51 protein-coding genes are annotated in these 57671 nt (G+C 63.2%); 17 read left to right on the top strand and 34 right to left on the bottom strand.

The genetic code is table 11. The features are described 5' to 3' along the window. From F7P65_RS16350 to recO, 7 genes are all read right to left on the bottom strand, one after another. Positions 1 to 4198 (bottom strand): beta strand repeat-containing protein (locus F7P65_RS16350; protein WP_150293535.1); only part of this gene is annotated, 4198 nt, incomplete at its 3' end. A 698-nt stretch (positions 4199 to 4896) separates the two neighbouring features. Further along, entirely contained in the window at positions 4897 to 5523 is a 627-nt protein-coding gene (locus F7P65_RS16355) for a tetratricopeptide repeat protein (RefSeq protein ID WP_150293537.1), read from the bottom strand. A 55-nt stretch (positions 5524 to 5578) separates the two neighbouring features. Further along, positions 5579 to 6370, bottom strand: coding sequence for a LysR family transcriptional regulator (locus F7P65_RS16360; protein WP_150293539.1), 792 nt, complete (start codon positions 6368 to 6370; stop codon positions 5579 to 5581). Beyond that, the gene (gene apaG, locus F7P65_RS16365) at positions 6367 to 6765 is read right to left on the bottom strand and encodes a Co2+/Mg2+ efflux protein ApaG (protein WP_150293541.1); all 399 of its coding nucleotides are present in this window, start codon (positions 6763 to 6765) and stop codon (positions 6367 to 6369) included. Before apaG ends, F7P65_RS16360 begins: the two co-directional genes overlap by 4 nt. A 32-nt stretch (positions 6766 to 6797) precedes the next feature. Continuing rightward, positions 6798 to 8006, bottom strand: a complete 1209-nt coding sequence (locus tag F7P65_RS16370; protein WP_150293543.1) for a trans-sulfuration enzyme family protein — start codon at positions 8004 to 8006, stop codon at positions 6798 to 6800. 10 nt (positions 8007 to 8016) lie between these two features. Beyond that, on the bottom strand, positions 8017 to 9063 hold the full coding sequence (leuB, locus tag F7P65_RS16375) for a 3-isopropylmalate dehydrogenase (RefSeq protein WP_150293545.1): 1047 nt from the start codon (positions 9061 to 9063) through the stop codon (positions 8017 to 8019). A 49-nt stretch (positions 9064 to 9112) separates the two neighbouring features. Continuing rightward, the gene (recO, locus tag F7P65_RS16380; protein ID WP_150293547.1) at positions 9113 to 9847 is read right to left on the bottom strand and encodes a DNA repair protein RecO; all 735 of its coding nucleotides are present in this window, start codon (positions 9845 to 9847) and stop codon (positions 9113 to 9115) included. Between the two features lie 198 nt (positions 9848 to 10045). Between recO and F7P65_RS16385 the strand changes: the two genes are divergently transcribed. Both F7P65_RS16385 and F7P65_RS16390 read left to right on the top strand, forming a co-directional pair. Continuing rightward, the gene (locus tag F7P65_RS16385; protein WP_150293686.1) at positions 10046 to 11713 is read left to right on the top strand and encodes a sensor histidine kinase; all 1668 of its coding nucleotides are present in this window, start codon (positions 10046 to 10048) and stop codon (positions 11711 to 11713) included. Then, complete coding sequence (locus F7P65_RS16390; protein ID WP_150293549.1) at positions 11710 to 12366, top strand: response regulator; 657 nt, start codon at positions 11710 to 11712, stop codon at positions 12364 to 12366. The genes F7P65_RS16385 and F7P65_RS16390 overlap by 4 nt, the downstream gene beginning before the upstream one ends. A 171-nt stretch (positions 12367 to 12537) precedes the next feature. Here the strand turns inward: F7P65_RS16390 and F7P65_RS16395 are convergent, their stop codons facing one another. Beyond that, positions 12538 to 13365 (bottom strand): DUF2569 domain-containing protein, encoded by an 828-nt coding sequence (locus F7P65_RS16395; protein WP_150293551.1) that lies wholly within the window; start codon positions 13363 to 13365, stop codon positions 12538 to 12540. A 505-nt stretch (positions 13366 to 13870) separates the two neighbouring features. Here F7P65_RS16395 and F7P65_RS16400 point away from each other — a divergent pair. From F7P65_RS16400 to F7P65_RS16445, 10 genes are all read left to right on the top strand, one after another. Continuing rightward, the gene (locus F7P65_RS16400; protein WP_150293553.1) at positions 13871 to 14065 is read left to right on the top strand and encodes a Flp family type IVb pilin; all 195 of its coding nucleotides are present in this window, start codon (positions 13871 to 13873) and stop codon (positions 14063 to 14065) included. Positions 14066 to 14136: 71 nt separating this feature from the next. Next, positions 14137 to 15051, top strand: a complete 915-nt coding sequence (cpaB, locus tag F7P65_RS16405; protein ID WP_150293555.1) for a Flp pilus assembly protein CpaB — start codon at positions 14137 to 14139, stop codon at positions 15049 to 15051. Further along, entirely contained in the window at positions 15041 to 16513 is a 1473-nt protein-coding gene (locus F7P65_RS16410) for a type II and III secretion system protein family protein (RefSeq protein ID WP_240334337.1), read from the top strand. The genes cpaB and F7P65_RS16410 overlap by 11 nt, the downstream gene beginning before the upstream one ends. Further along, the gene (locus tag F7P65_RS16415; protein ID WP_240334338.1) at positions 16503 to 16790 is read left to right on the top strand and encodes a hypothetical protein; all 288 of its coding nucleotides are present in this window, start codon (positions 16503 to 16505) and stop codon (positions 16788 to 16790) included. The genes F7P65_RS16410 and F7P65_RS16415 overlap by 11 nt, the downstream gene beginning before the upstream one ends. A 94-nt stretch (positions 16791 to 16884) precedes the next feature. Then, positions 16885 to 18045 carry a CpaE/TadZ family protein gene (locus F7P65_RS16420; protein WP_240334339.1) on the top strand — a complete coding sequence of 387 codons (1161 nt, stop codon included), beginning with the start codon at positions 16885 to 16887 and terminating at the stop codon, positions 18043 to 18045. Between the two features lie 2 nt (positions 18046 to 18047). Beyond that, a complete protein-coding gene (locus F7P65_RS16425; protein ID WP_162854676.1) occupies positions 18048 to 19433 on the top strand; it encodes a TadA family conjugal transfer-associated ATPase in 1386 nt (461 codons plus the stop codon). Then, complete coding sequence (locus tag F7P65_RS16430; RefSeq protein ID WP_150293559.1) at positions 19430 to 20431, top strand: type II secretion system F family protein; 1002 nt, start codon at positions 19430 to 19432, stop codon at positions 20429 to 20431. Before F7P65_RS16425 ends, F7P65_RS16430 begins: the two co-directional genes overlap by 4 nt. 1 nt (position 20432) lies before the next feature. Continuing rightward, on the top strand, positions 20433 to 21407 hold the full coding sequence (locus F7P65_RS16435; protein ID WP_150293560.1) for a type II secretion system F family protein: 975 nt from the start codon (positions 20433 to 20435) through the stop codon (positions 21405 to 21407). Position 21408: 1 nt separating this feature from the next. After that, positions 21409 to 22188 carry a tetratricopeptide repeat protein gene (locus F7P65_RS16440; RefSeq protein WP_162854677.1) on the top strand — a complete coding sequence of 260 codons (780 nt, stop codon included), beginning with the start codon at positions 21409 to 21411 and terminating at the stop codon, positions 22186 to 22188. 12 nt (positions 22189 to 22200) lie between these two features. Further along, positions 22201 to 22668 carry an A24 family peptidase gene (locus tag F7P65_RS16445; RefSeq protein WP_150293564.1) on the top strand — a complete coding sequence of 156 codons (468 nt, stop codon included), beginning with the start codon at positions 22201 to 22203 and terminating at the stop codon, positions 22666 to 22668. 57 nt (positions 22669 to 22725) lie between these two features. On the opposite strand, the gene F7P65_RS16450 is transcribed toward F7P65_RS16445, so the two are convergent. Beyond that, the gene (locus F7P65_RS16450; RefSeq protein ID WP_150293566.1) at positions 22726 to 24081 is read right to left on the bottom strand and encodes an ATPase, T2SS/T4P/T4SS family; all 1356 of its coding nucleotides are present in this window, start codon (positions 24079 to 24081) and stop codon (positions 22726 to 22728) included. A gap of 349 nt (positions 24082 to 24430) precedes the next feature. Between F7P65_RS16450 and F7P65_RS16455 the strand changes: the two genes are divergently transcribed. Next, positions 24431 to 25132 carry a M23 family metallopeptidase gene (locus tag F7P65_RS16455; RefSeq protein WP_240334341.1) on the top strand — a complete coding sequence of 234 codons (702 nt, stop codon included), beginning with the start codon at positions 24431 to 24433 and terminating at the stop codon, positions 25130 to 25132. A gap of 9 nt (positions 25133 to 25141) precedes the next feature. Here F7P65_RS16455 and F7P65_RS16460 read toward each other — a convergent pair whose 3' ends face one another. The 13 genes from F7P65_RS16460 to F7P65_RS16520 all read right to left on the bottom strand — a co-directional run bounded on the left by F7P65_RS16460 (position 25142) and on the right by F7P65_RS16520 (position 38260). Continuing rightward, on the bottom strand, positions 25142 to 25549 hold the full coding sequence (locus tag F7P65_RS16460) for a TadE/TadG family type IV pilus assembly protein (RefSeq protein WP_162854678.1): 408 nt from the start codon (positions 25547 to 25549) through the stop codon (positions 25142 to 25144). Further along, positions 25546 to 26109 (bottom strand): TadE/TadG family type IV pilus assembly protein, encoded by a 564-nt coding sequence (locus F7P65_RS16465; RefSeq protein WP_150293570.1) that lies wholly within the window; start codon positions 26107 to 26109, stop codon positions 25546 to 25548. The genes F7P65_RS16460 and F7P65_RS16465 overlap by 4 nt, the downstream gene beginning before the upstream one ends. Continuing rightward, on the bottom strand, positions 26106 to 27428 hold the full coding sequence (locus F7P65_RS16470; RefSeq protein ID WP_150293572.1) for a pilus assembly protein TadG-related protein: 1323 nt from the start codon (positions 27426 to 27428) through the stop codon (positions 26106 to 26108). Before F7P65_RS16470 ends, F7P65_RS16465 begins: the two co-directional genes overlap by 4 nt. A 245-nt stretch (positions 27429 to 27673) precedes the next feature. Next, entirely contained in the window at positions 27674 to 29350 is a 1677-nt protein-coding gene (locus tag F7P65_RS16475; RefSeq protein ID WP_150293574.1) for a sensor histidine kinase, read from the bottom strand. 70 nt (positions 29351 to 29420) lie between these two features. Next, complete coding sequence (gene uvrC, locus F7P65_RS16480; RefSeq protein ID WP_150293576.1) at positions 29421 to 31334, bottom strand: excinuclease ABC subunit UvrC; 1914 nt, start codon at positions 31332 to 31334, stop codon at positions 29421 to 29423. Between the two features lie 347 nt (positions 31335 to 31681). Further along, complete coding sequence (locus F7P65_RS16485) at positions 31682 to 32284, bottom strand: F0F1 ATP synthase subunit B family protein (protein WP_150293578.1); 603 nt, start codon at positions 32282 to 32284, stop codon at positions 31682 to 31684. After that, positions 32277 to 32771, bottom strand: a complete 495-nt coding sequence (locus F7P65_RS16490; RefSeq protein WP_150293580.1) for a F0F1 ATP synthase subunit B family protein — start codon at positions 32769 to 32771, stop codon at positions 32277 to 32279. Before F7P65_RS16490 ends, F7P65_RS16485 begins: the two co-directional genes overlap by 8 nt. A gap of 87 nt (positions 32772 to 32858) precedes the next feature. Continuing rightward, positions 32859 to 33086 (bottom strand): F0F1 ATP synthase subunit C, encoded by a 228-nt coding sequence (locus F7P65_RS16495; protein WP_004207392.1) that lies wholly within the window; start codon positions 33084 to 33086, stop codon positions 32859 to 32861. 48 nt (positions 33087 to 33134) lie between these two features. Next, on the bottom strand, positions 33135 to 33920 hold the full coding sequence (locus F7P65_RS16500; protein WP_150293582.1) for a F0F1 ATP synthase subunit A: 786 nt from the start codon (positions 33918 to 33920) through the stop codon (positions 33135 to 33137). Between the two features lie 47 nt (positions 33921 to 33967). After that, entirely contained in the window at positions 33968 to 34291 is a 324-nt protein-coding gene (locus F7P65_RS16505) for an AtpZ/AtpI family protein (RefSeq protein WP_150293584.1), read from the bottom strand. Between the two features lie 164 nt (positions 34292 to 34455). Continuing rightward, positions 34456 to 34857 carry a YdbL family probable chaperone protein gene (locus F7P65_RS16510; protein WP_150293586.1) on the bottom strand — a complete coding sequence of 134 codons (402 nt, stop codon included), beginning with the start codon at positions 34855 to 34857 and terminating at the stop codon, positions 34456 to 34458. Next, the gene (locus F7P65_RS16515) at positions 34854 to 35042 is read right to left on the bottom strand and encodes a YnbE family lipoprotein (RefSeq protein WP_046763138.1); all 189 of its coding nucleotides are present in this window, start codon (positions 35040 to 35042) and stop codon (positions 34854 to 34856) included. The genes F7P65_RS16510 and F7P65_RS16515 overlap by 4 nt, the downstream gene beginning before the upstream one ends. Beyond that, positions 35039 to 38260: an intermembrane phospholipid transport protein YdbH family protein gene (locus tag F7P65_RS16520; protein ID WP_150293588.1), complete on the bottom strand. Its 3222-nt coding sequence runs from the start codon at positions 38258 to 38260 to the stop codon at positions 35039 to 35041. The genes F7P65_RS16515 and F7P65_RS16520 overlap by 4 nt, the downstream gene beginning before the upstream one ends. A gap of 141 nt (positions 38261 to 38401) precedes the next feature. On the opposite strand from F7P65_RS16520, the gene F7P65_RS16525 reads away from it, so the two are divergent. Both F7P65_RS16525 and F7P65_RS16530 read left to right on the top strand, forming a co-directional pair. Beyond that, on the top strand, positions 38402 to 39004 hold the full coding sequence (locus tag F7P65_RS16525; protein ID WP_240334342.1) for a JAB domain-containing protein: 603 nt from the start codon (positions 38402 to 38404) through the stop codon (positions 39002 to 39004). Positions 39005 to 39120: 116 nt separating this feature from the next. Then, the gene (locus tag F7P65_RS16530) at positions 39121 to 40362 is read left to right on the top strand and encodes a tyrosine-type recombinase/integrase (protein ID WP_150293590.1); all 1242 of its coding nucleotides are present in this window, start codon (positions 39121 to 39123) and stop codon (positions 40360 to 40362) included. Between the two features lie 103 nt (positions 40363 to 40465). Here the strand turns inward: F7P65_RS16530 and F7P65_RS16535 are convergent, their stop codons facing one another. The 4 genes from F7P65_RS16535 to F7P65_RS16550 are packed head-to-tail and all read right to left on the bottom strand — an operon-like array spanning position 40466 to position 46305. Beyond that, positions 40466 to 40999 carry a lytic transglycosylase domain-containing protein gene (locus tag F7P65_RS16535; protein WP_150293592.1) on the bottom strand — a complete coding sequence of 178 codons (534 nt, stop codon included), beginning with the start codon at positions 40997 to 40999 and terminating at the stop codon, positions 40466 to 40468. Further along, positions 40989 to 43964, bottom strand: a complete 2976-nt coding sequence (gene mobF / locus F7P65_RS16540; protein ID WP_150293594.1) for a MobF family relaxase — start codon at positions 43962 to 43964, stop codon at positions 40989 to 40991. Before mobF ends, F7P65_RS16535 begins: the two co-directional genes overlap by 11 nt. Further along, complete coding sequence (locus F7P65_RS16545) at positions 43961 to 46006, bottom strand: type IV secretion system DNA-binding domain-containing protein (protein ID WP_150293596.1); 2046 nt, start codon at positions 46004 to 46006, stop codon at positions 43961 to 43963. Before F7P65_RS16545 ends, mobF begins: the two co-directional genes overlap by 4 nt. After that, a complete protein-coding gene (locus tag F7P65_RS16550) occupies positions 46003 to 46305 on the bottom strand; it encodes a hypothetical protein (RefSeq protein ID WP_025291971.1) in 303 nt (100 codons plus the stop codon). Before F7P65_RS16550 ends, F7P65_RS16545 begins: the two co-directional genes overlap by 4 nt. A gap of 467 nt (positions 46306 to 46772) precedes the next feature. Here F7P65_RS16550 and F7P65_RS16555 point away from each other — a divergent pair, with 467 nt between their 5' ends. Beyond that, positions 46773 to 47129, top strand: coding sequence for a hypothetical protein (locus F7P65_RS16555; protein ID WP_240334343.1), 357 nt, complete (start codon positions 46773 to 46775; stop codon positions 47127 to 47129). A 151-nt stretch (positions 47130 to 47280) separates the two neighbouring features. Here F7P65_RS16555 and F7P65_RS16560 read toward each other — a convergent pair whose 3' ends face one another. From F7P65_RS16560 to F7P65_RS16585, 6 genes are all read right to left on the bottom strand, one after another. Then, positions 47281 to 48294: a DUF2493 domain-containing protein gene (locus tag F7P65_RS16560; protein ID WP_150293598.1), complete on the bottom strand. Its 1014-nt coding sequence runs from the start codon at positions 48292 to 48294 to the stop codon at positions 47281 to 47283. An 81-nt stretch (positions 48295 to 48375) separates the two neighbouring features. Further along, complete coding sequence (locus tag F7P65_RS16565) at positions 48376 to 48867, bottom strand: DUF736 domain-containing protein (RefSeq protein WP_150293600.1); 492 nt, start codon at positions 48865 to 48867, stop codon at positions 48376 to 48378. A gap of 735 nt (positions 48868 to 49602) precedes the next feature. After that, positions 49603 to 50865: a YiiX/YebB-like N1pC/P60 family cysteine hydrolase gene (locus F7P65_RS16570; RefSeq protein WP_150293601.1), complete on the bottom strand. Its 1263-nt coding sequence runs from the start codon at positions 50863 to 50865 to the stop codon at positions 49603 to 49605. Between the two features lie 9 nt (positions 50866 to 50874). After that, a complete protein-coding gene (locus tag F7P65_RS16575; RefSeq protein WP_150293603.1) occupies positions 50875 to 51642 on the bottom strand; it encodes a hypothetical protein in 768 nt (255 codons plus the stop codon). Beyond that, the gene (locus F7P65_RS16580) at positions 51639 to 54065 is read right to left on the bottom strand and encodes a hypothetical protein (RefSeq protein WP_150293605.1); all 2427 of its coding nucleotides are present in this window, start codon (positions 54063 to 54065) and stop codon (positions 51639 to 51641) included. The genes F7P65_RS16575 and F7P65_RS16580 overlap by 4 nt, the downstream gene beginning before the upstream one ends. Beyond that, complete coding sequence (locus tag F7P65_RS16585; RefSeq protein WP_162854679.1) at positions 54062 to 55576, bottom strand: hypothetical protein; 1515 nt, start codon at positions 55574 to 55576, stop codon at positions 54062 to 54064. The genes F7P65_RS16580 and F7P65_RS16585 overlap by 4 nt, the downstream gene beginning before the upstream one ends. A gap of 294 nt (positions 55577 to 55870) precedes the next feature. Between F7P65_RS16585 and F7P65_RS16590 the strand changes: the two genes are divergently transcribed. Continuing rightward, positions 55871 to 56269 (top strand): hypothetical protein, encoded by a 399-nt coding sequence (locus F7P65_RS16590; RefSeq protein WP_150293696.1) that lies wholly within the window; start codon positions 55871 to 55873, stop codon positions 56267 to 56269. A 181-nt stretch (positions 56270 to 56450) separates the two neighbouring features. On the opposite strand, the gene F7P65_RS16595 is transcribed toward F7P65_RS16590, so the two are convergent. Together F7P65_RS16595 and F7P65_RS16600 are read right to left on the bottom strand one after the other, a co-directional pair. Then, positions 56451 to 56879: a hypothetical protein gene (locus F7P65_RS16595; protein ID WP_150293609.1), complete on the bottom strand. Its 429-nt coding sequence runs from the start codon at positions 56877 to 56879 to the stop codon at positions 56451 to 56453. A gap of 31 nt (positions 56880 to 56910) precedes the next feature. Further along, positions 56911 to 57561 carry an antitoxin of toxin-antitoxin stability system gene (locus F7P65_RS16600; protein WP_150293611.1) on the bottom strand — a complete coding sequence of 217 codons (651 nt, stop codon included), beginning with the start codon at positions 57559 to 57561 and terminating at the stop codon, positions 56911 to 56913. Positions 57562 to 57671 lie beyond the last annotated feature (110 nt).

Consider the following 57671-nt stretch of genomic DNA (forward strand, 5'->3'; position numbering starts at 1 on the left):
TCACCTTGATGTCGAAGCTGATCGAGGGATTGAGACTGTTATCGATATTATTGTGCGAAGCGAACGTCCATGTGTTGTCCGCCTTGACCGTCAGCGTGCCAAAACCGGTGTCAATGGCAGCGCCAATCGCATAGCTGTTGCCGCCGAAGACGACGACCGTGCTGGCGCCCGGCTGATCCGCGCCGATGACTTCCGACCAGTTGCCGGTCGCCGTTCCGCCTTCGACCACGCTGCTCTGCCCGTCGAGGCTGAGCGTCGGCGCGTCGTCCAGTACGGTTACATGAATGTTGGCGCTGGGCGACACGTCGCCGTCGCTGTCCGTCACCCGAACCGCGAAGCTGTCGCCTGCCTTGGGATCGGCGGCACCGCTGATGCCGTCGCCATCGCTGGTGATATTATCCGGATGGGTCGGATCGTTGACAAGCAGCGTATAGCTGTAGCTGTAATGCCCCGCCCCGTCGGAGGTAACGAGCAATGTTCCAGCCGCGCCGTCGACCTGAACCGGCGCACCGGTGCTTGCCCCCGTCACATCGACCCAATTGCCCAGCCTGTCCTGAACCTCGACCTTGGCGAGCGTGTCGCCGCCGGTGGTGATGGTCATCGCGCCGTCGGCGGTTGCGCTGCCGCCGCTTGGGTCCGTGCCAAGCGGCAGGCCTGCCTCCGAAACCGTCAGATCGCCCACTGTCACGGTCGGCTTGGAATCCCCGGCCAGGGTAATCGTCACCGTCGCCGTCGAATGATCGCCGTCACCATCGGTGATGGTGTAGGTGAAGCTGTCCGTTCCCTCCGCACCGCCATGGGGCGTGTAAACGAAGACGCCGCCGCCCTTGTAGACGACATCGCCCTGCGACGGACCGGTCGCCAGTGCGACGCCGCTGGCGGGATCGACGCCGTCCGCGCCCTGGATATCATTGCCGAGAACATTGATCTCGACCGCGACATTTTCAGCGGGCTGGAGCGCTATGTCGTCATGCGCGGTCGGCACATCGTCCACGACCGTGATGTCCAGGCTGGCCGTGGCGTTCGACCCGTCCGTGTCGGTCACGACAACCGCGAAGCTGTCGGTCAGGCTGGCGTCATTGGCGCCCATGTGCAGCAACGTATTGTCGCCCAGCGTATAGCTGTAGCTGACCGTCCCGCCGATGACGTCGCCGTCCGCGCCGATGGTGGGCGTAAAACCGGTGACGGTCAGCGTGCCATAGGAATTGGCGAGAGTGACGCCGCTGATAAAGCCGCTTGCGCCGAAGATCGCCTGTCCGCCGACCGTGATCGTCGCCACACCGTCCAGCGCGGACAGGGTGAAGCTGCCCGTCTGGGTCAGAGCGGCCGCATTTTCGGCGCTGCCGCCCGGAAGGTTGCTTTCGAACAGCGTTTCCTCGGCGCCCTGGCCGCCAAGGCCGCCGATGGTCACGCCATCGTCGTTGCCCTGGATGGTGATCGCGATGGTCGCGCTGGACGTATCGCCGTCGCCATCGGTCAGCGTATAGGTGAAGGTCTCCGTCAGCGTCTGGTTCTTGTCCAGGCCCTGCACCACGCCATTTTCATTGTTCAGCGTGTAGATATAATGGCCATCCGGCTGGATCAGCAGCGTTCCATAGGTGCCGGGCAAAGCGGTTCCGACCGTACCTGCCGTCGCGCCGAAGGCAATGCCGGTCACATGCGCGCCATCGGCGCCCTGCACATCGGCATTGCCATCGGTGGCGTTGGCGTCCTGCCCGCCCGATCCGGTGATGACATTGCCGTCCGCCACCAGCGGCCCGTCCTCACGCACGGAGTCGACATCGTTCACAGCGGTCGGCACGTCGTCGATGATGGCGATGGTCAGCGTATCGGTCGCATGATCGCCGTCGACATCCGTGACCGTGACGGTGAAGCTGTCCGTCACATGATCGCCCGACGTATTGGTGGTCAGGGTGTAGCTATAGTCGATAGCCCCGTCGCTGACGTTGGTGATCGTCAATATGCCCTTGTCGGTGACGATCGGCGTGCCCTGGACAACAGGCATGCCGTTGATGGTCACGGTCGCCGGGCCGTCGGGCGCGGAATAGGTGATGGTGCCAGCCGTCATGTTGAGGCCGCTGCCGGCCTGGGAACCGGCCGGATTTGTCAGGCCGGCTTCATCGACGACCGCGCCTGCGCCTCCGTTGGGAATCGAGTTGATGGTGACGCCGCTATCGGCGATATCGATCCGCAGCGTGGCGGTGGAGGTATCGCCATCCCCGTCGCGCAGCGTATAGTTGAAGCTGTCGCTGACGCCGCCCGGCGTCCCGGCTGCGCGCACATAGCTGTAGCTGCCGTCCGCATCGAGCGTCAGCGTGCCGTAAGTGCCGTGGAAAATGCCGGCGGTCGCGACCACGGCGCCATCTGCGCCGGTAACATCCGCGCCCGCAGCGCCCGAAACCGTGCCTGCGCCGGTGACGACATTCCCGGTTTCCGGGCCATAGCTGCCCGCCGCCACGACATCGACATCGTCATGGGCGACCGGAACGTCATCGACGATCTGCACATCGACCGTCGCATTGGCGGTCGAACCGTTGCGGTCGGTCGCGACCACGGCGACACTCTGGAAGATGCTGTCCATACCCGCCGCGTCGTGGGCCAGGCTGTTATCGGTCAGGACGAAGCTGTAGGTGAAGGTGCCGGCGGTCGGCACGCCGCTTTGCGAGGCGGTCGCGGTGAAGCCGGTGATCGTGAGCGTGCCCACCGGCGTCGTCACCACCTGCCCGGCGACGAAAGCGCCGTTCGAAAGCACCGTCACGCCGCCCACCGTCACGGTCGCAATGCCGTCCGCGCCGCTGACGCCGAATGTGCCGCCATGGATCAGCGCCGCCGCGTCGGGAGCGCTGCCGTCAGCCAGGTGGCTTTCCAGCACCACCACTTCCGCGCCATCCGCGCCGGGCGCGGCGTTCAGGCCGGTGATAGTGATACCGTCATCCGCGCCATTGATGGTGATGGTCAGCGTCGCGGTGGACGTGTCGCCATCGGCATCGGTGATCGTATAGCTGAAGCTGTCGGTCAGCGTCTGGCCGGGCACCAGATATTGCACCGCCGCATTGTCGTTGGCGAGCGTATAGGTATAGGCGCCCGACGCGCCCAGCGTCAGCACGCCATAGGCGCCCTGGAAGGTGCCGACCGTCGTCACCGTCGCGCCGTCGGCGCCCTGCACATCGGCCGCGCCATCGGTCGCGTTTGCATCCGACCCGCCATGGCCGGTTAACACATTGCCGTCCGCGACCAGCGGGCCGTCCTCCGTCACGCTGTCCACGTCATTGACGGCAAGGGGCGCATCGTCGGCGATGGCGATGGTGAGCGTCGCGGTCGCATGGTCGCCGTCCCTGTCCGTCACCACCACGGTGAAGATCTCGGCTGGCGGCGTGCCGACCACATTGTCGCTCAGCACATAGCTATAGCCGATCGCCCCATCCGCGATGGAGGTGATCGTCAGCACGCCGAGCGGCGTCGTCACCGTCTGCCCCACCGTGGCGATCGTCACGCCGTTGATGGTGACGCCTGCCAGGCCGTCGGCAGCGGATAGGTGGATCGTGCCGCTGGTGCGATCGCTGCCGTTCCCCGTTGCCGAGCCGGCCGGCTCGCTGCCGCGCGCGGGCAGTCCCGCCTCGCTGACGCCCGCGGTGGCGTCGATGGCACCGGCGGGCTGGTCGGGCGTGACGATCGTCACTTCCGGCTGGCTGTTGGGCGCAATCGGCAGGATTTCCCGCTGCTCGGGCTGAGTGAATTGCAATTCCGTGGGAGGCAGCAGATCGCCCAGACCGTGGGGATCGCCGACCGTTCCGTCGGGGCCGGCGAAATTGCCGCCCGAACTGCGCGGCGGACCAGCGGCAGGCTGCGGCTCCTCGCCGATCAGCAGCGCGGCAAGGTTGACCGAGGGGATTTCGACATCGCCGACCACAAGCTGCGGCACGACCACCGCGCCGTCCACGATCAGCAGGTCCGTGCCATCGGGCAAGTGCACGATCAGATTGCGGCCTTCGACCTCGATCCGGTTGATGTCCGTGCCGGCGGGCAGGACCACCACGCCTTGCGCATCGGGCGTGACCGTCTGCACGGGACCCGTGTGATGATGCATTCTGCCGGGATGAATCGCCTTTCCTTTTGCGGCCAGCGCGGCGGCTTGCGGATGCAGGGCCTGCTCGTGATCGGCGTTGACTTCGCTCTGTAAGGCGCGCTCGAAATCCATTATCCATCCCCAGTCTGCAGGGGCATGGGAAGAGCGCACGGAGGGTTACGCCCCGAAATGCGTCGCCGCACTTGGTCGAAACCTTCCAGACATTGCGGCAATTAGCGGATCAGCTATTGCCCGTTGCCAACGATCTCCCGCCGGTAGGACCTTTGCCAGGTCGACTACCGCCCCGGATTAACCAACTGCTTTTATCTTTTACTGACCCTGGGATTGATCTTATTAGGCACCGGCAAATCGAGTCACGCAGATTCAACTTTTGTTAACCATTTTAATGCGATATCCGGACAAAATTTACTTAATGATTATTACTAAAGATATAGACTTCTCACCGAATCTGTATCTGACCGCCTATTCCGGCATCGCACTCATGGTTAACAATCATCGTTGAAGCCGGATCGACTCGACGACTCGCCGCGTCTCTCAAGCGTCTCGTCCCATCCGACCCGAAATTAAAAGGGCGACCGGCTTAATCAGCCAGTCGCCCCCCCCATGTTGCGACCCATAGGCTTATCGTTCGGAGCCTTTCCCGGCTTCGTCCAGTCGGCCTGTGACTGGCGATAAGCTATGGAAAATCAATGCCCCTCCGACGAGAATCGGGCATAGCGATTATGCTGTTTTTCTCAATTGGACCGATGACTTATATCTTAGGTTAACCAATTGCCGTTACCTTGTCGCAACGATAGGAAATCCGCCATTCATGGCTGGATCGGCGCTGCCTCTTCTTTTGCGGTCATCGACATTTTTTCCACGATATCAGCGGAAGCCGGAGACGATTGTTCCTCAGCAGGCTTCGGCATGGCAGCAACGATGCGCTCCATACGCCGGCTGCGATCGCTGGCCGTGCCGGTCGTGCGGCGAAAAGTGGACAGCGCATAATCGGCCAGCGGCGCCGCAGCGTCATAGCGTTTGCGCGCCATGTAGAAATCGACCAGATTTTCGATGGCCAGTTGGGTGTTGGGGTCGTCCTCCCCCCGCGTCCGCAAATAGCTGTCGAACACGCGCCGGAACAGGCTTTCCGCTTCTCGGAAATGACCGGTCGAATCGAGTTGCAACGCAAGGTCGTTGGCGGAAATCAGTGCGCGGGGGTCGTCCCTGCCGAACAGTTCGTCCGCCACCGCCAGCGCCTTGCGCGCGCTTTCAATCCCGTCCGCCGCCTTGCCCCCCGAATAGGCCGCCTGCGATGCCGCGACGAGTTTGCGCCACTCCTTCTCCCGCGCTTCGGTCACGTCGGGCACATAGGGCGCCTGCGCCCGCACCGGCGCGGCCATGCACAGCAGCAGCGCCGCCCCCGAAGCCCATTTCCTGCCGCCATTAAAGGTCATTGCACATTCCCTCTGCCGCCATCTTGCCGCAGGAGGCTTAATAAAATGCGACGGCTTATCCGGTCAGCGCCTCGACCAGCGCCTTGACCTTCTTTTGCCGCCATTGCGGCAGCGGCGCGATCAGCCAATAGGCCAAGGTCGACGGCGCCACATCGCCAAGCTGCTTCACCCGGCCCACCGCCATGTCCGCTTCCGCAAGCAGCAGCGGCACGCAGGCATGGCCAAAGCCATTGGCCGCCGCCTCGATCGCCAGCCCGGCATCGGCGACGCGGATCGTCGCGGGCGTATCCCCCCTGGGGCAGCCAGGCCATTCGATGCGGTGATCGGGCCCGCCTTCGGCCGCTTCGATGGTGACGAAGGCCGCCTCGCCCAGCCGGATGCCTTCATTCTCCCCCGGCCCTTCGGCAAGGCGCAGGGCAAGGTCCAGATTGGCTTCGGTGAAATCCAGCGCCTCATCCGCCGCGACCAGCGCGAATTTGAGGTCGGGCTGGCTCACCGCATAGCCCGCCAGCCGCGGCTGGAGCCATTTGGCCGTGATATCGCGCGGCGCGGCGATGGTGAGGGAGGAACTGGACTGACCCGCCTGCATGGCGCGCACCGCTTCCTCAAACTCCAGGAAACCGGCGCGCAGGGCGGCAAGCCCTGCCTCCGTTTCAGGAGTGAGTTCCAGCCCCTTGGGCGTGCGGCGGAACAACACGACGCCCAACAGGTCTTCGAGCGCGCGAATCTGTTGCCCCACGGCGGCAGGCGTGACCGCCAGTTCATCCGCCGCCCTGGTGAAGGATAAATGCCGCGCCGCCGCGTCCAGTACACGCAGGCCATTCAGCGGCAAATGGGTACGCTTCATTCAGCCACCGCCGGGGCGATCAGCGCGAAATGGGGAATGGCGATGTCGAACGTCTCGCCGCTGGCGCCGATCATGTGATAATGGCCCTTCATCGAGCCATTAGGCGTATTGAGCGGACAGCCCGATACATAGTCGTAGCTCTTGCCGGGCTGGATCACCGGCTGTTCGCCCACCACGCCGTCGCCATCGACCCGATGCTGCGTGCCCCGCCCATCGGTGATGACCCAGTGACGGGTCAGCAGTTGCACCGGCTGGCTCCCGTCATTTTCGATGCGGATGTGATAGGCCCAGAACCATCGGCCACGGTCCGGCTCCGACTGTTCAGGCAGGAAGGTGACAGCCACATGCACGCTGATGTCGCGCGTGATGGCGTGGAAAGGAAAAAGTGTGTTCACGTCCAAGAAATGCGCCCTTCACCCCTGTCCCGTCAACGCCCTATCGACTTCAGAGCGCGATCAAGATCTTCAATCACATCGGCCGGGTCTTCCAGTCCGACATTGAGCCGCAGCATATCCTCGGTAATGCCGACTTCCAGCCGCGCCGCTTCCGCCATGCCATAATGGGTGGTGGACGCGGGATGCGTCATCAGCGAACGCGAATCGCCGATATTGTTGCTGATGTCCACCAGTTCGAGACCATTGAGCAGCCCATGCGCCTCCGCCCGGCCACCGCCGACATACAGCGAGAAGATGGGTCCGGCCATATCCATCTGTTGCATCGCCAGGGCATGTTGCGGATGGCTTTCGAGGCCCGGATAGAGAACCTTCGCCACCCGGCCTTCGAGGAATTTCGCAACCTTCAGTGCATTTTCACTCTGGCGGCGGATGCGCAGGTCCAGCGTCTCCAGCCCCTTCAACACCACCCAGGCATTAAAGGCGCTGAGCGTCGGCCCGGTGTTGCGGTGGAAGGGCAGCAGCGTGTTGATGATGAATTCTTCGGTGCCGCAGATCGCGCCCGCCAGCACGCGGCCCTGCCCGTCCATCATCTTGGTCGCGCTATAGGCCACCACGTCCGCGCCGAATTCCAGCGGACGCTGGAGCGCGGGAGTCGCGAAGGCATTGTCGACGACGCTGGTAATGCCATGCGCCCTGGCAATGCCGCAGATCGCGGCCATGTCCGCCACGTCCATGGTCGGGTTCGCCGGGGTTTCGAAGAAGAAGACCTTGGTATTGGGCTTTATCGCCGCTTCCCATGCCGCATTGTCGGTCGCGTCGACGGTGGTCGTCTCGATCCCGAACTTGGGCAGCAGCGTGTCCGTCAGCCAGCGGCAGGAGCCGAACAGCGCCTTGCCCGCCACCACATGGTCGCCCGCCGACAACTGACAGAGCAAAGCCGCCGTCATCGCCGCCATGCCGCTCGCGGTGGAGCGGCATGCCTCGGCGCCTTCCAGCAGGGCGATGCGCTTTTCCAGCATCTCCACCGTGGGGTTCTGAAGGCGGCTGTAGGTCATGCCCTGCTGCTCGCCCGCGAAGCGCATCGCTGCATCCTCAGCCCGGTCGTAGCTATAGCCGCTGGTCAGGAACAGCGCCTCGGAGGTTTCGCCCCATTCGCTGCGCGCGCTGCCACCGCGCACCGCCAATGTGGCTGGACGCCAGTTCCTGGTGATTTCCGGATTCTGTCCGCTCTTGCGCTTCATATCGCTATCCTTACGCCAGCGCCGCCAGCACCGCGTCGCCCATTTCGACCGTGCTCATCGTGCCGCCCAGATCGAAGCTGCGCGCGCCATCGGCAAGGGCCTTGGCCACGGCGGCCTCGATGCGGTCGGCCTGTTCCGGCAAACCCAGCGAGTAACGCAGCATCATGCCAGCCGACAGGACCGTTGCCAGCGGATTGGCCTTGCCCTGCCCGGCAATATCCGGCGCGGAACCGTGGATCGGCTCGTACAGACCCTGGTTGCTGTCGTTAAGCGTGGCCGACGCCAGCATGCCGATGGAACCGACGCACATGCTCGCCTGATCGGAAAGGATGTCCCCGAACATGTTGCCGGTGACGATGACGTCGAACTGGCCGGGGTTGCGCACCAGCTGCATCGCGGCGTTGTCGACATACATATGGCTCAGCGCGACATCTGGGTAATCCGCCGACACCTCGATCACCACGTCACGCCAGAGCTGGCTGGTTTCCAGCACATTGGCCTTGTCCACCGAGCAGAGCTTGCCCCGGCGCGCGCGCGCCGCCTGAAAGCCCTGATGCGCGATCTTGCGCACCTGCTCCTCATTATAGGACATGATGTCATAGCCTTCGCGCAGGCCTTCCGGCGTCTTGCGCATGCCCTTTTCGCCGAAATAGACGTCACCATTGGTTTCGCGCACGATCAGCAGGTCGATGGCGCTGGCCACCTCATGCTTCAGGGCGGAAGCGTCGGCCAGTTCGGGAAAAACCTTGGCCGGGCGCAGGTTGGAGAAGAGACCCAGTTCCTTGCGCAGGCCCAGGATCGCCTGTTCGGGACGCAGGTGCCGTTCCAGCGAGTCGCAGTCCGGATCGCCCACCGCGCCGAACAGGATCGCATCGGCGCGTTTCGCCAGATCCAGCGTCGCGGGCGGCAAGGGATGGCCCACCGCCTTGTAGGCCGCGCCGCCCACCAGCCCTTCCTCATAGGTGAGGCCGTCAATCGCCAGCGCGTCCAGTACGCGCTTCGCCTGCGCGACGATTTCGGGACCGATACCATCTCCGGGGAACAGGGCGATCAACATGGTGCAACTCCTTCAATCTCGTGCCCGCCCCTTATGAAGCCCCACCCGCTTAGGCAACCGCTCTTTTGAGCCGATCCACCAGCCGCTCGCGCGAGGGGAGGATTTGCGCGCGCCAGTCGGTGAGCACGGACCGCTCGATGAAGAAGCCGGTCAGCCGCAAACCGTCGAGGATCGCGGGCCAGTCTCCCATCCCGCCCTCCAGCAGAAAGGCGGGCAAGGGCAGCAGCAGCTTTTCATAGCCCAAAGCTCCCGCCCGGCTCACCGCCGCCGCGCTGCGCGGGCTGACAAAGGCCAGATCCTCCTGCCCCCCCGTCGCCGCGCAACGGGTCAGGTCCAGCCCAAATCCCAATTCCGCCAGCAGAAGCAATTCATAACGGATCAGCGCCACCGCCCATCCCCGCGCCGCCGGGGCCGCCTCTACAGCGCCCAGCACGCCGTCCAGCGCCTGGTAGAGCGCCGGATAGGGCGTCCCCTCCGGCAGGGCAGCCGCCGTCAGCGCGCAGACCCAGTCGATGGCGGCGGCGGGCAAAGGCTCGGCCAGCAAGGGCGCGCGACTATGGTCCAGTTCCACGGTCAGCCCGGCCAGTTGCTCCTCGGTCCGCGCGCGAAACTCGGCCTTGACGGCGTTGCCGGGCAACAGCACCGGGCGCAGCGCCCGCGACCGCCCACCCCGCACATAGCCCGCGACCAGACCATGATCCGGCGTCAACAGTCGCGCGATCGCGCCATGTTCCCCATGGCCACGCAGGGCACAGACCAGAGCCGGAGTAATCAACGTCGCCATCCCGCTTCCTTACAGATCGCCGGACGGAAGCGCCATCTGTCCCGACCTGTCCCGAAATCGCGCATAATTCTCGGGCAATACTGTTTCACTGCTTCAATATCGGTTGCTTTTCCTTCAGTCGCATGCGCACACTTATCCAGTGGAGTATGTCGGGGGACGAATTTCACCATGCATCGGATAGACGGGGCGTCCTCCTTGATGGATCGCCTGGTGCTTTGGTTAGGTCGCTCGCCGACGCTGGGTTTTGCTATATCCCGCGTCGCCTTTGCCGTCGGCGCCATCTGGCAGATCGATACGCTGTTCGGCGGCGCGCTCTCCGTCTCTCAGGTCCTGCTGCTGAAAGCGGCAATCGGGGCCTGGGCGCTTGTCAACATCGCCCAACCCCTGCTGACGCCTCCCATCGGCCTTTTCCTGCGCCCCGTTTTCCTGCTGATCGACCTGCTGGTCTTTCTGTCGGCCATCATCCTCTGCCCGCCACTGGAAAATGCGGCGATGGGCGGACTGTTCTTCGTCGCATGGTCGGCATCCGATCGCTTCGGCCGGAACGCCGTCATCCTGCTGGGCCTGTTCCTGGCCGCAGCCTTCCTCCTGCGCGGTCATTATACGGCCCTCCACGTCCGGGCGGCCGACCCGGCGATGGATGGCCTCACCGTCCTGCTCGGCTGCGTGATCGCGGCGTCCTTGCTCAGCGCGTCGATCCTTGAGGCGCGGCTCGTCACCTGGTCCGAACGGTTGCAGGGTGTCGGCCTGTCCTTCCAGAAATCGCTGGCGCAATTCATCGTGGAGCAGGTTTCCGCCCTGATGGACGCCCGCTATTGCGCCTTTATCTGGGAAGAGATGGACGATGAGGACGTCCATTGCGAACTGTCCAATGCGGACGGGACAGGACGAGTGACGCTGACGCCCGGTCAGGTCGAAAGGCTGATGGGCGTTACCCCGCGGGAAGCGCCCTTCCTCTATTCAGCCGCATCGACCCACACGCTCCTGCGCAGCCGCCAGGGCGTATTCCGGCATGAGAAGGCGGAGGCGCTGGCCCAGGCGATGTTCGATCTCTTCGGGCCGGGCCAGGGCATCAGCGTCTTCGTCCAGGCGGGCGAATTGCGCGGACGGCTGTTCGTGAGCACGCGCCACGACTGGTCCCCAGCCGCGCTGTTGCGGGCGCTGCGCATTCAGGAAGGGATGGACCTGTTCCTGGAACGGCATTTCTTCTTCCTCGCCTGGCGGCAAAAGACCTTTTCCGAAGCGCGCCATGCATTGAGCCGGGACCTGCACGACAGCGTGCTGCAGACGCTCGCGGCGTTGCGCGTCCGGCTGGCGACGACGATCCACGAACTTTCGGGCGCCGATGTGCCGGGCCAGCTTGCCGAACTGAAATCGATGGAAGAACTGGTCACGGCGGAACAGACCCATCTGCGCCGCCTGCTCAGCCATGGCGACACATCGCCCCACGCCACGGTCGACCTTGCGGTCGAGGCGGAGCGCTGCTGTCGCTTCATCGGCCTGCAATGGGGCATCGACTGCCTGCCCAATCTGATCGAGAAATCGATGATGGTGTCCGCCGCGACCGCCGCGGAGGTGGAATTCCTGATCCGGGAAGCCGCCGCCAACGCCGTCAGACATGCCGATGCCCGGCACATCACCGTGTCGATTGCGCAGGTCGACGATGAAATACTCATCGCGCTGAAGGACAATCCGGGATCGAAGCCGGCAGCGCGCGAAAGCTATACCGGCGATTTCGAGCTTCAGTCGCAATCGATCATGAAACGGCTCGGCAAGATCGGCGGAACGGCTTATTTTCACAATTTAAGCATGAATTCACTGATTTCGATCAGATTACCCACAACTTTACCAAGGTCCATGACATGATGGCTCAGATTGCGATAGTCGACGATCACCCGATCTTCCTGGACGGCATGGCGCAGTTCCTGAACTCGCACGGGCATGACATATTGTTCTGCGCGCGATCCGTGGAGGAAGCGCTGCAACGGATGGCGGAGGGCGAGCCGGACCTGCTGATCCTGGACGTCAGCATGAAGGACGGCGGCGGCCTGGCCATATTGTCGGCCATCCGCAACAGCGGCAGCACCGTGCCGGTCATCTTCATGACCGTCCACATCCGCCCGGAACAGACGCTGGAGGCGATCAAGCTGGGCGTGGACGGCGTGGTGCTGAAGGACAGCGATCCCCATGAACTGCTGCTCTGCATCGATCAGGTGAGGAAGGGGGTCAAGAGCATCGCGCCCTTCGTCATGGAGCAGGCGCTGGTGCACAGCATTTCCGCCCCCGCCAATGAGGTCAACGCGCTGGCCGCGCTGACCGACCGCGAGATGGACATCGCAAGGCTGATCCGCGCGGGCCTGCGCAACCGGGAAATCGCGTCCCGTTGCAACCTGACCGAAGGCACGGTGAAGGTGCACCTGCACAGCATCTTCCAGAAGCTGAGCATCAAGTCGCGGTCCGAACTCATCATCATGATGATGTCCATCGACAGCGACATGCCCACCATGGATATGCATTAATCCCTTTATACCAAGGCGCGATGAGTTTGACTCATCGGACCTTGGTAAAGCCCGCGCGGCGCCTGAGCGAAACCCACTTGGGATCGGTCGAAGACCGAGCGCGATGCTATTACGGACCCATGCATTGACTTGGAACCGCCCAAGTCAATCGCCTCTATACTGTGCTGTTCTTCAGATAGTCCGCGCGCGGCGGCGGAAGGTGACGTTCACCCGTTCCGACAGGATCAGATAGGGCAGCCACAATGCCGCGCTGATCAGCACTTTCTTCACATTGCCGGTCAGCATCGCCGTCATCGCCGTCGCCACCTGGGCGGGCAGGTGCGATGCACCCGCGATCTGCTGCGCCATGATGAACTGCATCACGATGTCGAACACCCAGGCCAGCAGCAACATGCGCGGAAACAGCGGCACGGATCGCAGCGCCAGCACGAAGCAGACCATGTAGAAGAAATTCATCACGATGACGTCCATCGTCATCGCCAGCAGGATTTTCTGCGCCCAGAGCGGTGCATCGCCGCCCATGGCGGGGACGGCCGCGAAAAATTCCAGGCTGCGCACCGGCACGTTCAGCAACAGGCCCAGCAACAGCGACGCCATGAAGCCCGTGGGGCCGAAAGCCGGACTGCGCCGCGCAGACAGTTCGTCCAGCGCGCGCCACTGGCCATAGCGGCACAGGCGGATGACAGGCTGGGCGGAAAGTTGCCCGCGCGGGAAGCTGCCCGCCGCGATGCGATAGCCCGCAATCGGCGCCAGCGCGACCAGCAGATAGGGCAGCAGCATCGACAGGCCCTGCATCACGCCGTTAATCGGCATGGGCGCCGTCAGGACCTTGGCGCCGCCGATCAGCAGGATGACGGCGATCCAGCCGGTGATCAGCGTTTCCATGCGCAGGTCGAGAAATGTGACCAGAGAGCGGCTCGTCCGGTGCAGCCGGGCGGTATAGGCCCGCGTCAGGGAGAGCAGGAAAGCGACCGCGAAGGGGCGCCCCTGCTCACGCATGTCGCCGCCTTTGCCTACCGGGATTGACGCCCAAACCATCGCATATTCCTCTTAGTATAGATGGCATATAACTATAGTTATAATGACTCTATTCAATAGCAGGATAAGTGAATCTGGTTAACAACTGGTTCCTTTCAAGGAGAAAAATACCGGCCAGTTGCACCGGATTCGCGGCAAACGCCCTGAGTCGGTCGATATAAACCATTTAGCTTTACTTTTGATCGGAACAATCGACTGATATATAAAGATAAAATTTTTTGCGTAATATTTTGTTGACCATCCGCTTGAATAGGAGGAGTTTTTTACTGTCAGAGCAAGGGGTGGGGCGAGAGGCGGAGAGGAAGTCGATTTCGAAATCTAACCGAAATCAAAATGTCCTTTTACTATTCTTGATCAAAGAACTTTGCGATGACGGACAAGCCCGGCAGAGGCAAAAGCCAATCGTCAACAAGGCAACACATGATCTTGGTCGCAGCATCAGTGTGCCACATTTGGGGTACAGATCATGGTTAATTTCGTTCGTAGCTTCCTGAAGGATGAAACCGGCGCTTCGGCTGCCGAATATGCTCTCATTCTCGCGATTGTTGGTACTGGCATTGCTACTGCAGCCTGGACCCTCGGAGACAATATCAAGGGCGCGATGACAACCGCCGCGACCTGCATCTCTGCTACCAACGCCAAACCTGCTGCAAACTGCTAATTTAAATGGCTTAGCGTGGCCGCTAGCGGCCACGCTAACTTTGATTTACAGTTTTAGGGGGAGAATGCGTCATGCGGGGGCGCAATTGGATCTTCTTTGGCTTGGCGGTATTTCTTGGCCTTGGGGCAGTTCTGCTCGCCAATGCTTATTTTTCCGGGGTTGAGAAGCGTCAGGAACGCATTGCCGAAAATCAGAAGATGACCGGCATCGTCGTCGCCACCCAGAATCTCGGCTTCGGAACGCCTCTCACCGATCAGAATTTGCGCATGGCCAACTGGCCAGCCAATTCCATCCCGGTCGGGGCCTTCACCTCCCTCACCGATGCGCTCAAGAACAGCCGCGTCGCGGTGCGCCCGATGGTCACCGGCGAGCCTGTACTGGCATCCAAGGTTTCCGGCAGCGACGGCCGCGCTACGATCGCGGCGAACCTGCCCGCGGGCAAGCTGGCCTATGCCATCCCCATCAATGACGTGAACGGCGTGGGCGGTTTCGTCCGGCCGGGCGATGTCGTCGATGTGCTGGTCACCCGCCCGGTTCCCGGCGACGGCGCGACCGCAAACGACAAGATGACCGACGTGGTGCTGGAAAGCGTGCCCGTGCTCGGCGTCGACCAGATTTCCGACGAGAGCAATACCAAGCCTGTCATCAGCAAGACGGCCACGCTGGAAGTCGATACGGTCGGCGCGCAGAAGCTGGCCCTCGCCTCCCAACTCGGCGTCGTCAGCCTAGCGCTGCGCAATGTCGCCGATCAGGCCGCCGGGCCCCGGTCCACGGTGATCCCGCGTCAATTGTCGGCCACCAACTATGTCATTCCGGCCAAGCGGACCGGCAGCGCGCCTGCCGCGCCCGTCCAGATGGCCCGGGCGCAGCCGTTCCGCCTTCCCAGCGGATCGGGCAATTCTTCCACTCCGGTTGTCAGCGGCCCGTCCATGACGGTGATCCGTGGCACGAAGGTCAGCGAATATGGGGTGCAGCGTGGCTACTGACAGACAATCCCGCGCCCTGCGGTCGGGTGGATTCCTGATCGCGCTGGGCCTGGCGCTCGCCGCCGCGACGCCGATGACCGCACAGGCCCAGATGACGGCAGGCGAGGCATCGCTTCACGCCGGCACGCTGGAAGTGCCGCTCAACAAGAGCCAGGTGGTCACCGCCGACCGGCCCATCGCCAAAGCCATGGTGGGCAATGACGAGGTGGCGGACATCATGCCGATCACCAACCGGTCCGTCTATGTGCTGGGCAAGAAGATGGGGACGACCAGCCTGACGCTCTATGACGGCAGCGGTCGCGTGATCTCCGTCATCGACGTGTCGGTCGGGCCGGACGTGCTGGCGCTGAGCGACCAGTTGCGCCAGCTCGTGCCCGGCGAGAAGATCGACACCAGCATTTCCAATGACTCGGTAGTGCTGACCGGCCTTGTCAGCAACCCCGCCGCCGCCGACCGCGCGGCCATGCTGGCCAAGGCCTATGCAGGCGACAAGGTCATCAACCTGCTGAGCGTCGGCTCCAGCACGCAGGTGATGGTGGAAGTCCGCTTTGCCGAGGTCAGCCGCACGGCGGGCAAGGAAATCGGCGTCAGCGGCTTTGGCCTGTCGAACAACGGCAAGTTCGATGCCGTGACCGGCAAGGGCGCTTCGCTGGTGCCCGATCCCGATACCGGCGTCGGCATCATGAAGCTGGCGGAAATCACCAATACATTCGGTATTTTCCGCAATGTCTTCAATGTCGGCGGCACCCAGATCGAAGCGGTGCTGAACGCGCTGGAATCGCGGGGCCTTGCCAAGACGCTCGCGCAGCCGACGCTGATCGCGCTGTCGGGTGAGAAAGCATCCTTCCTGGCGGGCGGCGAATTTCCGGTGCCGTCCGTGCAATCCGGCGGGTCCACCAACGGCAACACGCCGATCACGGTGCAGTTCAAGCCCTTCGGCGTCAGCCTGTCCTTCACGCCCACGGTGCTGGGGGACAGGACGATCAACATGATCGTGGAGCCGGAGGTCAGCCAGATCGACTCCTCCGCATCGCTGACGGTGGGCAACATCACCATTCCGGGCCTGCGCACCCGCCGCGCCAGCACGACGCTGGAACTGCGCGACGGGGAAAGCTTCGCCATTGCGGGGCTGTTGCAGAAGGACTTCAAGACGACGGTGGATCAGATTCCGTTGCTGGGTTCCATTCCGATCCTGGGCGCGCTGTTCCGCTCGACCAACTATCAGAAGGGCCAGACGGAACTGCTGATCGTGGTGACGCCGCATCTGGTGGCGCCGCTGAAGCCCGGACAGGTGCGCCTGCCCACCGACACGGTGCGCGATCCCAGCGAGGCGGAGACCTTCCTGCTGGGGCAGGCCTATCATCCCAAACCGTTGAAGCCGGTCGCGCCGGTCGACGGCGCCGCAGCGGCGGCTCCGGCGGCTTCGCCATCGACCGCAAAGGGAGGCAGCTATGCCTATTGATCGAGCAAGCCGGGGGATGATCGCGGCGGGCATGCTGCTGCTGATGGCGGGATGCACGGACGAGCGCCCCTCCCCCTTCGCCCCGGTGGACAATTTCGGCGAAGCCAACCGCCAGACGCTGGCGGCGCAGATCATCGATCCCAATCCGGTCTATGACAGCCCGATGGCGGACAGTTCCGGCGAGCATACGGCGCAGGCCATCGGGCGGTATCGCACCGACAAGGTGAAGAAGCCCGACCGGGTGCAGACGTCGAACACCGTCACCAACTCGCAATAAGGCTGCATGAGCGACGCCATGGCGGAGCGGCAATGCGTTTCGGGAATGAAATATGGGCAACATCCATCGTCCGTCCAGGCACTCCAGGGAAGACATGTTGGTGGCCGATAACCGCATCCTGATCATCGCAGCGGCGGAACATATCGGTCCGCTGGCGCAGGCCGACGGGCTAGGCAAGGTACGGGGGCTGCACCTCGAAACGCTCGACCGCGACGCGCCGGTGTCGGACATGCTGCTGAAAAGCGCGGCGCTCGTCTTTATCGAGGTCGATCCGGCCAATGCCGCGTCGATGCACCGCGTCAGCGACATTCGCGCGCGTATGCCCGGCCTGCCGCTGGTCGCCGCGATCAACGGCGCCTCCGTCTCTCTGGTGCGCACGCTGGTGAAGGAAGGGATCAGCGATGTCGTGTCGCTGCCCTTCGACATCCATGAAATATTGCAGGTGGCGCTGGACACCGCCGCCCGGCAGGAAGCCGCCACGGGGCAGTCGTCGCGGCTTGCCCCGATGGTTTCCGTCGCGCGCTCCATCGGTGGCTGCGGCGCGACCTCCATCGCGACGCAGCTTGCCGCCTATCTTGCGACGCAGGACGCTTCGGGCCGGGGCGCGGTGATCGCGGACCTCGACCTGCAATATGGCAGCGTCGCCGATTTTCTGGGCGTGACGGCGCGCGGGACGCTGGCCGACCTGCTCCATGCGGAAGGCCGGCTGGACGAGGAACTGATCGCCTCCGTGCTGGGACGTGCGAATGGCGGGCTGTCGGTGATCAGCGCGCCGGAAACGATCATGCCGCTGGAATCGGTCGATTCCGATCAGTTGCTCAAGGTCATCCGGATGCTGCGGCAGGATTTCGGCTATGTGGTGCTGGACTTTCCGCCGGACTGGACCAACTGGGCCCTGTCCGCCGCGCTGGCTTCGGACGTGATCCTGCTGGTGGTCGAACTGTCCGTCGCCAGCCTGCGCCAGGCGAAGCGGCGGATCGAGCTGTTCCGCTCCATCGGCGTGGAAAGCGACGCCATCCAGATCGTGGTCAACCGCGTCGAAAAGCGGCTGTTCCGCACGATCGATCTCAACGACGTTTCGGAAACGCTGGGCCACCGGACGCTGGGCAGCGTGGCGCTGGACGCGCCGCTGGTCAGCACGGCGCAAAATCAGGGTGCGCTGGTCAGCGACATCCGGGCCAAGAGCCGTTTCTGCAAGGACATAGAAAAGATCGGAGACATGCTCCGCACGGGTCGCCTGGCAAAGGGCAATTGATCATGTGGAAGATACAGGGCGCTCAGGGAAGAACAGACACCGCCCCCGAGGAAAATCAGGGCAGCGTGCCGGATCATGCGGCGGAACCGCCGCTCGTCAATGAGGCATCGGCGAAGATGCTGGCGCTGAAGGTCGCGATCCATCAGCAACTGCTCGACAGGATCAACCTCTCGCTGCTCGACAAGATGCCGCGCGACCAGATTGCGGCGGAAATTTCCAGCATCGTCGCAGAAATCCTGGAGAGCAAGGGAGAGGCGCTCAATCGTGCCGAGCGTTCGACCCTCTCCAATGACGTGCTGGATGAGTTGCTGGGCCTGGGGCCGCTGGAGCCGCTGCTCCAGGATGAGAGCGTCACCGACATATTGGTGAACGGCTGCGACAACGTGTTCGTCGAGCGGCGCGGGTTGCTGGAAAAGACGGCGGTCCGGTTCCAGGACGAACGGCATCTGCTCCGCATCATCCAGAAGATCGTGAGCGCGGTCGGACGACGGGTGGATGAATCCTCGCCCTTCGTCGATGCGCGGCTGGCCGACGGTTCGCGCGTCAACGCCATCGTACCGCCGCTGGCCATCGACGGGTCGCTGCTGTCGATCCGCAAATTTTCCAAGAAGCCGATCAGCATCGCGAAGATGATCGATCTGGACACCATTCCCGCTTCCATGGCGCCCATATTGGAAGCGATCGTGATGGCCCGCCGCAACATCATCATTTCCGGCGGCACCGGGTCGGGCAAGACCACGCTGCTCAACGCCCTCTCCTCCTATATCGATGGGCGCGAGCGGATCGTGACCATCGAGGATTCGGCTGAATTGCAATTGCAGCAGGATCATGTCGCCCGGCTGGAGACACGACCGCCCAATATCGAGGGCAAGGGCGAGATCACGCAGCGCGATCTGGTCAAGAATGCACTGCGCATGCGGCCGGACCGGATCATCCTGGGCGAATGTCGCGCCGGCGAAACCTTCGACATGCTTCAGGCCATGAATACCGGGCATGACGGGTCAATGACCACCGTGCACGCCAATACGCCGCGCGACGCCCTGTCCCGCATCGAGCAGATGATCGGCATGAGCGGAGTCGACATGCCCATCACTTCGGCCCGTGCGCAGATCGCCTCCGCAGTCAATGTCGTCATCCAGGTCGGGCGCCTCGCGGATGGCCGCCGCAAGATCGTGTCGCTTTCGGAAATCACAGGCATGGAGGGCGAAACCATCACCATGCAGGAAATCTTCCGCTTCCGCAGCACGGGGAAAGACGCCGACGGCAATGTGCTGGGCTATTTCGAGGCGACAGGCATCCGGCCTAAATTCATGGCGGAACTGATCGACCGCGGCATCCGGCTGGACCCGGAAATCTTCCGGCCCGTGGTCAGGGCTGAACGGTCATGACCGCGCTGCTCGTCCGGTTGCTGATCCTCGTCGCGATTTTCGCGTCGATCTTCATCCTGTCGCAGATCGCGCTCAACCTGTTGTGGGAACGGCGCAGCGAACGGGGCGCGGTGAACCGCCGGCTGAAGCTGATGCAATCGGGCATGGACCGCGAAGCGGTGTCGGTGACGCTGCTGAAGAACATGCCAGCCGTCCTGCCCGCCGATGCGGGACCGTTGCAACGGATGCATGCCGGGTTCATCCGCATGGTCATGATGTCCGCCGTGCCGATTGACGCGCGCGTGATGATGCTCGCCTGCGCGCTGGGCTTCTTCCTGCTGTCCTGCCTCATCACCCTGCTTGTCTGGTGGTCGCGCTTCACCATCAATCCCGGCGTCGTCCTGCTGATCCTGACGGCGGCGGCGGCCATCGCCTTCGGCCTGCCCGCCTTCGTCCTGAAGCGGATGGCCGAAAAGCGGCGGACCCGGATGGAGCAGCAATTCCCGGTGGCGCTGGACATCTTCACCCGTTCGCTGCGTGCCGGACACCCCATCGCGGCGGCGATCCAACTCATCACCGAGGAAATGGTGGACCCGATCGGCAGCGAGTTCGGTCTGGTTTCCGACGAAGTCGCCTATGGCGCCGACCTGTCCGACGCGCTGCTCGCCATGGCGGAGCGCTGGGATCTGGAGGACATGCGCATGTTCGTCGTGTCGATCTCGGTCCAGAACGAGACGGGCGGCAATCTTGCCGAGATATTGGAGAATCTGTCCAAGGTCATTCGCGACCGGGCCAGCATGTACATGAAGGTCCGCGCGCTCAGTTCCGAAGGGCGGATGACCGGCCTGATGCTGACGGCGCTGCCGGTCCTGGCCTTTTCGGTCCTCTTCATAATCAATCCCGCCTTTTATCTGGATGTCGCGCAGGATCCGATTTTCATGATCGGCTTCCCCGGCCTGCTGCTGCTCTATCTGGTGGGCTTCATCTCGATCCGCAAAATCGTCGACATAAAGGTTTGACATGATCGACTTCATCTCCATGACGCCTCTGGTCCGGCTTGTCCTGCTGATGGTGCTGTTCGCGCTGGTGGTCGGCGGCACGCTGATCCTTTCCCGGGCATGGTCGCGGCACAGCACCATCCGCAACGAACTGCGCGTCATTTCCGCCACCGGCACGTCGAACGCCCTTGTCGGCTCCCTGCGGGGCAAGCGCGACGACGGCTGGTCGCGACTGGTGGACCGGATCGAGCAGGCGGGCCTGAGCCTGGCCGACAGCAAGTCGACGGCGTTGCGCGAAAAGCTTGTCGCGGCGGGTTTCGAATCCCCGGCGGCGCCGCGCGTCTATAATCTCATCCGGCTCCTGCTGGTCATTATCTTCCCACTGGCCTTTGTCGGCTTCAGCATCATGAGCGGCTATCAGATGTCGTTCGGAAAGCTGTATCTGATGGGATCGCTGTCGGCGCTGTCAGGCCTGTATCTGCCGACGCTCTATGTCCGCGCCAAGGCGGACCGGCGGCGCGAGGCGATCGTCAACGGGTTTCCGGACAGCCTCGACCTCATGCTCGTCTGCGTCGAAGCCGGGCTCGGGCTGGAGGCCGCCATCGACAGGGTCGGCCGGGAACTGGTCTTTTCCCATCCGCTCATCGCCAAATTGCTGACGACGACGACCCTGCAACTGCGCGCCGGCGCCTCCCGCGAAAAGGCGCTGCGCAACATGGCGCAGTCGGCGGGGGTCGAGGAAATCAGCGCCTTCGCCACGCTGCTGATCCAGTCGGACAAGCTGGGCACCAGCATCGCCCGGACCCTGCGCGTCTATGCCACGGAAATGCGCGAGAAGCGGCGGCTTCGGGCCGAGGAAAAGGCCCATCGCATCCCCGTCCTCATCTCGGTTCCGCTGGTGGCCTGCATGTTGCCGGTGATGATCGGCGTGCTGATGCTGCCCGCCGCGGTGCGGGTGGTCCGGACCATCGTTCCTGCCATGCATCATGGAGGTTGAAATGCGCAAAGCTCTTAAAATGGCTGGCTGTGCCCTGATGGTGGCGTTGCCGCTCAGTGCGTGCAGTTCCTTCCCCGGCGCGCGCATATTCGCGCGGCATCACCGTCCGGCCGCGCCGCAAATGGCCCAAGCTCCCCTCACCGATCAGGGACGCGCGGCGCTCGATGCAAGCCAGCCGGGCCTGGCCATCGAAAAGTTCCAGACCGCACTGGCCAAGGGGGAAGCGGTAGCCCCTGCCCTCAACGGCATGGCCGTCGCCTATGCGCGGCTCGGCCGGTTCGACCTTGCACGGCGCTTCTTCAATGAGGCGATGGCGGTCGATCCGCTCAACGAGAAATACCGGGCCAATCTGGCGATGCTGGAACAGACCCAGACTTTCCCGATCCGCCAGGCCGATGAAGAAAGCGCACCCCGCAGGCAAGCCAGCACCGCGTCCGTCCAGACCGCAAGCACCCTCCCCCGGCCCGGCGGCCTGCAACGCGTTTCGCAGTTGGAGGTACGCATCGTATCCATCGGATCTTTTGCCGCGCCCTTCGAGCGGAAGATTCTCGTCAAGAATCCGGTGGATGGGAAGGACGTGTCAAGCGCATCCGCAAGCATGACCGAAGGCCCCGGCGAAGAAACCGCCGTGCCCGCTGAACGCAAGCCGGCACGCAAGGTCGTATTGGCCCTTTCCGGCTACGCACAGGCCAGGCGGCTCACGCCGCCGGCCATTGCTTCGGCGGAGCAGGAAAAGACCGGCAAGACCGTGGCCGTCGCCATCGCTTCCCCTCACCCCTGATCTGGCGGGACCATGACCTTTTTCGAAACGGCTTCCCTCATTTTTCTGATCGGCGCCTGCGTCGCAGCGGGCGTGTATGATCTCTATCAGCGGCGCATTCCCAACTGGCTCTGCATCCTGACCATGATCGCCGGGTTGGCGGCGGCGCCTGTGGAAGGCGGCCTGTCCGCTCTCAACAGCCATGCCATCCACCTGGTCGTGGCGCTGATCGGCGGCATGTTGCTGTTCAAGCTGGGCGCCTTTGGCGGAGGCGACGCGAAATTCTACGCCGCCGCTGCCGCCTGGTTCAACCTTGGCAAAGGGAGCCTGCTGCTGATGTCGGTGGCATCCTGCGGCCTCGTCTTGCTGGTCATATGGTTCATCGTCCGCAGGATGCAGGGCAAGCCGGTCAGGCGGTCCAGCGACGATCCCGGCAGCGGCCTGCCCTATGGCGTGGCGATCGGTGCGGGCACCATTTTGATGAAGCTGGTCTTCAACTGAACAGCCCTTCGCAAGCCTGCGACGGCGTTATAGCGCCCGATCCGACTGGAAATCGCTCTAACGAAGCGGCATTTCGACGGAAAACAGGCTAGCGGGCAGAGCAATTCCCCGGTCGGCCAGATCGGTCATGAATTTCGGCCGGATGCCGGTTGCCTCGAAATGCCCGCGGACGGAACCATCCTCCCGCCGTCCGGTCATCCTGAAACGGAATATCTCCTGCATGGTGATGACCTCACCCTCCATGCCGGTGATTTCGGATATGCTCATCAGCCGCCGACTGCCGTCCGACAGGCGTGCGATCTGCACGATGACGTGAAAGGCCGAGGCGATCTGCGCCCTGACGGAACGCAGCGGAATCTCAATGCCGCTCATGCCCACCATCTGTTCGACGCGGGACAGCGCGTCGCGCGCGGAATTGGCATGAACGGTCGTCATCGACCCATCATGACCGGTATTCATCGCCTGCAGCATGTCGAAGGCCTCACCCGCCCGCACTTCGCCCACGATGATCCGGTCGGGCCGCATGCGCAGCGCATTTTTCAGCAGGTCGCGCTGCGTGACTTCGCCCCGCCCCTCGACATTGGCGGGCCGGGTTTCCAGACGGGCGACATGATCCTGCTGCAATTGCAGTTCGGCCGCATCCTCTATGGTGACGATCCGCTCATGCGCGTCGATGCTGGCGGACATGGCATTGAGCAGCGTCGTCTTGCCCGATCCTGTGCCGCCGGAAATCAATATATTGCGCCGCGCCGCCACGACCGCGCCCAGCAACTGCGCCATGGGCGCGGGGACGCTGCCCAATTCCGTCAGTTGCGCCATCCCGATCGGTTCGCGGGCGAACTTGCGAATCGACAACAGAGCGCCATCCACCGCCAGCGGCGGCACGACCGCATTGACGCGCGATCCATCCGCCAGACGGGCATCGACGAAGGGCGACGCCTCATCGATGCGGCGGCCCACGGTCGACACGATCTTCTGCACGATGCGCAGCAAATGCGCCTCATCCTTGAAGCGCGCGGGTGTTTTGACGAGACGCCCGCTCCGTTCGACGAAAACCGACTTGTGCCCGTTGACCAATATGTCCGTGACGGTCGAATCCTTGAGCAGCGGTTCCAGCGGCCCCAACCCCAGCAGTTCGTCGAGCACGTCCGACACCAGTTGCGCGCGCTCCTGCAAATTGAGCGCGTGCTTCTGCAAGGCAAGCTGTTCGTGGACGAGTTCGCCAACCTCTGCCTCGACCTGTTGCCGGGACATGGATTCCAGCGCGGCAAGATTGATGATTCCAATCAGGCGCTGATGCAGCACGACCTTCAGTTCGGTGTGCCGATCTTCCCGCAGCGACGGAGCCTCCCGCGTGGAATGCCATGCATTCAAACGCGTTTCGGTTTGTCTCTCCCTACGGATCTGCCACATCAATCTGCTCCCACCCGCCGTGCAGTATCGGCTGTCCGGTCGCCATAATCCATGATTTCTTGCAGGGTCCGGTCCACTCTCCGCTTCTTCCCCTCTCCTCTCCGATCTTTCGGTGAGGCGTTACAAAAATCACAGTCAATATCTTTAATTAAATATTGGTAAAGTATCACGCTTTTTAAAGTGCTGAAATTCTGGCGGAGAAAAATCCGATATAAATCCAAATGATGATATGAAGCGGTCAGAAACGCCTCTCCCAGAACCCGAACACCCGCGCCAAATTATAGAAATGATTGACTTTCTTGCGCTTTTCTATAAAGAATAGCAGTGAACGATTATTGCGGAGGGGCGAATGCAGATGGCGAATGTCCGCCTTGTCGCGCACTGTTCCGCGCCTGTCACCATCATGGCTCTGACCGCGATTCTGCTCCCCGGCGCCGCTCTTGCCAATGGTGCTGGCGCCGTGCCCGTTTCGAAAGAGCGGTCCCGCTCTTCGCTGGAACAGATCGGCAATTATGCCAGCCCTTCCAGAAATGAAACAGCGACAGCCATCTCGACCGCCGCCGCGTCGGGATCGGTGACGTTCGGACGCGCTGCCGACCTGGTGGGAACACCGCTCTACCTGAAACCGGAGCCGCGCCCGATTTCGGGACTGCGAGGATCGCTGCCATCGGGACTGCCGGTCGCGGCGCGATCCCTGACGAGCGATTTCGGGATGCGGGCGCACCCTCTGCTGGGCGGTTTTCGGCCTCATCTGGGCGTCGATCTGGCGGCGCCTGCCGGGTCCCCGATCACGGCCATGTCGGACGGGCAGGTAAGCTGGAGCGGGTGGCGTGGCGGCTACGGCCTTTTCGTCGCCCTGGATCATGGCAATGGCGTCCAGACCCGCTATGGCCACATGTCCCGGATCAATGTCGCACCAGGGCAGCGGGTGCATAAGGGCGACACGATCGGCTATGTCGGCTCGACCGGCCTGTCGACGGGGCCGCATCTTCACTATGAAATGCGCGTCAATGGTCAGGCGGTGAACCCCCGACCGCTTCTGACGCAATAGCGCCTTGCTTCAAATCTTCGGATAACAGGAAGAAGCGGACATGCCGATGGTGAGGCTTCCGACGCCGGTAAACAGCTGGTAATTGCCGCTGGCATCGACCTTGTTGCCGCAGGCCGGCGCCGAAGCGGTAAAGGTCAGCCCGCTAATACCGCTGCCCTGATACAGGCCCTTGGCATAGGTATCGATGTTGGCGGTCGTGCAGGTCGTACCCGTGGGATCGACCGAAATGCACCGCGCAACCTTTTCCGTGACATAATGAAGCTGGATGAGCGCGGACAGGGCAAAGGCCATGTTCATCGTGCCGAATACCGTCAGCAAAAAGATGGGCAGGACAAGCGCGAACTCTGCTGCGGTGGTTCCTTCGGCATGCCGCCAAAAGGCCCTCAGCACCGCGCGGGAAGGCGAAGACTGTCTCATTGCAATCGCATCCATGCCGTCTGTTGGATCGAAGTCGACAAATAGGACATTATCGACAGTCCGGGGAAAACCGGAACATAGGTATAGGAAGCCTGAACATTGACATAAAGGCCCGGCTTGGCCGTGCTGCCTGTGACTTTGGCGGAACAATTGGCCGAAGGACTGCTCAATGTCCCCGCCGCCTCCAGAACGCCGGATGTTTTGGCGCAATAATAGCCTTCCGACAAAGTGCCCAATGTCACGCCGGTTCCCAATGTCGTCTGCTGCGCTGCCGAGGTCATCTGCGTGGAAAGGGTCGAACTGCAATGATCGGTCGGATAGGTCGCGGGCAACAGAGAGGAACTGTTGCACACCTGCCGGACCAGCCCAACCGCCTGCTCCGCTGCCGTCTCCACCTGCATCTTGCTATAGATGTAGACTGCGACATCCACCACGTTCAGCGTCAGGAAGCCGACCACGGGGAACCACAGCGCCATCTCCGCCGCCGCCGCGCCCGCTTTGTCGCCCATGAAGCGGCGAAGGAAGCCAAGACGTTCCGTCGATCTGGAGAAGCCCGTCATTGGACCAGCTTTTCGCGGGTCGCGGCGGTGCCAGGAAGATTGAGACCCATTCCCGGGCACTGCGTATTGTTGGCGAAGATGCTGCCCGTTCCATTCACCAAAATGGTATAAGCGACGAGACCGAAGCAGGTTGCCCCGTTAGAAGATTTGTTGACGGCACCACTGAATGTCAGATTGGTTTTCGGGAGATAGACCAGACCGCTGATGTTCCATGTCGGCTTGTTCCCGGCATAGGTTGTATCGACCATCGATGTCAGCCTTGGATCCTGATACATCGCAACTCCGGACCAGTTGCCGGAAGAGGGGGCCGTAAGGTCCAGCGACCCGGATTTGCCACCATTGGCGGAATCTGTCATGATATTCGTCGCCGTGGTGCCACCGAAAATTACAGTCACGCTCGCACCACTCGCTGTCGAAAGAGTATTTCCAGCCAGATCAAGAGTTCCGTTGAAAATTGTAATTGTTGTATTTGCCTTGGTAACCGCAACATTTTTCGTCAACTGGACATCACCGCAATAGGTTACATTTGCAGTTATATCGGACGAAACTTTTGTTTGACTTGGCGTTTTTGGATAGTTTCCACCACAATTATTGGTCGGAATATAATTGGCAAGCGCCGCGAAATTGTCTGTTACTGCGGCTGCGTTGGAGACCTTATTCACACCGCAGCCCCTGTTGGTGCCACGCGCATATCCATAATCCGCACCAAGATCGTGCCCGTTACAGGTCGCGTCACCGTTCGAATAAAGACTGCACCCACCCAGATCAGGCTTTGGCCCACCATTGCTCTGTAGGGAGTTATTGGCAGTGGACAGCGTCGTGATGCAGAAGGTTCGCCCGGCGCCACCCGCCGTCGCGATTGCGGAAGCAACGATTGTTTGCCCACGTCCCGAACCATAAGCTGCATCGCCCCTGAAACCGACAAGCGCCGAAAAGGAGATCGGAAGCACTTTCGACAGCGACGCCTGATAGCAGGTTGCCCCCGCCGCGACCCCGGTCGGACAGGTCACGACCGTCGCGCCGACAGTCGCACTATTCTGCCCGTCGACAAAGCCATAAGGCGCCGCAGCCGCCTTGGCCTCCGCGATATAGGTGCTGCCGGTGGTGCTGTTATTGGTCGCCGCAGCAATCGCAGCCGTATCCGCGGCATTCTGCATCGATCGCTGGAAATAATACCACTGCCCCATTTCCACCGCCATCGCGACGGCGCCGGATATGGGAATGAGCATCAGTGCCATCAGCGGACCGACGGCAGCCGTTTCACTCACCGCATGGCGAAACCATTTTTTCAGCAAGAGCCGAACAGATGAACGCAACATATCCCCGCCCCTGAAATAAATGCGGCGCCGCAATCAATTCAATTCGACCCAATATTATCAGATATTATTCTAATTCATTCAGTATATATCGAACGATATAACAATATCTTCAATATCTTATAGTAAACTGACATTCAGCATCGCGACTGTCAACATCGTTAAGGGCGATAACCGAACCCGGCAACAACAACTTCCGGCATTCCGACCCAATTTCGGACAGCAGGACGAAAAGGGATAATCCGATCCTATTTCCGCGGGACCGTAATGCGAATGGTCGTCCGTCCGCCGATATTCTGCAGGAACACTTCGCCGCCCAACGCCTGTATGCGGCGCATCAGCGATCGCGACGGCACCGCTCCGCTGGCTCCCAGCCGCGCCATATTGGGCACGCCATCGTCGCTGACCTGCAACGCGATGCGGTTGCCGTCCGGTTCCAGCGCGAAATCCACGGCGCTCGCGCCCGCATGGCGCACGGCATTGGCGACGATTTCCCGCACGGCGAAACTCAGTTCGCGGCCGATCATCGCGCTGGTCGCGCAATTGCCGTCCTCAACCTTCAACTCGCACTGTATGCCCCATTGCTCGCCCAGCGAGCGGACCACCATCGCCAGGGTTTCGGGCAGATAGGCGAAATCTTCCTCATCGACCCCCGGATTGATGATCCAGCGAATTGTCGCGATCTGATCCTTGGCGATGCGATCGATATTGCGGATGATCGGGCGCGGCGAAACCGGCTGTTCCCCCAGCAAGGGGGCGAGTTGGAAGCGGATGCTGGCCAGAGCCTGAAGCACGCTATCATGCAGTTCCCGCTGCAACCGCTCGCGCTCCCGCGCCCCGGCGATGACATGCGCCAAGTCCAGACTATTGCGAACCATCAGTTCTTCGCAGGCGCATTCGAACACGCGCTGGGCGATGGCAGCCCGATCCTCATGGCAGGGATCGGGGAGATGGACGGCACCCACCGCCTCGAACGTGCCCAGAGACACCCGCACCGTCAGCAGCGTATCCGCATCCAACAATGCGCTCCAGGCCCTTCCGCCCGCCGACAGTGGCGCCAAATGGCTGACCCCGTCGCTGGACAGGGTTGTAGAAGCGTTCCGCCCGCGATCATGCCAGCCGGTGTCCGCCGTCATCAGATTGCCCAGCCCAATGGACGGCAGCGTCTGCCCCGCGCTGCATGCGAAACGAAGCCGTTCATGGCTGGCCATCCTGAACAACACGGCCAGCCGCTCACCGCCGGTCGCGATCCGTAGCGCCTGCAACAGAAACCCGTCGGCGCTGCTTTTCGCCGGCGGGAAGTCCGCTTCGGCCAGACGCCGCGCCTGCTCCCGCTCCAGCAGCGTCTCGCGCCGGGGGCCGAGCAGCACCCCCGTCACCACGATCACCACCACCAGATAGCAGGCCTTCAGCGCGACCCGTTCGGCGGTCGGTTCCGCCGGCAGGGCGACGATTTCATCGAACCAGGTCGCGAATATCGCGCTGGCTCCGGCCAGCAGACCGACCAGCATATGCCATTGCCGCCGCACCACCAGCGCCACTTCGACCGCTACGAAGAAGCTGCCGGGGAAATAGGGGCTATTCGACGGATTGGTCACCAGCAGCAGCGCGATGTAGAATAATGTATCGAGGAATATCACCCATTTGCGCATCCGCATGTCGATGATCCACGACCGCGCCGACAGGATCACCGCCGTCAGCGCGAGCAGAAACATCAGGATGGCGACTCCATGCTCCGCCATTTCCACCCAGGATCGCGGGGTGGCGAAGAGTAAGCTGACGGTGCAATAGATCGACGCCAGCAGCAGCCGGGTCAAATCCAGCGTCCGCCACGGCCGAAGCGCCGACTGGGTAAACACGTCCCACCGGTTCAGGCTGGTCGTTCGTTCGATTCGCCCATGCATCGCGCGACCACGCTCCCCCATGCTCTCCGGCGGCTTTCTTATGGGAAGGAAATTGCCGCCGCGTCAAATGGAGATGAGGCCAGCGGCGCGGCTATCCATGGAAATAGTCGTAAATTTGCTGCGCCACCGCCTTGGAAACGCCGGGCGCTTTCAACAGGTCTTCCAACGCCGCGCTCTTCACCGCCTTGGCCGTGCCGAAATGCATCAGCAACGCCTTTTTGCGGGCGGGACCGATGCCGGGAACCTCGTCCAGCGAACTGACGGTGATGGCCTTGCTCCGTTTCTGGCGGTGGGCGCCGATGGCATAGCGATGCGCCTCATCCCGCAGCCGTTGCAGGTAGAACAGCACCGGATGGTTGAGCGGGAATATGATTTCCCGCCCATCGGGCATGTGGAACACCTCTCGCCCTTCGCGGCCATGATGCGGCCCCTTGGCGATGCCGATCATGCAGACATCCTCAATGCCCATATCCTCCAGCATCGCCCGCGCCGCCGATAGCTGCCCTTTGCCGCCGTCGATCAGCACCAGATCGGGCCATTCGCCGCCGTCGCGATCCGGGTCCTCCCGGGCAGCGCGACCGAAGCGCCGTTCGAACATTTCACGCATCATCGCGAAATCGTCGTTGGAGATGTTAGGATTCTTCATGTGGAACTTGCGATAGGCGTTCTTGCGGAAGCCCTCCGGCCCCGCGACCACCATCGCGCCCAGAGCATGCGCGCCCTGAATATGGCTGTTGTCGTAGATTTCGATCCGGTCCGGCACGCCGTCCAGCCCGAAAGTCTCGACCATTTCGTCCAGCACCTTCGCCTGCGTCGTGGTTTCGGCAAGCCGGCGGTCGAGCGCTTCCACGGCATTGCGCTGGGCCTGTTTGATCAGGCGCGTGCGGTCGCCCCGTTGGGGCACCTCAATCCGCACCTTCGACCCGATGCGTTCGCTCAGCGCCTGCGCCATCAATTCGCATTCCGCGGGCGCGCGATCGGACAGGACCAGCTTGGGCGGAGGCACCTCTTCATAGAATTGCGCCATGAAGCTGGCGAGTACCTCATCCTCCGCGACTTCGGCGGTGTGGACGGGGAAAAAGCTGCGATGCCCCCAATTCTGCCCGCCCCGAATGAAGAAGGCCTGGATGCACATCGCACCGCCGCGGGTCGCCAGTGCGAAAATATCGGCGTCGCCCAGCCCTTCGGCATTGATCGCCTGACTGCCCTGAATGAAGGTCAGCGCTTTCAGCCGGTCACGCAGCACCGCCGCCTGCTCGAAATCGAGCGCATGGGACGCCGCCTCCATCGCCTGGCCCAGCTTTTTCTGCACGGCGGTCGATTTGCCGCCCAGGAAATCCTGCGCGTCCTGAACCAGTTCGCCATAGCTCGCCTCGTCGATCCGCCCGACGCACGGCGCGGAGCAGCGGCGGATCTGGTAGAGCAGGCAGGGCCGCGAACGGTTGGCAAAGAAGCTGTCGGTGCAGCTTCGCAGCAGGAACAGCTTCTGGAGCGCATTGATCGTCCGCGTCACCGATCCGGCGCTGGCGAAGGGTCCATAATAGCGCCCCTTATATTTGCGCGCGCCGCGATGCTTCTGCACGCGCGGGAAGGCATGATCCTCGCGCAGCAGGATGAAGGGGAAGCTCTTATCGTCGCGCAGCAGCACATTATAGGGCGGCCGGAAGCGCTTGATGAGCTGCGCCTCCAGCAGTAGCGCCTCCGCCTCGCTATTGGTGGTGACGATGGTCATGGATCGGGTCTGCGCCACCATGCGCTGAAGCCGTTTGGGCAGTCGATCGACCTGGGTGTAGTTGGTCACTCGATTGCGCAGCGCCCGCGCCTTGCCGACATAAAGCACGTCACCGCGCGCATCCTGCATGCGATAGACGCCCGGCCGGGTCGGCAGGGTCTTGAGCGTGGTGCGGATCGCTTCCACCCCCGCTTCTATATCGGGCTGACTGCCCGTGACCGTGAAAGTCGCCTTGCCTTCATGAAAACGATCGGGGGATTGTGGACCGGACATGCGGCAGAGATAGCGGCGTCTACCGGGATCGCAATGGCCCCGATCCGACGATCGGAGAGAAGTTGGACAAGGGTCGGGCCATCGAATCGTCCCCGTCGAAGGAAGGGCGGCGGGTCGTCACGGATCGGTGGAGAGCCGATGCGGGGGTCAACCGCCCCCTTCGACACACCGTTTCTTGTCAAGGAAAGGCCGTACTTCTCCTCACCCCTCCCGCACCCTCGTCATAAGCAGCTTGTGGAACGCCCGCTATGCCCGCGTTTCCTCCCTGGCTTCCCATGATCCGCACAACAAAAAAAAGCCGGCGCAAAATCTGCGTCGGCCTTTTTTAATCTTATATTCAGACCGGATCAGACGCTCGGTCCAAGACCCTTGATCGCATCGTCGACCAGCACCTTGTCTGCCCGGGAGTCATGCCCATGGGCAATCAGCGTCGCAGCAGCATTGGTCGCAGCCGTCACCGCCTTGGTACGAATATCCGCGATCGCAGAACGTTCGGCCGCACCGATCTTGTCCTCGGCCATCTTCTGACGGCGGGCGACGAGCGCCACCGCATTGGCCTTGGCGTCTTCCAGAAGCGTTTCGGCTTCATGCTCCGCCGACTTGCGCATCGCATCAGCCTCGCCAGCGGCAGCCGCCAGCTTCGCTTCATATTCCGCCTTCAGCGCTTCGGCTTCGGCGCGCAGCTTGGAGGCTTCCTCAAGCTGCGTCTTGATCTGCGCAATCCTTCCGTCCAGCGCCCCGCCGATCAGGCCGGGAACCTTCTTGAACAGGAGGATCAGGATGAAGACCAGCATCGCCAGGCTGACCCAGGCAGTGGCGTCCATGCCGACTGCCTTGGGATCGCTGTGCGGGGCAACGCCCTCATGGGCAACGGTGCCAACCGGCTCCATGCCTTCGCTATGGATCGCCTCGTTCATATGCGGGGCTTCCTGTGCTGCTGCCTCAGCCATGGGCCAGTGCCGCCTTTACTGCGTTACGGGCTGCCTCGTCCGACGCGTCCACGCCGGAGATGCGAGCCACCATGTCGCGCGCTGCGTCAGCGGCGACGGTTTCAATCTCTGCCATGGCTGCGTTGGACGCAGCCTTGATGCGGGCCTCGGCGGCGCCGATCTTGCTCGCAATGTCCGCATCGGCGGCGGCCAGCTTGACTTCGGACGCCTTGGCGGCTTCGGCCTTGGCCTTGGCCAGCATCGCCTGAGCGGCGGCACGGCTTTCGGCATCGCGAACGCGATAGTCCGCTTCGGCTTCATCGGCGCGGGCGAAGGCCGCCTTGGCCAAATCCAGATCGCCGCTGATTTTCGCGTCGCGCGCGTCGGCCGTCGCCTGCACCTTGGGCACCATGCCGAGGCCGATGACGAAGAAAACGAAGCCGAAAGTCACCAGCAGCCAGAAGATCTGCGAGGAATAGGTTTCGGCAATTTGCGCGATTTGAGGCATTTTATGGGATCCGTCCGATCGGGGCGCGGTCAATCAGGAGGTGGGCACGGGCATCAAAGAAGGCACCCCGCCCACCCCAAGCGGTTATCAGGCCACGAACACCAGGATCATGGCGATAACGAACGCCAGCAGACCCAGAAGTTCCGCCGCGGCGAAACCGATGAACAGGCGGCCCTGCTGACCGTCGGCAGCGCCGGGGTTGCGCAGCGCGCCTTCGAGGAACGAGCTGAAGACGTTGCCCACACCGAGGGCGGCAATGCCCGCACCGATCGCGGCCAGGCCAGCACCGAGCAGCTTTGCAGCTTCTGCGTCCATGTCGTAAACTCCCTTTTCTAAACTCTAGTCAAACGTTGAGGAAAAAACTTAGTGCAGGTTCTCGGCATCGTTGATGTAGACCGAGGTCAGCAGCGCGAACACATAGGCCTGGATCACCGCCACCAGAACTTCCAGAGCACTGATGCCGATCATCAGGACGAAGCTGGCGGCGCCGACCGTGAACCCCAGCGCAGGGCTGGCATTGGCGCTGTTGATGACGAAACCCGCGAGCACCTTCAACAGTACGTGGCCAGCGGTCATCGCGACGAACAGTCGCAGGCCAAGGCTGAACGGACGCACCATGAAGGAGACGAGTTCGATGAAGAAGAGCGGCACCACCATCAGCGCCGGGGTGCCGTGCGGCACGAACAGCGAGAAGAAGTGCAGGCCATGCTTGTAGAAGCCCACCGCCAGCACGATCGAGAAGCTCATGATCGCGAGCACGCCGGTCGCGGTGAAATGGCTGGTGAAAGTGAAGGGGTGCAGGCCAATCAGGCCCAGCGGCAACAGGCCAAGCAGGTTCGCCAGCAGGATGAACATGAACAGCGAGAAGACATAAGGAATGTACTTCTTGCCGCCCTCGCCCACATTGGCGATCAGCAGGCTCTTGATGAAGCCGGTCATATATTCGACCGCCATCTGCCAGCGGCCGGGCACCAGCTGCCGCTTCATGCCGCCGACGACGAAGATCCAAAGCACCACCGCAGCGGCCACCATGTAGAGCGCGCTGTTGGTGAAGGCGATGTTGAAACCGCCCAGCGACAGATGGTCCGTACCGAACAGCGGTTCGATCGCAAACTGGTGCATCGGATCGATTTTGCCGGATTCTGCCACGCTGGACCCCTGTAACATTCTGCCTTTAGACTAAGACAGAAGCGCCCCTATTGGTCGGGACGCTTCGCCGTCGTCAATCTGATGATATTCCTGAAAGCCGCCACGATCCCAAGACCGAGGAAAACGAGCAGGAGCCAGGGCGATGTCCCAAGCAGCCGGTCCAAAACCCAGCCGATCAAGGCACCGCCAACAAGACCCCCGATCAGCTCAGCGAGAACCCTGTTGCCGAGGCGCGACCCATCGTCCGCCTGCTGCTCCTTGGTCCCCTGTCTGACCCGTTCGACGTGTTCGGCCTGCGCGATCCGCTCCTCCAGAGAGGCGATCCGCGCATCTTCCCCCGCCGGGTCCTGCCCCGGTGCATCCGCCGCCATCGACCATCCTCCTTCATATAAGGGTTCAGGCGGCATGGCGCTTGCGGCTGCACCCGTCAAGGCGCGGCCCGTTTAGAAAGGGCTTTCCGGAGTGTCAACCGTCGTTGGGCAGGAGAATTTCCTGTCCGGACGAAGCCGGGTCGAAAGTCCCCTGTCCCCGGGAATCACCCGGCGGTCGCGCAATAGGGCGGCAAAGCGATCGGCCCGGCGCCCTTGGTTTGCCAGGCGCCGGCACCGATCCGATAGGCCTGTCCCTGTTTCACGCGGCTGCTCAACGTCTGGCATCCCGTCGCGGCGGCGACATCCTGTACCGTCACGCCGCGCTTGCCGGCCAGGTCGGTATAGGCGGCGCGCCGCTTGATGTTGATCGATTCGACCTCGGACCGCACCGCATCGCTCACGGACCCGGCGATACCCAGATAGCCGTCGGCCTGCTCGCCGACGGTCCCCGCGCTCATCGCCGCGGCGACCGCGCCGGACTGCGCACGGGCGGGAGAGGTCATGACCAGGCCAGTCGCCAGCGCGACGGCCGCTGTGGCGGCGATCATTATAAACTTGCGTGTCATTGCGGGAACAACTCCGGGTTATTCTGGATCAGATCCTGCGCATCGCGTTGCAATCTGACAACGACTTCCTGCTGCACCTTGACATTGAGATTGATTTCAATGGGCTTGTCCGGGGCCTTCACCTGGATGCAGCCCCCCAAGGCCAAACCGGCGAAGCCCGCCGTCATGATCGTTCGCTTCTTCATTTCTGCTCCCCGTTTCGCACAGTGTCGCTTTCGGCAGGCTGAACTGCAACCTTTTCCCGAATCTTCTCCTGCATCTGGTCGCCTATGCTATTTTGTATGAGCGATGAGGGATCGATGAAGGACTGCGCGGTCCCCAACAACCCCCGGAAGGGCGCCGCGATCCGCACGTTGAAGATGAAGGGCAGGCCCGTGAAATTGCGCGCCAGCCCCGCCGGCGCGCCGCCGATCTGCCCGCGATTGACGCCGTTGAACACGACATTCGTCACCATTTCTCCGTCCAGCGCACCATCCATCAGGATGGTAAGGCATTTATACTGGAGATTCTTGAGCGCATCGAAGGCCAGCCGTCCCATGGCGCCCAATTGCTCGTTCGATACCGGCCCTACATAGGACAAGGTACCCGACTGGCGCGTGGGATCGCAGGGGATGGTCGGCAGCACCCCCTCAGGCATCAGCAGCGGCGGCATGCCCTGCTGCCTCGCGGTCAGCACGCCGCCCGCGACGCGGCCGCCCTGTGCATTGAATATCAAGGGCATGATCCCGTCGAACGTACCCGTCGCGGAGATATTTTTGAGATCCATCGCCTGGATGAACGCGCCCGCATCCAGCCCGATGACGCGGAAGGTCAAGTAACGATCCACATTGGCGCTGAAATCCATCGTGGTCGGCAACAGCGCCAGTTGACCGCCGGAAAACGGCCATCCCCCACCCTCGATATGCACCTTCTGCCCCGCTTCCAGCCGGTATCGCACCACGCCGTCGCGCACCTCCACGCCCGGATTGACCGACCTGATTCGCGCCTCTTGCCCCGGCGCGCTGACCAGACCCAGCAGATCGGTGAAGCGCAATTCGCCCGACAGCCCCTCCACCGGGCCGAAGGCAGCGGCCAGATTGGCATTGTCAGTACGGAACAGGCCGTCGCTGGTGACATGATTGCCATCCCAGCGAATATGGCCCGCCCCGCTCACCGTCGCCTGCACATTCGCGACGACGCCGAGCGCCAGCCGCGTCACATCCTCAGGCTGAAGCTTCGGGCCGAAGACCAGACCGGGAACCGCCAGATCCGCATTGCCGCGTCCGTTGCCCAGATCATGCGCGATCACGGCCCGCGCCACCAGCCCATCGTTGCGCGGCGCCCTCAGCGATCCCGTGGCGGCAATCCGGCCATTCTTCAGGGTCAGCGCGAAATCGGGCACCTGCAGCGGTTCGAACCGTCCGGGCGTCTGCGCGTCGCGCACCGTCAGCGCCGCCGCCAGCTTCAGCGCGCCGCCCGCGAAACTCCAGTCGCCCGCGCCATTTTCGACGATCAACGGCACCGTGCCGATTCGCCCACCCGCGCCGGTCAACCGACCGGCCAGCCCTTTGCCGACCGCCTTTCCATCCAGAGCCGCAGCGGTCAGGCGGACCGGCGCATCTTGCGGCCCGATGCCCAGATCCACCTGGGACAGTGCAAAGCCCTCCCGCCCCAGCGCGACGCGCGCGCTGTCCGCGGAAAGCCGCATCGGACTGTCCCCGCTCTTGCCGATGAGCGCGAGCTTGCGGATTTCCGCGCCGCCCCGCACTCCTTTGGGACCAGCCGCAAATAGCGCGCCGCCGCCGATGGGGCACAATGTCTGCCGCGTCCGCCCGATGGAGAAGCCGCCATAACGCGCCTCGATCAACGATACCGGCACGCAGCGCCGATTGACCGCAATCGTGCCATCGGCGTCCAACTGCCCCTCGACGGGGGCGGCCAATCCGCGCAGCCGCCCGCCCGGCAAGGGGCCATCGAGCCGCACTTCCGTCGAGAAACGCGTATCGCCCTTCGGCCCGGCCACAAAGCGCACCGGTTCCAGCGACAGCTTCGCCTGTCCCGCCGCATAGGGTTCAACGAACAGCTGCCCACCAAAGCCGCCGCCAGCCCGCCGGGCCAGCCGCAGCGCGGCCTTGGGCAGTCCACCGCCATCCGTCGTCACCGCACCGTCCAGCGCCCAGTCGAACGCCTGCCGCCCCTTTCCGGGCCAACCGAGGGTCACCCGTCCGTCGCCGGGAATCGCCACCTTGGCGCCGCTGCGAGCGGAAAAACGAGTATCGGTGAGGACCAGGCTGCCACCCCGGCCCTGCTGGGCGAAGGCCAGATCGGTCTGCAGGATATTGTCCTCGCCCGCGTGCCGCACAGCATCGGCCAAGCGGACCGCGAGCGGCTCGACAGGTGTCCCCGACGCCGATTCGCGCAAGCCTGCCAGCGGATCGCGCCCGGCAAGACGCAGTTGCCGGGCGGAAAGCCTGGCCTGCATCCGCGCCTCGCCTTTGCCGATCTGCCAGGCGCCCTGAATCTCTGTCTGTCCGGCCAGCGCGCCCGCCGCAGACAGCGCCGCCGCCCCGATCCGCGCCCTGCCCGCCGTCGAGGCTCCCGTCCCGTCGAAATCGATCCGCCCGGCCGGCTGGGCCAGCACCATGCCATTGGATTTCAGCGCATCGCCGGTCAGATCGACATGGCCGCTCCATCGATCCAGCGCCTTACCCAGTCGAATATCGACATTCGCCGCAGGCCGGGCCATGGCGGTGGCGGCATCGCGGCAGGCAAGGGCATCCCCCCGCACCGGCCCCGACAGATGCGGCTGTCCATCCCGTATCGCGACATCCAGCGACGCCACGAGACCGGCGAGGCCGCAGCCGCCCAAGCCTGCATTGGGCATCGCCGCCGCCAGCTTGCCGCGAAAGCCCGAATGCAGATTGCCATTGCCGTCGATCTGCATCCCCACGATTCCGGCATCGGTGTCCAGCCGCAAATGCGCGTCGCTCAGCCCCAGCAGAATGTCCGGCAGGCTGAACGGCGCGGTCGAGCTCGTGTCCCTGAACTTGTCGATTTCGCCCAGACTCAGCACGCCGCCGCGCAGCGATCCACGCGCCCGGACGCCACCCGCCCGCACCGCCGCGACCTGTGGCGTCAGGCCGGTAAAGGCAATATCGACCTCCACCCAACGCGCCGTCAGATCGGGATGGGTCGGGTCGCCGAGTACGATATTCTCGATCCGCTGGGTGCGAAGGCCGATGTCCTTCAGGTCATAGCTGCCCTCAACGCCACGCCGGTTAAGTTCACGGCTGATGAAATTTTCGGCGATGGGTGCGCGCTGAGTCCAGAGCGCGGCCAATATCAGCACGAGCCCCCCCGTGCCGACGCCAAGCCAGCGCAGCCAGCCCCGGCGAATTTCCTTTTCGCCGTCTTCCTCTTCCATGCCTATGGCCAACCCCGGGCTTTGAAAACGCTCAATTTACGTCCGTAACGCCTTAACAACGTCTGACTGCCTCTAAATATCCTTGCCCGGAAATTCCGCAACTTATAGCCTCGCCATAGTGCAGAGGGGGCGGGTAAGACATTGCCGGAAAAGGATTTGAAGGCCGCGCATGACGGCGTGGGGCATCGTGCCCGACTGCGGCAGAAGCTCGCGGAGAGCGGCGGCGCGGCGCTGCACGACCATGAACTGATCGAATATCTGTTGGCTCTGGCGATCCCACGCCGCGACACCAAGCCGCTGGCCAAGGCGCTGCTGCGCGAATTCGGCGGGATCGGGGGTCTGATGGCGGCGGATTGGCAAGCCATTGCCCGCGTGCCCGGCATGGGCGACACCAGCATCGCCGCAATCAAGATCGTTCAGGCAACCGCGCTGCGCATGCTGCGTAATGAGGTCGCCGAAAAGCCGGTGCTCGCAAGCTGGCAGGCGCTGCTCGACTATCTGCGCGCCGACATGGCGTTCCTGCCGGTGGAACGGGTGAGGGTTTTGCATCTCAACAGCCGCAACATGCTGATTCGCGATGAACATATGGGCGACGGCTCGGTCGATCAGGCAGCGATCTATACGCGGGAGGTCATCCGCAGGGCCATTGATCTCGGTTCAGCCGCGCTGATCCTCGTGCACAACCACCCTACTTGGGTTCTTTCACCCCCGCTCATTCCCGTAAACTCCCGCACATTTCCTTAGTTTTTTCTGACTCTTGACCGAACGCCGTTTGGGACTAATTTGAGGGGTGCGGACGGTGAACCGTCCCCAGTTTGCGTCCCCTATTTGGTGGACAGTCCCCAGTGCAGGAGGCGGGCGTGGCGGCTTTGACAAATGGTGAGATTCGGCAAGCCATCCGGGCTGTCGCGACAACGCGGAAGGAGAAAACCCTTCCCGATGGCGAAGGCCATGGCACAGGGCGCCTGACGTTGATCCTGAAACCCATGCCGTCGCGGGTCACGGCGACGTGGTATGCGGTCCAGTGGCGCGACAAGAAGCGCATTAAGTCCAAGCTGGGCGTCTATCCTTCCCTGTCGTTGGCCGCTGCCCGCAAGTTGTTCGAGCGCGACTATGCGGTGCCGATCCAGCGGGGCAGCAGCATCAAGGTCGCGGGCGATAGCCGGCCGGGGACAGTAGCCGACCTGTTCGAGGCTTATACGGACGCGCTCAAGGACGCCGGCAAGCCGTCGTGGAAGGAAGCCAAGAAAGGTCTCAACAAGATCGCTGACACGCTCGGCCGGAACCGACTGGCGCGTGATATTCTCCCTGAGGACGTGTTGGAGGTCATCCGGCCGATTTATGAGCGTGGGACGCGCTCGATGGCGGACCATGTTCGCAGCTACATCCGGTCGGCATATTCGTGGGGCCTGAAATCGGAGAACGACTATCGAAACACGTCACCGCGACGTTTCCGGCTGGCCTACAACCCCGCAGCCGACATTCCGACCGAGCCCAAGGTGGTCGGCACGCGCTGGCTGACGGGGGACGAATATGTGCGGCTGTATAGGTGGCTGGAGTGCCCCGATACGCCGGTGCATCCGCCCTATACGCGAGCGGTCCGGCTTCTGATGCTGACGGGTCAGCGCGTCGAGGAAATCGCGCGGCTTCACGTCGATCAGTATGACCGGAAGGAACGCATCATCGACTGGTCCAAGACCAAGAACAGGAAGCCCCACGCGATCCCGCTTCCCTCCTTGGCAGCGGAACTACTCGAAGGCATCAACACGAACGAATATGGCTGGTTCTTCCCTTCAGCCAAAGATCCGAGCAAGCCTGTCGCCCACGGCACGCTCTATGCCTTCATGTGGCGGCAGCGGGAGCGCGGCGTCATCCCGTTTGTCACCAACCGCGACCTGCGCCGGACATGGAAAACGCTGGCGGGCCAAGCGGGCATCTCTAAGGAAATCCGCGACCGCCTCCAGAACCACACGCTCCAAGATGTCAGCTCGAAAAGCTATGATCGGTGGAGCTACATGCCGGAGAAGCGGGCCGCTATGAAGAAGTGGGACGGCTTCGTGCGGTCGCTGCTGGCGCGGAAGCGTCTGCGTCTGGCCGCATAGTCGGCGACCAAACGACAATGAGACTCCTCGTCCAGCCGCGACACGACTAGTTCCTTAGGTGTCCGGCGGACGATCCACCAACTCGCCGATGGCTTCGGCTCCTTCAGTCCGTTTCACGAGATCGTCTCTGGCTGAAAATGGCAGTGCCGAAGCGCTTGGACATCTTGACCGCGACCAGGGCAGCATAGCGCCGTTGCCGCCACGCGGTCGGACTGTGGTAGACGCCGATCGCTTTCCAATAGTCGCCAGTCGTTGTGAGTGCGGACAGGAATATCCAGCGAGCCGCATCGACATTGAAACAGGCGTCATTCACAAGCCAGTAGCGGACGATGTTCGGTGGCCTCTGCACCTTGTCCGCTATGCGCGTGACCCACCAACTGTTAATTTGAAGGGGACCCAAGTCGTGGCTGCCGTCGCTATTCGGCACCTCGGCACCGACCCAGCCACCCTCTTTATCACGCAACCCCCACAGCGTTTTTTCTAGCCAAGTGCGACCGCCCGAGACCTGCCGGATACATGATGCGATGCGGGTCTCATGCGAGGCGGAAGATGCTGCGTGAGCGCCCGCGAACTCTGGCGGCGCTATCAGTAGGACAATCGCAAGCAAGCGCCGGATGAATCTCGAATCAATGATCATGGCCGGCCCCGTGTTCCTGGGAGGGGGCGTGAGCGGGTTCAGCCGTAGGCTGAGGAGTGGACCCAGCGGAACGTCCACCTTCCCGGTCATCGCCTCGATCCGCACTTCGGTCGAGCAGAGAAACTATCCAACGATCCAGAAAGGATGCTGCGGACTGCGCTCGGTCTGCGATGCGTTCGGCGAACCCCTCCGGCCGAGATATCTCAATCGGTTCACCTTGTGCTGCAAAGCGATCCTTGAGGGTTTCGCGATTGGCGCGCTGCTCGTTGCGAAGCCGGTCCCAGCGCTCACCGTGGCGGGCAGTTCGGCCCCTGACGCTGTCCCGCTCGATCCGTCCCAGACCTTGTAGCGAAGAGGTCTTCTCTCCCGAACGCTGTTTCAGCTTATCGACCAGGCGCTCCCGATCCTCGGTCCAGAGCTTCGCCCCGAATTTCGCGCGAGTGATGGCGGTGTAATAGTTCTGGCCGGTGACCAACGGCGAGTTCACCGGGGCAAGGACATAGACCCGATCGTAGGTCTTGGACTGCGCAGAATAGACGGTTTCGCCATAGCCATGGTCCCAGTTCTTGTGCCGAGAGAGATCGATCTCCTGAAGCCGCTCGTCGCGATCCCAGCGAATGGTCGCGAGCGAACCGTCGAGGCGCTCCACGGTCCCACGCTCAGCGTTTTTGAGGTCCAGGTCTTTGTTGACGAGACGCCACTGAATACGGTCGCCCGCGGCAAGATCCCGTTGCTCTTCGCGAAACACATTGATCTGGGATGCCCGTCCCAAGCGCGGGTCCCACTGGATCGTTCTGCCATGCTCATCCACCAGATTGACGGTCTGCCGCCCGCGACTGTCCCGCCCGATCCCGATCACCTTGTATTCGGCGTCCCGGGCGATCCCGAGGCCCACGTTGTCGCGCGAGAACACCACGACCTGACCACGGGAGTAGAAACGCGCGAAATGCTTCTCCTGATCGGTCATTCCCGACGGGAAGAGTATCGAGAGCCGGGCCTCCTCCGCCGCAAGCGCGCCCTCGGTCTTGAGAGCCTCACGGACCTTGGTGTTGACGATCAAGCGGGTCGCGTTTTCCAGAACGAGCATGTTGGTCTTGGCACGTTGCTCCGGGCTCAACCTCGTCCAATCCGCAACCATTGCGACCGCAAGTTTTTCGCTGCTCTCTCCGCTAGTGACAGCTTCAAGCGCCTTGAGGGAACCATCATAGTTCTGAAGCCGTGCCAGCCGGACGGCCTGCGTGATCCCGTCGTCCTGCTGGCGAATCGGATCCTTCAGCTCGGCCTTGGGCATCCCCAGGCGCATCATCAGCCAGAACGGCTTTCCCTGCTCGATTGCCCCCGTCTGCCGGGTGTCGCCGAGCAGGATGAGGCGGGCGCCGGTCATCCGGCTAATCTCGAGGAGCCGGATGGCTTGGCGGTTGCCGAGCTGGCCTGCCTCGTCAACCACAAGGACATGATTCTCATCGAGCCTGGCACCTCCGGTGGCGAGCAAGCTGGCCACGGTGCGGGACTCGATTTTCGCCTTCTGGCCTAGTTCACCGGCGGCCGACGAGGTTGGCGCCAGCGCAATCAGGGTGGCGGTCTCCCCCACCGCTTCATGCAACGCCCCGATGATGGTCGATTTGCCGGAGCCGGCAACGCCATGCACCGCGACAACCCGGTGGTCTGTTGTCCCGATGTGGAGAAGGGCCGTTCTCTGCTCGGGCTTGAGATTGTGGGCAATACCGGCGTCGCGGAGGGCTTCGACTGAAACCAGTGGCCGCGCGTCATTGAGGGCCAGCGCCAGATGATCCGACAAGGCCATTTCCAGGCGGGCCGTTTTCCGCGTCGTCCGGCCGCGCGTATGGATTTCGTCGCCAGTACGATGTCGTGTTTCCAGAAGCTTCGCACGCGCCTCGTGGTCCTCGATAACGGGGCGTATGTCAGAGAGGCGAACCTCACCCACATGCGAGGCTAAAGCCGTCTGCAACAACCGTCCGAGGTTATTGACCGCTTCCTTGCCTTCCGACTGGCGCAGGCCAAACAGCATCGCCCGCGCGGCGACCTCGGGCTCGACCTCGATCCTTCGCTCGCCGGACTTTTCGGCGCTTTCGCGCGTCTCCTTTACCGCCTCGGCATGTTGGCCCAAACGCCCGTCCCACCGCTGATGCAGGTCCTCAAGAGTCATTTTCTGCTTCGGGCCGCGGGTGACGTAGAAGGCCTGCTGGCGCGCCGCCTGCCCCGTCAGACCATGTTCCTTCGCGTGAGCCTCGATCTGCTCGGCTCGCTGGGACATCTCGGCGATCAGGCCCTTCGGGACACCCTTGATTTCAAAGAGGCCGCGCCGAGGATCGAACTCGACCTCATAGCCAAGCTCCTTGAGAAGGTGCGCCAGCTCATTCCGATAGACCTGTCCTGCGGCCATCTGTTCCGCGAACATGGCGCGCGTCTCCAGGCTGACCTTCTTTTCGCCGTCACGCTCATCGGTGATGTTCATGACCACGACATGGGTGTGAAGATGCGGGTCGAGCTCGCGTGAAGCATGCTCGGTGAAGCGGGCGTAGATGAGCCGCCCCGTCGTGTTCTCGACAACCTCTCGATCGACGCGATGCCGCATTGTGGCGTGTTCTTCGAGGTAGGAAAGCGCCACCCCGACTGCCTTCTCATGGGCCTGTATGATTCGATCATCACCTGCCACCAGCGCCATGATCGAGACCGATTTCGGAGCATTGACCGCGAAATCCCAACCAGGGTGGTGCTGGATATTCCCATCCTTGCGGCGGCGGCCCAGTTGTTGATCACCAACCTTGCCGGCGAGAAGCTCCTTGAAAACGCCGGGATCGACCTTCCCTTCAAGGCCGAGTTCAGCGGCCACCTTACCACCCCATTCAGAATGCTCGTCGGCGCCTTTGGTGTAATAGTCACCGACAGTATAATAGCGGGCGATGTTCGCGGGTTTTCCCTTGAGGCGGATGGGATTGATCATGCCGGCCTCGCAGCGTTGCGGGCACCGTCATGCCGACCATGCTGGCTGAGACGGAACCCAGCGGGCTTGCCGAATAGTTCGAGCGGCGGCGAAGCGGGATCCCGTTCATCGGTTCCATTCGGATGCGCCGGTGGCGTCGATCCTGCACTTGGGGCACTGCCCGATGGTTCCGTCTCTTCCGGCGGCGGACGAAGCGGCAGTTCGGCCTCTTGCACCTTTGGCTCGGGCCGGCGTCGTTTCGGTGCTCCTGGCTTTGGCTTGGCCGGTGAAGCCGACGCTACCGAAGGTGGGGACGCCGGTGGGACTGCGCCGCCTATTCGAACGGGCGGCGCTCCGCGCTCCTCGAACGCATCCGCGACGAAGGCAACCTTGTTGTAGCTGTCCTCGAAACGGACCACCGGCAGGCTGCGTCCGAAGCGCAGATAGCCAATGAGATTTGGAAGGTTGGTGACCTCGGTGTGCATAACCAAAGGTCGCGTCACCTGCATGCGCGAAAGATTCACGCCATCTCGCATGTCGTTCACGCCGTAGGACATGCCCTCATTGGCTTCGACCTGCTCAACCTGGCCGAGGTTCTCGCTGATATGCTTCGCGGTCGGGGTGTCGTTGGCTCGCAGTGCCACCCAGGTTGAGCAGTAACCTGTGATCGCGGCTGCATCCTGGATGCCGTAGGTCGCTTCCAATTGCGGGTAGCTCTGAAAGCCGAGAATGCCGCAGCCACCATATTTGCGGGCGCGGGCAAGGAAATCACCGAGCGAGGGCAGGCGCTGGAGCGTCGGCAACTCGTCGATCACACAATAGAGGCGCCGGTTGCGATCGGCGGTCATGCTCATGATCGCGCTGATCGCGATGTCGAGCCATACCGTGATGAGGGGACGCAGCGACGGAAGCTGATCCGCCTTCACCGTGATAAAGAGCCAACTGTCGTCCCTCTCGTTGGCGACCCAATCGCGAATCGAAAAACCGTCGGCGGTATCGTCGAGATAGGAGAAGCTGCGCATGACGGAGGCGAGTTCCGCCTGGATGCCGGCGCTCGTGCGTTCTCCTTCCGTCGAGATGAACGCCGCCGCATCAGTGCCAGCGGCAAAGGCAGCGAGATCCTTCAATTTGGAACGCAGCAACGTGTCGAGCAGGATCGACACAAGGGTACGTTCCTGGCGCGCGAGCTTCCGAAGGACGGCAACTAGCGTACCGCGCGCGGCTTTCGCCCAGAACGGATCCCCGGCTTTGTCCGGGATCGTGGACTCGGCGATCTGATCGTAATGATAGTCGCGAGGAACATCGACCCAGGGCGACCAGCAATCCGCGCGGGCATCCAGAGGATTGAGCAGAACGTCGATCCCCGGCCGGTAGAATTTTTCCACGAAGGTGCCGGCGGTGTCATAGACGATAGCACGGCGCTTCCGCTTTCTGATGCCGTCCAGCATCTTGACGATGATGTTGGTCTTGCCGGTTCCGGGCGCGCCGCAAATGAGGATATGTTCCGGTTCGAAGGCATCTGGCACATTGACGCCACCGACTTCGAAGCTGCCCTTAGCATAGCGCCAGAGGGCCCGGCGGACCTGACGCACAGTCCCGAACCGAGCCCCGCGTAGGAACTGGTTGGAGCCCAGCCCCCTCCCTGTTCGGGTGAAATAGAACCAGGCCCATCCCAACATGGCGAGGGCGAAGAGACCGGCGAGCAGCGCCCCATGAAGAAGGTAGGTTTCGAAGGCGGCGAGCGTCTTGTGCGCGACACCGGAGCTGATGAGTCCTTTAGGGGTGGTCCAGTATTGCTTACCCGCCGGGGTCTTGAACAGGATCGGTGTTGCGTTGCCCGGCAGCGTGTCACCCATGAAATAGGCCTGCGTGACCTTCAGCATCACGAAGCGTTCGTACTCGGACGACTTTTCGAGCGCGTACCAGATGATGCCGCCGATCCAGATCACCAGTCCCGCGAGGAAGGTCTGGTAAAACACCTGCGTGGTCATGCGGACATTGTGGACGATGGCCTGGCCTCCCCGGGTCCAGGAGCCCAGCGTATCGTGGCGGAAGATGCTCATGGGCGATCCTGCTCGGGATCGAGCAGCCCCCTTTCGCGGAGAAGCCGACGGGCTTCGCCCAGTCCCTTCTGGAGGATATCCGGCGACCGTTCGCCGACCGATGTGGCAAGGATTGCGAAAGCCTGGATGACCGTCGCGTGGAGCTCGTCGAACCGGGCGTGATAGCCTGAAGGATCGGAGCCTTCGAAGCGTTCGAGGATGTCGCGACAGTAGGTCGCGGCGCCAAGACCTGCATTGCGCGCCTGGACAGAAAGGCGCGCATAGAGGTCATCATCTATGCGGATTGTGATGCGTGCCAAGCGGCGGACTCCTTGTCCGGCACGCCAGCAACGTGGTGAAGCAAGAGCTTTATAGCCGATTTACGGCGTGATCTCAACAATTTATCGAAACTGCCGGTGGCAGCCACGAAGTGCCAAGGCAGATCAACCGCTTAAGTGCGACACGGCCAGCGGCTGGCTGCCGCCGGCAGCCGATCAGTGCCAGATCGACAGCCATCCTGTGCCTGCCAAAAATGGCGGAAATCCGGGCGATTCGTCCCCGCAGCACCCGTGCGTGGGGTGCATTACACCCGCCTTCGGCGTGCGTCCCTCGTCCGCAGCGCGCTCGTCCGCTGCGCCTGTCGATCCCGATCGGCGCGGGTCTCCCCGTCCGGGGGAGCCGCATTCGATCGGTTGCGCTGTGTCGTCCGGAAGGCGTTGCAAGCGGATGCTCCTTGGAAGATAGTCGGGGCTGGCGGGCAGACCTCCTTTTGAGAAGGAGTCCAAGAATGCCCAAGATGACGGAACGGGAACGGCTCGCGAAGATCGAGGCCGATCAGCGCAATCTCGCGCAGGAAGCCGAGATGGTGCGGCGTGGATTGCGCGCGCATTATGGTAAGCTCGCGTCGGAGCTTGCGGTCGAGAGACTGAGCGAGCGCGAGTTTCGTGATGTGCTCTCGCAGGCGATCAGGATCGGCGGCGGCGCGGCGCTGGCTGCACTGAAGGCGCTTCCGGCTGCGTCCGATGATCCGCCCGAACGGCGCGCGCCGACGAAGGCTCGTGCTGTTGGTGGGGTGAAGTCCGGCGCTACGCGGCCTCCCGGATCGGAGGCCGGAGACGGGAGCCAGGAGACGGTGCATCCTTAGCGGAAAGGGGAGCGACGTTGGCGGGCGGAACGCCCGGCAAAAGGAGCGGCGCGGGGGAAACCGTTCGGGTTTCCCCCGCTCGTGCGACAAGCACGACAAGGGACCGGCTGCGGTGTCCCGCGCCGGTCCCTCTCTTGGGCTGGTGGTCCGATCAGGCCGCTATGACGCGGCGCCTGCGCTTGATGGGCACATCGGGTTCCTGATCGGTCCGCATGAAAACATGGGTCGGGACGCGGTGGCCCTTCTCCGGGTTGAACAGGTCATAAAGGCTCGACTGGATGCCGGAACCTTCGCAAAGCAGCGCCTCGACGGGCATAAGCTCGGCAATGTCGCGATTGCGCTTGAAGCCCTTGCCCTTCCCGCGTCCATAGAGGCCGAACGCGATGCAGATGACGCCGCGTTGCGCCGCCCAAGCCGCTGCCGCTGCGTCCACTCCGGCACGCTGTCCGGTGGTGACAAGGACCATGTTGGGGATGCGCGTCCTGATCTGGTCGAGGCGTCCCCAGATAATCCGCCAGTCGTGCCAGTCCTGCGGGCCGGATACGACGACGACCGGGCCTTGCGGGTCGTATCGGTCACGCCGCCGCTCGGATCGCGCGCGCAGGAAGTCGAGCGCGGAAATCTGGCTTGCGGTCGTGACATGGGACGCGCGCGATCCCTTGGCAGGCGACCACGGGCGACCGGCATAGGCGCGATACATCGCGGCGGCATAGTCGCGCATGGCTTCCATCGCGGCGCGCTGCTCGGCAACCGACTGGCATTCAAGCTGGGTATCTTCCAGTTCCTTGATGAACACTTCGCCCGGCTCCAGCCGCCGCGCCATATCGCGCAGGGTGTCGGCCAGCCGATCCTCGCGGCTTTCCAGCTTGTTCGCGACAAAGTGGAAGCTGTTGACGAAACCCCATGCGAGTTCGGGCGCGAGGGGGGCCAGCCGCGTATCGGTCAACAGGTCGAAGATGGCGGCGATGATGCCGCCGCATTCCGCCTGTGCGGCGAGCGGATCGGGCATGAGAAATTCGCCCGGCTCCTCGTCGGGCTGGATGATGGTTAGCGGAAGCGGATCGCCGAACGATGCCACGAAATCGGGCGTGGTTGTGAGTTCGGCATAGAGTTCCGGCAGGTCGGCAAAGCTGCTAACGCTGCGCAAGGCCGTTGGCTTGCTCATGGGATGGGTTCCTTTGGTCGGGTGACGGTTCAGGGTCCGGGGAAGCGTTCCAGCGCTCCCCCGGCCCGCCTTTGATGCCGCTTAGAAGGGCACCTCATCGTCAAGGCCGCGCCCGTTGCCGGTATATTCGCCGCCGGGGCCGGCGGTGCTGCCGCCCGAGAAGCCGCCGCCCGAACGCCCGCCGAAGCCGCCCTGCCGCTGGCCGCCGCTCGTGCGATTGCCGAAGCCGCTGCCCTGCGCGTCGCGCTCGCGTTCACGCCGCCACTGGACGTCGAAACCATTGGTCTCGTCCCCGAAAAGGGCGATGGGGAGCGGCTCGCGGAAGCTCGGATCGTCGATCATGCCGGACAGGAAGAGTTCGTCATTGGACTTCATGCGACGTTCCCAGACCACGCCGATCTGGATTTCGTCGCCCGCCTCGTTCGTCTCGTAGATTTCATAGACGGGGGCGCTGTCGCTCTGGCGATCCTCGACGCGCTTCATGATGAGGTAAGGAAAGCGCATCCTGCGAGTGGCAATCTTGCCGATAATATCGCCGACGCGCTCGTCAAACTTGAAGCTACCGATCTTCATGACTTCATCCTTTCTCTGTGCTGTGGTCCGTTTCTCTTTCCGACCACATAAAAACCCTACTCCCTCCCCTCCATTACTTCTATGTCATTGATTTCTTGACAGATTTCATCGTGCCTGGTGAGCCCGAGCATCAGACGGCCGCGACAGCGGCCACAACAAGGACAAAGACGCACCGGCCGCGAAGCGGACGGTTCTGCTTGAATGGAAAGGGAGCGTGGGCCGGCTCGATCGTCATCGCACCCGGAGCCGCCCTCGCAGGTCCGAAGGCGCAGGGCCGGGGCGGTGATGCAAAAGGCACGAGAGCCTAGCGTAGCTTGCTGAAAATGGGCCGGCGCTGCTGCTGAAAGCGGACAAACATCGCCGGCCCATTTTCAGCTAGCGGAGCTTGGCTCTGCAACTCGTTGCATCACCGCCCCGGTTCTGCAACGCGCGGATCCTGCGAGGGCGGCGAAGGGGGCGATGCGATCGGGCTGGCTCCACGATCCGCATCGCGCGACTAGCGCGATTCCTTAGGCGAAGCCTGCATTGCGATGGTCGTGCGGCTGGATTCTTCGGTTCAGGAGGAAGCACTCCGCCTGCGTCGAGCGCCTGCGGAAGGGATCGTTACCGCGAAGCGGACAAGACCCCGCAGGGGGCTTGGTCGGAGCGAAGCGGAGATAGAGCCCGGTGCCCGCTTGCGGGCATCCGCCCATACCGGCCACGACTTATCGGACTGTTGCACGCTGTCACATTGGCTCAAGGATTTCGCCGCCGCCGCGCCGGATTCCGACGCAATCGCTGCAAAGCCTGAGCGACGGCACGCCCGGCATCGCTTCGGCTGCGTTCACGAGGCGATAGTCCTCGGCCGGGTCGCCGCATGCCGAGCAGACATCGGACGATCCCATGCGCTGGATGGAGAGGCGAGCGATGGTGCCAAGCCGGGGTTCCACGCGGTCCACGATCGAGAACCATAGCTCCGAATGCGGCGCGATCCGCTGAAGATGGGGAGCGACGTCCCCGGGATGGTGACGCTGAAGCCATGCAAGAGCGACCTCGCGGCGTCTGGTCGCCCATAACGAGTTGCCGGTAGAGCGCCACCAGCTGCGTTGTGGTGGTTCGGCCATTGGCTTCCAGAGCACGCTGATAATGGGCGAGATTGACGGCGAAGCGCAGGCCGCCTGTGTGGAACTCGCGAATGGTGCTGAGGCAATATTCGAGGAGGCCGGCGTCGCGGTGCGATCCGGCGCTCGCCTCCATATGGTCGAGATCATAGTGCCATGGGTTGATCGCGAAGTCGGATCGCCAGAGGTCGAGATAGCCGCTCTTGCGATAGACGCGGGCGATCTCCTCGTCCCATTCCGGATGGTCCTGCACGAGCCGGTCGAGGTCGTTGAAGTTTTCCACCGATGGATCGAGCTGCCGCGCGGCGGTCAGTATCCGGTTCTGGATGTCCTGCATGTCGGCAATGGGATTAGCGCGCGCGGCCCATGCCGCCAGCTCGGCGGGCGACGCCGTCTCCGTCATGTCCGGAAGTTCGGCGAGAAGCGGGCTGCGCCGGATTTGTTCGGGCGTGCAATAGTCAGGGTCGGCTACGAGGTGGACGCCCGCACTGGCGAAAGCGCGCCCGACAAGGCGTGAGCAGAAGAGCTGCCGCGTCCTTGGCTTGGGTCCGGTCAGGACCGATCGCACGGCTTCGCTCCTGGAGTAGCGCGTGCCGATCTCGGAGCGTGCGAAATCGATGACGGCGGCGAGTTGAGCCTCGGTCAGGGACTGGCGAAGGCGCAAGACGGCGACGTGGTCGTCGGGCTCGTAAAGTTCGCGCTGAATGTTGTGCGCCTGCACGCCGTCATCGGTCGAGTCGATGATGGAGCCGTGTTGGACGCAGATCATCGCGTGGGAGACCTGACCTTTGCTGGCGATGCGGATGGCCTTGCTGACCTTGCCGCTGGACGCGGTAAGGATGATGTCGCCCGGCCTGAGCCGTTCGACCTTGATGCGGCGAATCTCTTCGTCAGGCATGGCGCACCGTCAGCTCAGGTTGTTGGAATCGAGCGTTCCCCGAATCCATGCGGGGGGTGGCGCCTCGGTATCGATATAGCCCCGAATGGCGCGCTCGGCGTCTGCGGGCGCCCCGCCAATGCCGGCGCAGGACCATATGCGGTCGATATGGGCATGGTCGGCATGGACCCAGTCGAGGACGGTGAAATCGGCGTGGCCATCGATGGTCCGGCGCGGAAAGCTCGGGGCGATCCGCGTCGCGTCCGGCGTCGCGACGGTGAGGATTGACCCTTTGACCGGGTTCCTGGCATCGAGCTTGTTGGCGGCGATCAGCGCGGTTCCCATGACAGGCAGCAGCGTCATGAGGCCGCTGCCCAGCGATATGCAATCGTCCGAGCCATCGCGCGCGACGGCGTCCCGGATGACCTTGGGCCACAGGCCGGAAATGTCGGCGAACTCGCCTTCGGCAATGGCGGCCCGGGCGAGACACCCGGCACGGGAGATGTGCCGCATGAGCGCGACCGCGATGGCCGCGCAGCGGTCGAGCTGGGGCTCGTGAAAATCGGCGACGATGATGAACCCGTCGCCGAACTGGTGGGCGAAGAGCCGGTCGCCGTCATCGCGATAGAGCCGGGTTCCGAGGCTGTAGATGCCCTCCATGAGGGCGCGCAGGCCCAAGACGGCCTTGTGCCCGCGTTCCCAGAGCGTGCTGAAACCTTCGACGTCGATCCAGATCGACCAGCGCCTTCCCTCTTCAACGGGCGTGGTCTCGAGGGCCACAGTTCGCTCGGTGGTCATGCGGCTGGTCCTGCTTCCTGCCGCGAGCGGCTCCTGGCCGCTAGCGGCTGGGCATCTGGCGGCAAGGCTCCGGGGAGCACGGCGCCTTCCGTAAGAGGCGATGGGACAAGGCCGAGCCTTTGTCCGATCGAGCGATCGAGCCCTTGGCGAACATCGGTCGCGATGTGTCCTGCCAATTCGCCGGGAGAGAGTCCGAGAAGGGCGACCACGCGCCGGCGCAGCTCGGGGATATATTTGAGGAACTCGCGTTCCTTGATCCGCCCGGCCAGCGTCCGTTCGATGGCATCGAGGCTCCAGAGGGCGGTGATCCAGCATTCCATGAAGTCGACGGGCATGCCGCTATAATCGCGCGCCATCATGAGCCGGCTGATCGCCGGGGTGCGGCCGCAAAAGAAGGCGACAAGGATGCGCACGGTGAAGCGCGGCCAGGACAGCGCAGCGCCTGACCCGTCCAGGCCGTGGGGAAGATCGGGGCAGCGGGCCTTGTAGAGGAGGAACAGGAGCCAGAAGCGCAGGCGCAGGACGTCGCTTTGGCCGAGTGGTGCCTCGTCCCATTCGAGACCTTCGGCGTAGGCGATGACGTGCCGTTCGTAGAGGCGTGCGTCGATCGGCGCGGGCTCGTCCGGTTCCTCGGCCGGTGGTCGGGGCGGCTGGCCGAAGGCCCCATCGCTTCGATCGTCGGAATCGAGGTCGCCCCCCTCCTCGGCGGGGTCCTCATAGGCGGGATCGTCATGGTCGTCGGGGGTCGGACCAGGCGCCCGTCCGGAGAGGAGATTGAGGAAATCGCGGATGCTGTCGCTATGGGTTCCGGCGAGACTGTTCTCGCCGGCGGCGCCCGATCGCCCGCCAGAAGGGCGCGCCTGCACGAATTCTTCGTAGCTGAGCGTCACTGGGGGCGCCTCGCCCTCGGCGTCGGCCTTTCGCCTTGGCCTGCGCGCGGCCGAAACCTGCGCTTCGGTCACCTGGTCGAAGTCGGCGCGGACCAGCGTTTCGAATGCTTGGTGCATCCAGAGGTCGAAGTCGGTCCCGTCGGTGAAGGGTGCGAGCGCGCGGGCAACGGCGCCTGTCGCCATTTCCCGCCGGCGCCCGCGCAGGACGGTGCGATGTGTGACATGGGCAATGGCCGAGGTGGAATCGTCCGAAACGATGCGGGCAAAAGATACTGTCCGGTGCAGCGCCGGATCGACGGGCGCGGTGCGGGTGTCCCCGGATTGCTCGAAGGCTTCGACCGGAATGGACAGGATGAAGTTTGCCCCATTGTCGAGGAGCTGGACGTCGCCCTCCTGCATCCCCCCGGATACCGGACGCCAGGTGAGGAGATTTCCGTCAAGGACGAAGGCGCCGGGCTGGCGTGCCTCGATCGCTTTGAGCGGAATGGGGGTCGATGCGCTTCGCGGAGGAAGATCGGTGAGCGCGATGGAGTCGCCGTCGAGCCAGCGATCGAGCCCGAGTGCTTCGCGTGCGGCCCCGCGGCGTAGCCTTTGGTAGATGCAGGCCTCCGCGTTGCTGCCGAGGGCCCCTGCCCGCCCCAGCGCCGGGGTCGTGCAGTTCGCGCTGCCGAACAGGATGTGGTCGTGGCGCGCGGAGGAAGCGACCAAGATCTTGGCGTGGGTGAAGCGCCGCATGGGCCAGTGGAGATCCACGAAACGGACCTTGCGAGCAAAGGGCGCGTCGACCGGGAACTCGTGGCTGGCGATGTCGATCGGAAGGATGACCTGCTTGGGACCGAGACGCCGGGAGAGATCGGCAATGGCGGAAAGATCGTCGTCCCAATAGGGGCTGATCGCGACCAACGACTGGACCTTGTCGCCGCCGATGAAGGAGACGAATTGATCGCCGATCCCGGCATCTCCCGGGGCATGGAGGAACGCGATCGCCGAGCCTTCCTCCAGTTCGTGCAGAATCTGGCCGGACGGGGCCTCGATCCACGCGGCGCGCTCGCTTGCCCAGCGCAGGGCGTCGCGTGCGGGAGACGGTGCGGCCGGCACGAGCGCGTCAAGATAGCGCCAGATGGATCGCACGATCTCGCGCTCGGGACCGTCTTCGTCCCTGCATCCGATCTCGATCGAGACCTCGGCGTTACCGGCCAGGCCCGCTGCGGTCAGGTTGGCGGAGCTGACGAAGGCGCGAGCACTGTCGCGGCCGATCTGAAGGATGATCTTGGGGTGGAAAATCCCGTCGGCCGGCGGCGGGCTGTAGAGCGCATAGTCGCGCCCAAGCGCAGTCGGAAGGATCGATCCGTCCGAGAGGGCGAGCGAGGCCATGCGCGCGTCGGCGATGAGGAGGAGGTTCGACGCGCCGCTCGCCATGAGCTGCGGCAGGAGGATTTGCTCGACGGCGGCAAATTCGACGGCGAAGCTCGTGGCGATCGCGCTATGGAAGGGGCGGCCAAGGCGCCGGCCGAGGCGGTCGGGCAGCCTCATTGGGCCGTCTCCAGCGCGGCGAGCCCAAGCGGCGTCAGGCCGTCCTCGTCGAGGAGATGGATGTCCTCGAGAAACTGGATGGCGGGAGCGAGACGCGGCGTGGTGGCGACCGGCTGATATCCGGCAAGGAAAATGAGACGTCCATCGCGCTGCTCGAAGAGGAAGGTATAGTCGCGCTGCCGGCGGAGCTTCTGCATCGCGACCCAGCTATGCCGGCGGACGACGCGCTCGATCACATAGTCGGCGATCAGATCGACGACGGTGTCGGTCTCCCTGCTTTCGAGCCAATCGAGTTCCGTGCGAAGCGATCGGGCTGGACCGTGGCCGGGCAAGCCGCGAGCGACCGCATCGGCGAGATCGGGGCGCGTGCGAAGGCGCTGGTGCAAGGCTGCCATCAGGGTGATGGCGGACAAGGCCTTGTCGGCCGGCGCGCCGCGGGCGCTTGTGAGGTCATCCCACAGGTCCTGATACGCAATGGCTTGGGGATCGACGCTCAGCCGAAGCGCGCGCCAGTCTGTTTTGAACACTGCGTCGTCCTGTCGGGACAAATGGGCGATCACCTCGCCGCGTATCTCGGAAAGGCTTCGGCCCTGCCCGTCCGCGTTGATGATCGCGATGGCCCAGGCGAGCAGCGCGGCCGATGCGACCTGCATCAGGTCCTGGCACTGATAAGCTTCCCAATTGAGGCGCTGCGCCTCGAGGCGATCGGACAAGGGCGCCTGCGGCGGATCGAAGAGCTGCCAGCGGACATCTTCCGGTCCGGGCTCTCCCGCGATAGCGCGTGCGGTCTCCAGGATGAGGCGGAGCGTGGCGGCGCGGCTCTCTGCACTCCGGCCGGACGCTTCCTCGCGCGCGAAGAGAAGGGCTTCGTAAAAGCGGCGCTCCTCGCTCTCAAACGAGATCTCCGAGGGCGCGATCGGCGCGAGGCGGTCGAGGTCTTTGGCGCTGACGCGGGCATCGGTGATTTTCTGGCGGAGGAGCCTGGCGAGATCGGGCCCGATCGCGTCCGCGAACAGGCCGGCCGCGCGCCGGCCTAGATCGCGGGTCGCGACCTGTATGCCGTGCCGGTTCTGCGTGAAGAGGCCCATTTCGGCCATCTGCGTATAATAGGCGCCTCCGAAGACGCCGAGCGCTTGGCGCAGATAGCGTTCTTGCGATGCGTCGGTCGACGCGGCGGCTGCGAAGTCGATGGTCCGCGTCTCGGCTGCCAGTCGGCGATTGGCCCAGTCGACGCCGCCCACACCGCCATCCTCGGCCCGCGCGGACACCAGGGCGTAGAGCGCCTCGGCACGGCGAACCCAGTTGCGCCAGGCTTCGAAGTCGCTGCTCGCCCCGCGGCGGGCATAGGTTTCGCTGACCCAGCAATAATAACCGTAGTAGCGCATGCGCAACGTGACGTTGCTGATACCCGGCAGAAGCGACTGGTAAAGCACGACCCCGCTATTCTGCATGCCAAGGGGGTCAAGGCCGCGCTTGTCCGCTTTCTCGGTCCATTGCGGTAATAGATTCAAGCCACCCCCCGACATGATTGGCGTCGGACGACATCCGACGGCGGAACCATCGTCTACTTGCTATAGATTGTGGGAGAGTGAAAAGATCGGCTTTCGATTGCCGGCGACCGCTGCCCGGGGGACCGGGTCGTCTCCCGAACCGCTCCGCGCGGCGAGCGCTTCAGGATTGTGAAAACCAGCGGGAAGAGCGGGCATCCGTCAGCGCTGCGGCCACGACGCAAGGCGTCATGCGAGCCATTCGAAACTTGACATCGCGTTCCCATCATGTTCTCTCCTCGCGCCGAGGAGCAGACGATGATCCGGGACTTTGTTGCCACCTATGATTTCAACCTGCCGCTGAACGATGCGGCGGTCGATCCCGAGCTGCCGCTGGTGCGCCGGCGGCTGGCGAGCCTCGCGGCGAGCGAGGGTCTCGATGGCGGCTATTATGAAGCTCAGGAACTGGCCGAGGCGTTTCTCGACGCGGCGCGCGAGGCGAATGAAGAGATCGAGGATGACGACAGCCCGGCGCGCCGGCGGTTGCGTGACATCCTCGAGCGCGACCTCGACTATCAGCGCGAGATGTTCGGGGAAGTTTGCGAGCTGCCGCTCGCCGATGCGGCCGCGCATCTTTGCTGGCTCACCGATCTCATGAAGCGGCGCGTCGACATGGCGCGGCCGATTGCCGATATTCTCGGTCAGTCGGGCCAGTAGCCCGAAGGTGATGAAGGGGCGGGTCGTCGCCCGGCGCAGGCGAACCAGCCTCTTTCCCGCGTGCCGCACAACGAGGCCTGTTGGCCTCTGGCCGGGTCGTGCATTGATCGGCGTGCTTGCGAAGCTGCCCGCCAGAGATTGCATCCGGCGCCTTTCATAGTCTCTCGATCGGCAGTGGCTTTTACGCCGGATTCGCGCGAGATTCAGGCTGCGAGGCCAGGCGGCGCCAGATGTCCCTGTTGCCGTCGGCATGGACCACGACAAGACCCCGCGCATCGAGTTCGGCCTGAACGCAGCACACAAGATCGCCGGTCTCACCGAAGGCGGGCCGCTCGTAAATATAGAGATCGAACAGCGCCCGGCCATTCGCAAGCTCGTGGCGGTCTCGCATCCGCGACCAGGGATGTGTCGTATTGAGGTCGGTGTCGGCCCAGTCGGGATCGTCACTGATCAGGAGGATATTGAGGGCCGTCCGGCCCGTCGCGAGATGGAAACGCTCGGCGATCTCGATCGTGTAGCGCGAGACGGCCCTTTCGCGGCGCGCGATTTGCTCGGCGACGGTTCGTAGCTGCCGGATATCATCGGCGGACAGGCGAACGGTTCCGGTCATTGGGGGGCTCCTGCCGCGAGTGTCGAATTGGCTATGCGAGGCGCGCGAAGCGTTCGCCTGCGGACGTGAATCTGTAGCCGTTAGCGCCGATGCCTTGATCGACCGCCTCGTCGGAGCTGAGAAAATCATACTCCGCGCCGAGACGGGCATAGAGCCAGCAGGCGAGATCGCGCAGCGCTTGCGTGATCGTCTCTTCCGCGTCGGCGGTCATGTCCTGAGTGGTTCCGTCCCGCTCGACCGAGATCGCCATGCTGTGTTCGTGATAGTAACGCCCGCGGTGATGGATGTCGGCGCTGAGCTGATAGAAGTTGCGACTCTGCGCGGCCCGCAGGGCATCGGCGATCCGGTGAAGCTCGGTGTCGATGGGCGCGTGGTCCCGTATCCGGCGATGGGCGTCCTTCGTATAGGAATAGACGCCCTCGTAGCAGGCGCCGTCGCCCTGGCTCCAGAAGCCGCTGAAATAGATGCGCGGTTTGCTGCGCGAACCTCCGCCATGGAGGCGCACGATATCGGTCCTGAGCGCGACCCCGAGAATGTCGCAGATCTGCTCGAAATCGTCGAACGTGACGTCATGCCAATAATCGTCGAGGCAGGTTTCCCGATACCAGCATCGGGCGTTCACCTTTGCGCTCTCGGACAGTTCGTCGAGACGATAGGTCTCGATTTCCATGAGTTCGGGCATGGTCTGGATCCTTGCGGTTTGCGGCCGAAGCGAGGGGAAGGCGCTCGGCGGTCCGGTGCCGCGAGCAGGTTCGCTAGTCGTTGAGGGGAGCGCCGCGTTTTGCTCGCTGG

This window comes from Sphingobium estronivorans (assembly GCF_008692605.1).
Lineage (GTDB): Bacteria > Pseudomonadota > Alphaproteobacteria > Sphingomonadales > Sphingomonadaceae > Sphingobium > Sphingobium estronivorans.

Coding starts and splice junctions, on each gene's coding strand:
- F7P65_RS16355 (WP_150293537.1), bottom strand. CDS start 5,523: ATGACCTTTAATGGCGGCAGGAAATGGGCTTCGGGGGCGGCGCTGCTG.
- F7P65_RS16360 (WP_150293539.1), bottom strand. CDS start 6,370: ATGAAGCGTACCCATTTGCCGCTGAATGGCCTGCGTGTACTGGACGCG.
- F7P65_RS16370 (WP_150293543.1), bottom strand. CDS start 8,006: ATGAAGCGCAAGAGCGGACAGAATCCGGAAATCACCAGGAACTGGCGT.
- leuB (WP_150293545.1), bottom strand. CDS start 9,063: ATGTTGATCGCCCTGTTCCCCGGAGATGGTATCGGTCCCGAAATCGTC.
- recO (WP_150293547.1), bottom strand. CDS start 9,847: ATGGCGACGTTGATTACTCCGGCTCTGGTCTGTGCCCTGCGTGGCCAT.
- F7P65_RS16385 (WP_150293686.1), top strand. CDS start 10,046: ATGGATCGCCTGGTGCTTTGGTTAGGTCGCTCGCCGACGCTGGGTTTT.
- F7P65_RS16390 (WP_150293549.1), top strand. CDS start 11,710: ATGATGGCTCAGATTGCGATAGTCGACGATCACCCGATCTTCCTGGAC.
- F7P65_RS16395 (WP_150293551.1), bottom strand. CDS start 13,365: ATGCGTGAGCAGGGGCGCCCCTTCGCGGTCGCTTTCCTGCTCTCCCTG.
- F7P65_RS16400 (WP_150293553.1), top strand. CDS start 13,871: ATGGTTAATTTCGTTCGTAGCTTCCTGAAGGATGAAACCGGCGCTTCG.
- cpaB (WP_150293555.1), top strand. CDS start 14,137: ATGCGGGGGCGCAATTGGATCTTCTTTGGCTTGGCGGTATTTCTTGGC.
- F7P65_RS16415 (WP_240334338.1), top strand. CDS start 16,503: ATGCCTATTGATCGAGCAAGCCGGGGGATGATCGCGGCGGGCATGCTG.
- F7P65_RS16420 (WP_240334339.1), top strand. CDS start 16,885: ATGTTGGTGGCCGATAACCGCATCCTGATCATCGCAGCGGCGGAACAT.
- F7P65_RS16425 (WP_162854676.1), top strand. CDS start 18,048: ATGTGGAAGATACAGGGCGCTCAGGGAAGAACAGACACCGCCCCCGAG.
- F7P65_RS16430 (WP_150293559.1), top strand. CDS start 19,430: ATGACCGCGCTGCTCGTCCGGTTGCTGATCCTCGTCGCGATTTTCGCG.
- F7P65_RS16435 (WP_150293560.1), top strand. CDS start 20,433: ATGATCGACTTCATCTCCATGACGCCTCTGGTCCGGCTTGTCCTGCTG.
- F7P65_RS16440 (WP_162854677.1), top strand. CDS start 21,409: ATGCGCAAAGCTCTTAAAATGGCTGGCTGTGCCCTGATGGTGGCGTTG.
- F7P65_RS16445 (WP_150293564.1), top strand. CDS start 22,201: ATGACCTTTTTCGAAACGGCTTCCCTCATTTTTCTGATCGGCGCCTGC.
- F7P65_RS16450 (WP_150293566.1), bottom strand. CDS start 24,081: ATGTGGCAGATCCGTAGGGAGAGACAAACCGAAACGCGTTTGAATGCA.
- F7P65_RS16455 (WP_240334341.1), top strand. CDS start 24,431: ATGCAGATGGCGAATGTCCGCCTTGTCGCGCACTGTTCCGCGCCTGTC.
- F7P65_RS16460 (WP_162854678.1), bottom strand. CDS start 25,549: ATGAGACAGTCTTCGCCTTCCCGCGCGGTGCTGAGGGCCTTTTGGCGG.
- F7P65_RS16465 (WP_150293570.1), bottom strand. CDS start 26,109: ATGACGGGCTTCTCCAGATCGACGGAACGTCTTGGCTTCCTTCGCCGC.
- F7P65_RS16470 (WP_150293572.1), bottom strand. CDS start 27,428: ATGTTGCGTTCATCTGTTCGGCTCTTGCTGAAAAAATGGTTTCGCCAT.
- F7P65_RS16475 (WP_150293574.1), bottom strand. CDS start 29,350: ATGGGGGAGCGTGGTCGCGCGATGCATGGGCGAATCGAACGAACGACC.
- uvrC (WP_150293576.1), bottom strand. CDS start 31,334: ATGTCCGGTCCACAATCCCCCGATCGTTTTCATGAAGGCAAGGCGACT.
- F7P65_RS16485 (WP_150293578.1), bottom strand. CDS start 32,284: ATGGCTGAGGCAGCAGCACAGGAAGCCCCGCATATGAACGAGGCGATC.
- F7P65_RS16490 (WP_150293580.1), bottom strand. CDS start 32,771: ATGCCTCAAATCGCGCAAATTGCCGAAACCTATTCCTCGCAGATCTTC.
- F7P65_RS16495 (WP_004207392.1), bottom strand. CDS start 33,086: ATGGACGCAGAAGCTGCAAAGCTGCTCGGTGCTGGCCTGGCCGCGATC.
- F7P65_RS16505 (WP_150293584.1), bottom strand. CDS start 34,291: ATGGCGGCGGATGCACCGGGGCAGGACCCGGCGGGGGAAGATGCGCGG.
- F7P65_RS16510 (WP_150293586.1), bottom strand. CDS start 34,857: ATGACACGCAAGTTTATAATGATCGCCGCCACAGCGGCCGTCGCGCTG.
- F7P65_RS16515 (WP_046763138.1), bottom strand. CDS start 35,042: ATGAAGAAGCGAACGATCATGACGGCGGGCTTCGCCGGTTTGGCCTTG.
- F7P65_RS16520 (WP_150293588.1), bottom strand. CDS start 38,260: ATGGAAGAGGAAGACGGCGAAAAGGAAATTCGCCGGGGCTGGCTGCGC.
- F7P65_RS16535 (WP_150293592.1), bottom strand. CDS start 40,999: ATGATCATTGATTCGAGATTCATCCGGCGCTTGCTTGCGATTGTCCTA.
- mobF (WP_150293594.1), bottom strand. CDS start 43,964: ATGATCAATCCCATCCGCCTCAAGGGAAAACCCGCGAACATCGCCCGC.
- F7P65_RS16545 (WP_150293596.1), bottom strand. CDS start 46,006: ATGAGCATCTTCCGCCACGATACGCTGGGCTCCTGGACCCGGGGAGGC.
- F7P65_RS16555 (WP_240334343.1), top strand. CDS start 46,773: ATGCCCAAGATGACGGAACGGGAACGGCTCGCGAAGATCGAGGCCGAT.
- F7P65_RS16560 (WP_150293598.1), bottom strand. CDS start 48,294: ATGAGCAAGCCAACGGCCTTGCGCAGCGTTAGCAGCTTTGCCGACCTG.
- F7P65_RS16565 (WP_150293600.1), bottom strand. CDS start 48,867: ATGAAGATCGGTAGCTTCAAGTTTGACGAGCGCGTCGGCGATATTATC.
- F7P65_RS16570 (WP_150293601.1), bottom strand. CDS start 50,865: ATGCCTGACGAAGAGATTCGCCGCATCAAGGTCGAACGGCTCAGGCCG.
- F7P65_RS16575 (WP_150293603.1), bottom strand. CDS start 51,642: ATGACCACCGAGCGAACTGTGGCCCTCGAGACCACGCCCGTTGAAGAG.
- F7P65_RS16580 (WP_150293605.1), bottom strand. CDS start 54,065: ATGAGGCTGCCCGACCGCCTCGGCCGGCGCCTTGGCCGCCCCTTCCAT.
- F7P65_RS16590 (WP_150293696.1), top strand. CDS start 55,871: ATGATCCGGGACTTTGTTGCCACCTATGATTTCAACCTGCCGCTGAAC.
- F7P65_RS16595 (WP_150293609.1), bottom strand. CDS start 56,879: ATGACCGGAACCGTTCGCCTGTCCGCCGATGATATCCGGCAGCTACGA.
- F7P65_RS16600 (WP_150293611.1), bottom strand. CDS start 57,561: ATGCCCGAACTCATGGAAATCGAGACCTATCGTCTCGACGAACTGTCC.